Here is a 55,235-nt window from a genome sequence, read left to right on the forward strand (position 1 = left end):
CCCCAACGACCAAGCCGCCGTGAAACTGCTCTGGCTCTCGATCTGCAACATCGAAGACAAACGCGCCAGAGAACGCCGCAAAAGCCGGAAAACCAACAAGGAATCCACCGGCAACCACCTCGTCGAAGGCGCCTCCACCGCCGGCTGGAACCAAGCCCTCGGACACCTCGCCATCACCTACCCCGAACGCCTCGACTACTACCTCAACTAAAAAATGGCCCACTCACTTACACAAACAACTTGACAGGCCCGACGGATGAGCCGCAGTTGTTCACCGCCATCATCGAGTTTTGATAAACACCCCCACGCTCCGGCAACAATCGCATCAATCAACACGGCTTCCTCAGCAGCCCCGGCCAGGAGCACACTCCGGATACTCGGATCCGTCACGGCGATTGCCCGACACACCGCGGCACCCGTGCCGTCAGGGAGATCATCGTCCAGAATGACCAGTTCCGGACGGAGAGCGGGAATCAATCGGACCGCTTCACGTGCTGAACCGGACTCGCCCACAACGTTCACACCACCGGATTCCAATAACTGGCGCAAACCTCGCCGGACCATCTCGTGATCATCGAGCACGTACACACCTGAACCAACCGTGGGTGAATGCGGAACTACAGGGTGACTACGGTTCATCGGAGTATCCGTTCCGACGCTCAAGACCGGACGTCCACAATGAATCGAGGAAGCCGCATTCACCCCCAGAGTGAAAGCGAACAGCATTGGAGTCATGTCCACTACTGCCCGAGCCATCAGATATCCATGACAACAAGCCCGGCACCTCAGCTTAGAGCCCTCACACCCGACCGGACAGTGCCATAAGCCCCCTAAAATCGACCCGCGCACTCATGTCTCGCTAACGCAGTCCGTCTCCTGGGGGCAGCGCGTCGTTGCTCTCGACAGAAATCAGGCGGTGGTGTTGGCTTGTCCTATGGACACCATTCCTACTTCCGGGGAAGGCAGCTCCACCCCCGGTCCTCAATCCGAGTTGCGCCATTTGACGAAGGATGAATCCGAGGGACTTGACCGCAAGCGGCGCGGCAAGAGAACTCAGAAGATACTCGACGATGCCGACCTTCGCGATGATGACGCGACAGCCCGAGATGCCGAGGCCGACGAACGCGCCAAAGCTGCCGATCTGAAGTCCTTCATGGACATAAAAAACCCGTACGCCGGGCAGGATGATCGCCGGGCAGCAGCTCACGACCGCGCCAACTCGAAGATCGACCGGGAATCCTCCGCTGAGGACAGGGTCAACCTCACCGAGGACGAAATCTGAACCTTCAGCATCAGCTGCACTGCTCCATGCACGCTTCCGCCTGCCCTCCGACTAGCGCGGCCGCATCAGACCTGGAGGTCGAACTTCTGGAGCAGCTAGCCCGCCGACCTCAGCAGGTCTTCACGAGTGCTAGACCACGCCCGTAGTGCCCAGCAGCGATCCGATCAGGAACGTCGCCGCCAATGCCAGGGCCCCACCCACAACAATCCGCAGAGTTGGGCGGGTTGCTGAGTTTCCGCCGATCCGCGCACTTCCATACCCCGTTGCGGCGAGGGCTATCAGAACTGCAATGAAAGTTGCAGGAACTCGGGTGTCGGAAGGGAACAAGAGGATCGTCAGAAGCGGAAGGATGGCCCCGAGAGTGAATGCCAGGGCCGATGCACCGGCAGCGGCGAGCGGACTCGCCACCGCATCCTCGCTCAGCCCAAGTTCTGCCTCAAGGTGGGCCCCCAACGCATCATGTTTCGTGAGCTCAACCGCAACCTGATGGGCTGTATCCGGGCTAAGACCCTTGGACTCGTAGATCCCCGCAAGTTCGATCAGCTCCGCTTCGGGTTCCGTTTCGAGCTCGAAGCGCTCTTTGGCAATCAGGGCCTGTTGGCTGTCTCTCTGGCTGCTCACCGACACGTATTCCCCCAGCGCCATGGAAATCGCTCCACCCACCAGGCCGGCCACCCCGGCGGCGAGAATCAACGGCGTCGCGGTGGTTGCCCCTGCAACGCCGACGACGAGCGCCGCGACAGAAACGATGCCATCGTTCGCTCCAAGAACTCCCGCTCGCAACCAATTGAGCCGGCCATGGATGGAACTGTCATGGGGTTCGCTAATATGCGTGCCGTTCACCGGAGAACTAGTCATGCCCGTAATCTAAGCCCTGCCGTGTTCGTGCACCAGCAAGGCTAGCCTGCAGTTGGTAACCGTTTGGCGTTCCGCCCACTGGCCGTGCTCCTGGTCTCTCGAACCCTTTGACTATGTGGTCACCACGTGGTCTTCCCTTGAGGAGAACGAAACAACGGGAGGCGAGACCTCAGACATGTCATGGAGCACACGGGAAGTCGCGGATCTCGCGGGCACCACGGTGAAGGCGATCGTGCTGTGGACCGGGCTGGTCGCTGCGGCCGCTCTGGGCTTCCTCACCCTGCTGGGCTGGTGACAGTCCGCTCCTCGCATTCCAGGGGGAGGGTTGAGTCAACACCTATGACGGGTTTCCGGAAAAAAACCGGCTATTTGTGTTGACTCATTCCACTGGGGGCGAGTCATTCCACTGGCGGCGAGCGAACTATGACAGACACGTCGGTTACGGCTTGGTGTTGACGGCCCTTGACGATTCGGCGTCGGGAGTTTGTCCAGATGCCTTACCCGGAAGGAGTGCCCACAGCGCTGGCAGCAGGATACAGGCGCCCACTGTATAGGCGAAGTCCTCGATCGGCGCCAACGCCAGCCGGATACCGAGGATGAGGTCCGGGTTGTAATCGACGATGCCGATAGCGATCAGCACATTGTCGAATACGGCGGTGGCGACCAGCAGCACAATCAAGGTGATGACGACGGCCCGTCGGCTGGGAAGCTGACTCCGTCGCGTCCGGTAGGCCCAGACGGCAATGGCCAGGATCGGGACGAAGAAGATGAGGTTGAGGACCAGGTACGTCACGCCGCCACCTTTCGGTCCCGTTTCTGGTCTCGGACCGCGACCGCGCCGAGCACATTGAGGGTGGTGTAACAGAGCAACGCAAGGAAAAACACTTCCTCGAGGGGAAGTTCAGGGGCGAGGAGGATTCCCGTCATCAGGTCGGTGACGCCTCGGAAAAAGATGCCCAGTGCAATGCCGAAGAGATCCCACGTGATGAAGAAGATGATCCCGATGATCATGGTCCAGGTGGCTTTGCGGGCGTCCCGCCAGAAGGTGAGGCGAAACCTCCAGTCCAGGAGGACCGAACCGCCAAGAGAAAACAGCAGCGCGCCCAGATAGATCAGGCCCATGGTCCGTCGCTAACCGTCTGCTGTTCGCGTCCGGCGCCTACAAGTCGTCTGCCCATACAGGTCATTCTTCCCGACCCGCTGCCGTTTCCCTGCAGCGATGCTCAGGGTCATCAAATGTTTGCCCCAGCATTCATTGACTCCCCGCCGCCGGAACTCCGCTGCAGGGACCGCCGAAGTTCGGAGTTCTGCGGCAGTGGCCAGCGTCGCTCGCGTTCATTCTTGCTGTCGCGGGCCAGCGCATTCAAACGTCGCAGGAGGCGGAGGAACACCACCACCATGATGATCAAAAGTATCGTCAGCCCGAGCAGGAGGTGGCCCAGAGGAAGTTCATCAGGACGTCTCCCCAGATAGATGGCACCCACGAAGACACTGCCTGCGAGGACTCCGAGCATCGCCCACGCCAGAACAGTCATGGCCGCCGGTTCCCAGGGGTGGGCGTCGTGGAGGAAGCTCCTCGTCTGTTTATCGCTGGGCCGAGTACCGTCGCCCGCGGCACTGGTTGCGCGGTAAAGATCCCGCCGCCCGGTCGCCTTCCACCCCGACCACAGCACGGTGACGGGGATGGAGGACGCGGCCAAGGCAATGAGAGCCGGCACGGCAATAGCGGCCCCCTGTTCCTCTACGTCGAAGGAAATACTGACGACGTCGTTCTCGTCGAGAAGCAGCACAATGAACCAAAGAATCAGGGCGAGCGCCACGGCTGCCGCTGCGCTACCCACCACAGCCGTGGTGCGCCCGAGATTGCGGGTGGTCCTACTCAAGGGAAAGTCGACCGGTGCTTGGGTGAACGGCTTCTTCTTCATTTGGCCCGAGTATAGCGCTCCAACAATTCCAGCTTTGGCGCGGTCAACCGTGACCAGGACATTGACCCTCCCCAAGACCTGTGGCATAGTTTGGAATCGATTCCATGGAAACGATTCCATAGCGGCCGAGGAGTAACAGGGTGCGATCACTGACGATCAAAGACGTCGCCGACAAGGCGGGTGTCTCAGTAGCAACCGCTTCCCGCGTGCTCTCAGGACATCCCTCGACGTCGGCCGAAGCCCGCACCGCGGTCACCGAGGCAGCCCAGGAGCTCGGCTTCCGGCCCAACTCCCAGGCCCGCTCCCTCCGCAAGACCACCACCGAAACCATCGGACTGGTCCTCCCCGACGTCCGGAACCCCTTCTTCGCCGATCTGGCCCACGCCATTGAACAGCGTGCCCGCGACTTCAAATACCTCACCCTCTTTGGCAACGCCAACGAAAGCGCCGAACAGCAGGACCGCTACTTCGACGTGATGCTCTCCCAGCGCGTCGACGGGCTCATCGCCGCACCCCTCGGCGACCTCGACAGCCTCAGAAGCATCCTCGACAGCGGCATCCCCACCGTCTTCGTTGACCGCGTGATCGCCGACACCGCCGTCCCCAGCGTCACCCCCGACAACGTCACCGGCATCCAGGAAGCCGTCCGCCACCTCACCGCGCAGGGCCATCGCCGTATCGGCTACATCGCCGGACCGCAGTCCACCTCCACCGGCCGCGAACGCCTCGCCGCCTTTCAGGATGCCCTCGCCGACACCCAGGCGGACGACGACGTCGACCTCATCTTCTTCGGCGACTTCCAGGCAGCCAGTGGTGCAGCCGGTGCGCGGCACCTGCTGGAACTCGCCCAGCCGCCCACCGCCCTTCTCGCCGCGGACAGTCTCATGAGCATCGGCGCGATCGGTGTCTGCAACGAGCGCGGCATCGGCATCGGCACTGACCTCGCCTTCGTCGCCTATGACGACATCGAAGCCTTCACCCTCCTCAACCCCGCCCTCACTGTCATCGCCCACGACGTCGACGCCATGGGCCGCCAGGCCGTGGAGATGCTCACCCAGGTGATCGCCGGCGAGACCCCCGCATCAGTCATCCTCCCCAGCAGACTCATCATCCGTGGCTCCACCCCGCCCCTCCCAGGAGGCACAGCACTGTGAACACCAAACCCATTCTCACCCTGGACAACGTCACCAAGTCCTTCGGGCCGGTCACTGTCATCAGGGGAGTGACGGTCAACGTCTACCCCGGTAAGGTGCAGGTCCTGCTCGGCGAAAACGGTGCCGGCAAGTCCACCCTGATCAAGATGATGGCTGGCGTGCACCAGCCCGACGGCGGCCGCATCCTCGTCGACGGCGAGGAGGCCCGGATTACCAACACCAAGGACTCCGAAGCCCTCGGCATCGCCACCATCCACCAGGAACTCAACCTTGTGGGCTCCATGACCGTCGCCGAAAACATCTCCATGGGACGCTTCCCCCGCCGCTTCGGGCTCGTGGACAAGCGCAAGATGCGCGAAACGGCCAGGGCGGCCCTCGCGATGATCGGCCTGGACATCGACGTCGACCACCGGGTCGGCGACCTCGGCATCGCCCGCCAGCAGCTCGTGGAAATCGCCAAAGCCCTCAGCCTCAACGCCCGCATGCTGGTGCTCGACGAACCCACAGCTGCCCTCACCAAGCGTGAGATCGCGGCGCTGTTCGCCGTCGTCGAGGACCTCCGCAAGCGCGACGTCGGGATGGTCTTCATCTCCCATCACCTTGACGAGATCGCCGCCATTGGCGACTCGGTCTCGGTGCTGCGCGACGGCGAATTCATCGCCGAGGTGCCCGCCGACACCCATGAGGACGAACTGGTCCGCCTGATGGTGGGCCGCTCCATCGAAGCGCAGTTCCCCCGCCGCCGGGAATGGGACGGCCCGGCAGACACCCTCCTCGAAGTAAAAGGTCTCTCCACCAAGGGCGTCATCAATGACGTCACCTTCTCCGTCCGTGCGGGCGAGATCGTGGGCCTGGCCGGGCTCGTCGGGGCGGGCCGCACGGAGGTCATCCGCGCCATCGCCGGCGCCGACCCTTATCTGGACGGCAACGTCCAGGTCCGCGGCAAGGATCTCCCTAAGTCCAACATCGGCGCAGCCATCAGGGCCGGCGTCGGGCACGTCCCCGAAGACCGGAAGGGCCAGGGCCTGGTGCTCGGCGCGACGGTCAACGAGAACGTGGGCTACGCGACCCTCGCGTCGACGTCGAAGTCCGGGCTGGTGGACCGCTCCGGCCAACGCAGCCGCGCCCAGGAGATCGCCGACAAGCTGCGAATCCGCATGCACACCCTGGACCAGCCGGTGGGGTCGCTCTCCGGTGGGAACCAGCAGAAGGCAGTGTTTGCCCGCTGGATCGTGGCGAACTCCTCGGTCCTGCTGCTCGACGAGCCGACCCGAGGCGTCGATGTCGGCGCCAAGGTGGAAATTTACGAACTGATGAACGCGATTACCGCCGCCGGCGGCGCCGTCGTCATGGTCTCCAGCGAACTCCCCGAGGTCCTGGGGATGAGCGACAGGATCCTGGTGATGAGCGGCGGACATATCTCGGGCGAACTGGCGGCTGAACACGCCACCCAGGACGCCATCATGACGCTTGCCGTACGTGACGTGCAACGCGATCTCGAAGACAAGTCAATGGAGGACGGTCATGAATAAGGTTGCTACCGCTACCGCACCGAAGGTGTCGGGCGGGGCGAGGGCCAAGAAGCTCCTCGCCGACAATGGGGCGCTGGTGGGCCTGGTGATTCTTGGCCTGGCCCTGTTCATCGCCACCCCCGACTTCCTCACCGGCCCCAACCTGCTGAACATCGGCATTCAGGCCTCCGTGATAGCGGTTCTGGCGTTTGGGCTGACCTTCGTCATCGTCGCGGCGGGCATTGACCTGTCCGTCGGTTCTGTGGCCGCGCTGTCAGCGATGGGGTCCGCCTGGATCTTCTCGACGGGGTCCATGCCGGGCTGGGTCGCCGTGATTGGCGGTCTGATGATCGGCACCCTGAGCGGTGCGGTCAGCGGATACGCCGTCGCGTTCGGCCGGCTGCCGTCCTTCATTGCCACGCTGGCGATGCTCAGCATCGCCCGCGGCCTGACCCTGGTCATCTCCGATGGCCGTCCCATCGCCACCGCCCCCGAGGTGTCCTTCCTGGGTGGGAACCTCGGCGTCATCCCGATGCCGATCGTGGTGCTGGTGATCGCTGGCCTGGTGGCCGCGTTCATCCTGAACTTCACGGTGATGGGCCGCTACATGTACGCGGTGGGCGGCAACAGGGAAGCCGCACGGCTCTCTGGTGTCCCGGTCCGCAAGGTCCTGGTCACGGTCTTTGCACTGTCCGGGCTGTTCGCCGCCGTCGCCGGTCTCCTGCTCTCCGGCCGGCTGGATTCCGCCCAACCACAGGCCGCCTCCGGTTACGAGCTGGACGCGATTGCCGCCGTCGTCATCGGCGGCGCCTCCCTGGCCGGCGGCGTGGGCCGCGTCACCGGCACCCTGGTGGGCGCCCTGGTGCTGGTGGTCATCCGCAACGGACTGAACCTGCTCAACGTCTCCTCGTTCTGGCAGCAGGTGGTGATCGGCGTGGTGATCGCCGTCGCCGTCGGCATCGATTCCCTGCGCCGCAAGAACGCACCCCACTAAACCTTCCCCCCTAACCCGATCCACCACTGAGTAAGGAAACAACAATGAAGTTCACTTCCCGCAAAACCGCAGCGCTAACCGTCTCCCTCGCGCTGGCCCTGAGCATGACCGCCTGCAACCGTGGGGGCGACGAGGCAGCCGAGGGTTCCGCCTCGGCTACCCTGGCACTGTCCACCCTGAACAACCCGTTCTTCGTCGAGCTGCGCGACGGCGCCGAGGCGGCAGCCGAGGCTGCGGGGATCGAACTCGACGTCGTTGACGCCCAGAACGACTCCGCCGCGCAGACCAACCAGCTGGCCACCGCCGCGACCAGCGGCACCGACGCCGTTCTGATCAACCCCGTGGATTCCGACGCCGCAGCAGCCTCCGTGGCACCGCTGATCGACGCCGACATTCCGGTGGTCGCGGTTGACCGCACTGTCAATGGCGCCGAGGTCCAGTCCCTCGTCTCCAGCGACAACGTGGCAGGCGGCCGCCAGGCAGCCGACGAACTGGCGGCAGCCATGGGCGAAGAGGGCGAAGTGATTGTCCTCCAGGGCGTCGCCGGCACCTCGGCCAGTCGTGACCGCGGCGCCGGTTTCGAAGAGGGCATGGCGGCGTACCCGAACATCACCGTGGTGGCGATGCAGACCGCCAACTTCGACCGCGCCGAAGCACTGAACGTGGCAACCAACCTGCTGCAGGCCAACCCCGACGTGACCGGTATCTTCGCCGAGAACGACGAAATGGCACTCGGCGCCATCCAGGCCCTGGGCGACCGGGCGGGCGACGACGTCAGCGTGGTGGGCTTCGACGGCACCGAAGACGGCCTCGCGGCCATCGAAGCGGGCACTATGACCGCGACGATCGCGCAGCAGCCAGCCGAACTGGGCAAGCAGGCAGTCGAAGTTCTGGAACAGCTCCTCGCCGGCGAAACCGTCGAAGAGACCATCCCCGTTCCCGTCACCACCGTGAACGCCGACAATGTTGGAGAATTCACCGAATGAGCACTGAGCCGTCGGGCGTCGTCGTCGTAGGGTCCATCAACGCCGACCTCGTAGTCACCCTGGAACGCCACCCGCAGCCGGGCGAAACCCTGCTGGGTCGGACCATGACGGTGATGCCCGGCGGCAAGGGCGCCAACCAAGCCGTAGCTGCGGCGAAGCTCGGCGCCCGTACCGTCGTGATCGGCGCGGTAGGTCAGGACGCCTATACCGACGTCGCCCTCTCCGGGCTGCACGCCGCCGGTGTTGATACCGGCGGCGTACAGCCCGTCGCTGGTATTAGCACCGGCGTCGCGATCGTGGAGGTCGACGACGCCGGTGAGAACACTATCGTGGTGATCCCCGGCGCGAACGCCGAGGTAACCCCCGAGCTGGTTGCCGCCTCCGCTGACGTAATTGCCGACGCCGCCGTGCTGGTGCTGCAGGGCGAGATCCCTGCTGCCTCTGTGGCGGCTGCCGTTTCCCTGGCGAGCGGACGGGTGGTCATCAACCTGGCGCCGGTCATCTCGTTGGACCGCGCGACCCTGCTGCGAGCCGACCCGCTGGTGGTCAACGAACATGAAGGAGTGCTGGTGCTGGCGCAGCTGACCGGTTCCGCTGACGCCGCCGATCCATCCAATCACGCCGCCACTGCGCGGGCGTTGCTGGACTGCGGCTTCGCGTCCGTGGTGATGACTCTTGGCGGAAACGGGGCCTTGCTGGCGTCCGCTGCCGGCCTGCTCAACATCCCAGCGCCGAAGGTTCCCGTAGTGGACACTACCGGTGCCGGCGATGCATTCACCGGCGCGCTCGCGGCCCGGCTCAACGCCGGGGATTCCCTCCCCGACGCCGTACGGGTTGCCGTGCTGGTGGGCGCGTTCGCCGTCGGGGCCGAGGGCGCCCAGCCGTCGTATCCCTCCCTTTCGGACCATCTGCCCGTAGCCCCTAGCTCACCGATCACCACTGGACAGGACGCTGACGCGTGAAGAAGACCGGAATCCTTAACGGACCGCTGAACGGGATCCTCGGAACCCTGGGGCACGGGCACCTTGTGGTGATTGCCGACGTCGGGATGCCCCTCCCTGACGCAGGCATCGTGGTCGACCTGGCCCTCGTCAAGGGCATCCCGTCCTTCAGCACGGTGCTGCAGGCGGTCCTCGCGGACATCAAAGTCGAATCATCGCTACTGGCCTCCGAAGCGACTGGTTCTCTCGTTGAGGAGGTTGTCCGCGCCGAGGGGCTGAACCCCGACTTCGTAAGCCACGAAGATCTGAAGGCTCTACTGCCCTCCGCCCGGCTGATCATCAGAACGGGCGAGGCGACACCGTTCGCGAACGTGGTCCTGCGCTGCGGTGTGACCTTCTAGCGCCTGCGCAGCTCGACAATGCCGGGCATGAAGATGGCGTTCTCACTCACCCCGTAGGTGGCGGAAAATACATCCTGCCCGCCATCGTTCGGGGCACCACACCTTTTGTGGCCGTGACTTTTGGACTCCTCGCCGTCGCTGGCTGACGCAGCGCCAGAAAATGTGCCTGTTGGACTAGCAGCAGGAATGCGGCGGCGTACCCGTGTGGTTACCAGTAACCACACGAAGAAGAAAGAAGGCAACCATGCGCGCTATTCGTCAGCACCCCTTTGGGGAACCCTGGGACGTCTTGCAGGTGGATGAAGTGAAGACTCCGGAGCCGGGCCAGGTACGGGTACGGGTACTTACACTCATGTCGCCCATCCACAACCACGATCTCTGGACCGTCCGTGGCACCTACGGCTTCAAGCCGGAACTTTCCGCCGGAGCAGGCACTGAGGCAGTCGGGCTCATCGACGCCATTGGTGAGGGCGTGGAGCACCTCTCCATGGGGCAGCGAGTCGCGACCGGCGGCACGTTCGAGGTTTGACCTGAATACTTCATCGCCCGGGCACAAGGCCTGATTCCCGTTGACGATAGCGCTACCGACGAGGTCGCCTCACAGCTTGTGTCGATGCCCTTCTCAGCCCTGGCTCTGCTCGACTGGCTGGAGCTCAACGAGGGTGACTGGATCATCCAAAACGCAGCAAACGGTGCGGTTGGTCGTCTTGTGGCGCAGCTTGCCCCCACTCGCAGCATCAATGTCATCGGCCTCGTACGTCGTGACGCGGCCGTCGATGAGCTTGCCTCGCAGGGAATCAAGCGGATTGTATCCACCGAGAGCGAAGGCTGGCAGGATCGGGTCGCAGAGATCACCGGTGGCGCGAAAATTGTTGCCGGCGTAGATTCGGTCGGCGGCGAAGCCAGTAATGATGTTCTGTCCCAGCTCAGCGAGAATTCAACCCTCGTTGTGTTCGGGGCAATGGGAGGCAGCTCCCTGACAATCAACTCCGGAGCGATCATTTTCAAAAACCTCACAGTCAAGGGCTTCTGGGGCAGCAGTGTCATGAGCGGGCTGTCGGCTGAACGCCGCGGGGAGCTTTTCAGCGAGCTGCTGATGCAGGTAACTGACGGCGCCCTTTCCTTCCCGACCGAGGCAAGCTACTCGTTCGATCAGGTGCAGGATGCGGCAAAAGCGAACTTCGTCGCGGGCCGCAAAGGCAAGGTCATGCTCAGCCCCTAAGTTGGCCATCCCACCAGGAATAACCGTTCTGTAGCTCCAGGGGCGGTGGATAGCTGAAGGCCTCCACATGCAGTTGGACCGGCGAGGGTTCAACTCACTAGGAGGTCTTCAGGGTTTAACGTGGCCTCTATTCGGCGGTCCAGCCGCGGGCTATGGCGTCGAGGGCCATACTGTAGACCGCTGCCCAGTCAGCGTCTGGACGACCCATCTGTGCCAGCTCCAGGCTGACAAGGCCGTGGACCTGACCCCAAATCTCAACGGCAACTAGCTCCACCGGTGCCTCCACCAGGATGCCCGCAGACTGGGCCGAAGCCACTGCATCCATCACGGGCTGCATCGCATCAGCGGCTGCTCCTGGACTGGGCTGGCAATCAACATAGGCTGCCAAAGCGCCGCCGAACATCAGGCGATAAAGGGCTTGGTGCTCCAGCGGCCATGCCCGATAGGCCGCCCACAACTCCATGAGGCCTCCGGAGGCCGCAAGCTGTGAATCTCGAAACGACGAGAATCCGTTGTCCACCACCGCCGTCAGGAGCTCAGACTTCCCGCCGAACAGCGAGTAGACCGCCGAAGTGGACGTCCCGGCTGCGGGCGCCACATCGCGCAGAGTTACCCGCGCGGGGCCGCGCTTCACGAAGGAGGTGGCTGACACCGGAGACGTAGGTGTCTGGCATGAGACATATCAGGTGCCAGCCTCTGGAATAGAAGCGGTCTACAACGGAATGCCGCTATTTGGCTTGGCCAAGGCTACGGCGCATATCCCGGTGGGCGCGCGCAACATCACCGCCAAGCAGCGCATGGCGCAGGTCCCGCAGCGCAAAATCCCTTGACAGAATGAGGCCGTAGCCCCATCTTCAGAGAGCACCTGTGATTGAGGGGAGTTACCGTGACCGACACTGTCTCAGCACGCGATGTTCTTTCCGCACGGCTCCGAGACCTCTTCGCCTCCCACCAGAAGGTGCGTGAGGTACGAATGTTTGGCGGCGTATCATTCATGGTCGATGATCGCATGGCAGTCGCCGCCGATCGCGTCGGCGATCTGCTCGTACGGACCAACCCTGACGAGTACGACGATCTGCTTCGACGCGGCGGGGTACCGGCGCTGATGGGCAAAGAAAAGCCAATGGGGCGCGGATGGCTGGCAGTGCCTCGTCAACAGCTCGACGACGACGCCGAACTCGCCTACTGGGTCGGCGTCGGCATTGACTCCCAGAACGCATCGCCAGGACATCAATGAGGATTCCGCGATCATTCCTCGTGTCAGCGTGGGAACCAGAAGCACTCACCCGTTTTTTGGCGACACCTTGTCCCGGCGGTCGTTTGACTCGCTCAGCGAAGCAAAGGAGAGCACCAGAGGGAAGGCGCGAAGATCAATATACCAGTCGGGCAGGCCGCACTAGCAGCGGCAACGCTGCTGCTCGTCCTCACCGGATGCAGCAGCGAACCGTCGGTAGTGCCCGACCGGCCCCTCGATGGCAACGTGCTGGATGCCGCTGCTGTGCTGACTACAGCCCAGGAGCAGGAACTCAACTCCCTGTTCGACGAACGGAATGTCGACACCGACATGGCCCGCGTCGCCGTCCTGACTGTCGAAAATGTTGGGGGGGGTCCATCGAGGATTACGCCCGGGAGGTAGCCATTGACTGGGGAGTTGGCGACTCAGGCGCAGACAACGGCGTGCTCGTCGTGGCGGACACCGTCGAACGTGAACTGCGGATCGAGACGGCCGACGGCGTCCGTGAGCTCTTCTACGATGACGAGGCGGAGAACGTTATTGAAAACGTCCTTGAGCCGGCATTCGCCGACGAATAATACGCCGAGGGCCTCACTCAAGCCGTGAACAGATCAACCTATACGCCGATGGGCAAGAACCTGCTGCGGAGCCCTTCAACTGGACGATGTTGGCGTGGGTGATGGGCGTGGCCATGGGTCTTGCGGGGCTCATTATCTCTATCGTGACTGTCGATTCCCGCCGTCGTCGTCGGGTAGCTGACGAGGAGATACGCGCGGCAGAAGAGCGCGATCCGGACTTCCGCCTCACCGAGGAGCAACGCAAGGCCTACCGGAAGTACCGGTATAGGAAGCGCGGCGACGACGCTGTGAACTATCCACCGACGCGGCTCCCCCTCTATATTGCGAACCCGGCACTCTATTCAGGGGCGAGCACGAGCACCCAACCGGCTCATCCTTCGGCGGGGGCGGTGGCTTCACCGGCGGAGGCGCGTCCGGGAAGTACTGACCACTTAAACTCATGAAATGGTGACCTGGGCTTTCTATCCAAGGTGCTGGCTCTAGCTTTGCTCGCAACACCTTGGCTACTTGACCGGAAAACATGAACTGTGCTTCACTTGTTTTGTACACGGAGGGGAGTATCCCCAAAATTGTCCCGTCGTCACTACGGCTCATCAGCAGCCCGGCGGGCAGGCCCTTTCGAGGGCGGGAAAGACCTCCGATCGATTCGATCGGAGGATTTTTCATGGATGTCCCATTCTGGATCTGGGCTGCGGTGCTGGCCTTCATAGTTGTGATGCTCGCTGTTGACCTTTTTGCCCACCGTCGTGCCCACGTCATCGGCGTGCGAGAGGCCGCTATCTGGTCCGGCGTGTGGGTGGCCTTCGGCGTCGCTTTCGGCATCATCGTGTGGATGAATTGGGGAGCCGAATTCGGTCAGCAGTACTTCGCTGGCTACCTGATTGAGAAGTCCCTCTCGGTGGACAACGTCTTTGTCTGGGCCATCATCTTCAGCTACTTTGCGGTCCCACGCGAATTCCAGCACCGAGTCCTGTTCCTGGGTGTGCTGGGGGCGCTGGTCTTTCGAGCCATATTCATTGCCGCGGGCGCGGTGCTGATCCAGAACTTCTCCTGGATTCTCTATGTTTTCGCTGCTTTCCTGCTCTACACCGGATGGCGAATGATCCGGCAGCGTAACGATCACCTGAACCCTGAGCAGTCGATAGTGCTTCGCGGCTTCCGGCGCTTCGTGCCGATGACCGAGGCTTACCACGGGCAGAAGTTGCTCATCCGCAGGAACGGGGTGTTGCTGGCCACCCCGCTGCTGGCGGTGCTGGTTCTGATCGAGGTCACGGACATAGTGTTCGCCGTGGACTCCATCCCGGCGATCTTCGCTGTCACCGACGAAGTGTTCCTCGTCTTCACCGCCAACGCCTTCGCGATCCTGGGACTTCGTGCCATGTACTTCCTGCTGGCAGATTTGATCCACCGGTTCATCTACTTGAAGATCGGTTTGGCCCTGGTACTGATCTGGGTCGGCATCAAAATGCTCCTCAAAATCGATCTGTTCTACATCCCCACAACCTTCTCTCTGGCTGTGGTCGCCACGATCATCACGGTCTCCATCGTTGCCAGCCTGCTGGCCACCCGTGGCCAGGGCCGCAAAGCCCTCCCCCAGCCGACCGACCCTCCTTTTCGGGTCGCCACTGAGGAAGAGAACGCCGAACTGGAGCCGGTGTGGCGGCGTCGCCGTCGCCACACCCTCACCAGCCAGCGGACCGAGACCGCAAACTCTGACGAGGACGAGGACGATCGGGAGTCCGCGGGTAGAGACGGTGGTGCACGATGAGCGCGGATCATGCCTTCCGGCGACGCCCCGTCGTCGTCATTGTCACCGACGAATCCGTTGCCACGGCTGTGGCGCACAGCGCCGTTTGGGTCGCTTCAGAACAGGAAAGGCCCATACTACTTCTGGTGCCAATACAACGGCCGGCGTTCACCACCGATCCGGCGATAGTGGCAAGGATGTATGGGCGAGCGCTGCGTGAAGCCCAAGCCCTCGCCGGCAAGGTTCGGCCTGTACTGGAAGCGGCGGGATTCTCCGTTCCCGCACGCGTCGTATGGCATGGCACGTTCTCACTCAGACGTTCACGCACGGCCCGCGCCACAGCCTTGGCTCGGGCCGTGCGCAAGGCCGGCGCGGCCGCCGTTGTCACGCCCATTGTGCTGCCGACGCCGTTAGGACGCGGCGTGGAAATCCTGTTCCTACCGGACGACCAGGCTCGCTCCCGCACGCACTGGCCTGAGGGGACTCACGCTACATCCAAGGAAAGGGGCGCTCCGATGTCGCTCAAGAATTCAACGAATCCGGTCCAAGAAATGGCGTCAACAGAAATAGCGGCCCAGGACCCCGGCCCAACCCAACGTCCACCCTGGACGTTCCTGACCAATCACAGCCATGTCCTCCTGGCTGTGAATGAGAACCCGCGCGCGCGCGTGGAGGACATAGCAGCGATGGTTGGCATCACGCCAAGAGCAACCCTGCACATCCTCGCAGACCTTGAGGAGGCAGGTTATCTGCAACGACTCCGGGAAGGACGCCGCACCCGGTATGTGATCCAACCCAGGCAGCACTTCCGTCACCCGGCTACAGGGCATCAGGAAATAGGGGCACTCCTGGCAATTTTCTCACCCGCCGACGGACACCTACGAAAGGAATCATCATGAGAAGCAGAACCACGGCCCTCCTGGGCTCCGCCTTTCTTCTGACCGGGGCCTTGTTCCTGACCGGTTGCGACGATACGCAACTTCCGCAAACACCGGGAGTGGAGGAAGGGGATGGTGCCCAGGACCAAGACGAAGGCAATGATCAGGAGAGCGAAGAGCAGGACGAGGACTAGAGGCAATCGGGCAGGCCTGAAGAGTTAGGGGCCAATGAGGGTTAGGGGGAAACCATGACAAAGGAACATTGGGTCTTCGGGGACGGCCAACGCTGGTTTTCGCAGACATGTCCTACAGGAGGGCGGTGATGAGTCTTGATTATTGTTCTCGCGGGTATTGATGGTGCGGGTAAGACTACGGCAGGAAAATTGCTCACCGAGCGACTCTCCACGGCGGCTTATCCTGCCACCTTCACAGCGAACCCATCCGGTCGGCGAAGCATGACCGCGTGGGGTACTCGGCGCAACATCCACCCACCGGCGGTTCTGTTGGATGCACTGGAAACCACGATCCGCTGCGTCAACGTGCTGATCTCCCACTTACGCGCGACGACCGGTTCTGGTGTTGTCATCATGGACAGACACCTCTACTGTCAGCTAGCGCTGAGGCAAGTGCGTGACCTACGTCCAGGCTGGTTTCTTCCGCTGCTGCTGTGGGTCCTCCCCACCCCGGATATCGTTTTTTACTTCGATGTGCAGACGGATATTGCACACACCAGGGTCAATAGCCGAGCCGCGGACACTGAGACCATCGAACATTTGCGTGCGTTCGACCAGGCCTATCGGGAACTGCAGGACTTTCCTTCTTTCATCATCATCGATGCGAGCCACTCTTCGGGGCAGGCTGTTGACGACATACTCCAGGAGCTCGGGATGTGCGGACTTGGGCTGCAACCGTGAGTTCAAAACGCGACACCCGGCCCGGTGCCTATATCAACACTGATCTTCGTGCACCTCTTCGTCAACCTTGTGCTCGGTGACGGTATCCAGCAGATTGACTTCGCCTTCGTCGCAGGGAAGTGGGCCAGCCCCTTCTGGCAGTGGTTCGACCTGATCATGCTCTGGCTCGCCATGCTTCACGGCACAAATGGCCTCCGCGTCATCATCAATGACTACACCGATACCTCCCGATCGCGCCTCATGCTCAAAACCGTCCTGCTCAGCTGTTCACTAAGTATCATCGCAATCGGATCACTCGTCATCTTCACTTTCGACCCCTGCCCCGTCAATGCCTCCGCAGAATTGCTACCCGAATTCTGTCCTTAAGGTTTTCAAGCTTCCAGCCACCCGTAGCCCCGGCGATGCCACAGCCATTAGCTGGGAAGGTAGCGTCTCTTGTCACACGTGTCTGTTGCCTCGATGCAAGGGCCCGCCAAAGGTTCCCGGGCGAGGCCGGCCTTTCCATCCGCAGCGGCCAACGTAATTTGTGGATCGAGGGTGTGGGCTTGGCACCATCACTGGAAGTACTCGGGTCTGCTGACGTATGTCTCGCCGACGAACATGACTCCGGATTGTCCGTCAAGCAGCACCCGGATCGCGTCGATCAGCTCGGGCGCGTTCTCGGGAGGCAAAACTGTGATGAGCATGGTAAGGGTGTCGTATTCGTTGAACAGCAGAGCACCCGAATGCGCACCGTGGTGGCCGAGGCCGGATACACCTGACACTGCGGTGTATCCGGTTGCTCCAGCTGAGACGATCAGCTCGCGAACGGGAGGTGCGTCTCGATTCGAAATTACGACCTCGACTCGGGTCATCTTCGTCAAACCAGTCATGATGGTGTTCCTTCGCTGGTGGGGGTGGCGTTGTGGTGACTGGAGGACCATCCGTACCTACCGTACAAATACCACGGGGATGAGTCATCTTCGCGGGCGGTGAGGCTGATCCAATTGTTGTTGAGAAGGTTCTGCAGCACGGTGTTGCGTCCAATGATTTCGAGGATGTGCCTCAGTGGCGCCTGCACAATGACTGCGAGCCGCATCGGTTCGTGCACGAGCCGGTCGCCTACGCCCAGTGATTGCCAGGGAAGTCCTCGCCGAAGATCGCCGCGCTGACCGCTCAGGACACCGAGTGTACCGATGGCGTTGTGGGTGGTTTTGGTTCCGGCGCCGAGCGTTTCGGGGTTCAAAGCTGAGAAGTAGTACTGGTGGTTGATCCACTGCGCTACCACCACGGGGGCGGTGAGGATCGTCTCCAGTGCTGCGCCGTTCGGGTCGAGCTCAGGCCGATAGGAATGCAGGAAAACGCGGCGTTCCAAATCGAGTGCGCGGGTGAGCTCTCTTGGGCCAATGATGAAGGCTGCGTTACCGACAAGACCCCACTCGGGATAGACCTCGGCCCAATCATCCGCGCGCCGACGGGTCTTCTTGGGTGCGTGCCATGGTGAGGCACCTGGCAAGGATTGTGCTCGTTCGCGGATGAGTGCGTCCGACGCTGCCCCTTGCAGCCTGTCGAAGTCGTCCACGAGCTTGCGGTGGGTTTCGGGGATGAGGTGGATGTCGAAGGTGGAGATCCGGTCTGTGACTGTGTCGTGCTCCGCGGCGAGGAAGAACGTGTCCACTGGGATGTTGAGTTCTTTTTCGCTCAGTAGAGTGCGGACGTCGGGATCATTGAGGATTGTTGCCGCTGCACGCGCATTGACGTCTCCGCGGTTCCCTCCGCATGCACCGCAATCCAGTGCCGATTTGTAGAGGTTGTTGGCGCTGGTCGAGCCGTGACCGACGAGTACAACGAGCGGTGCGAAGCGATAGAGTCCCATCATTCGTAATGATGCCTCGGCCAGCCTGACGCGCTCCTGGAGGCTGAAGGCCTCGACGACGGTCACCGAGGACACCAATGACGGTCTGGAAGTTAGCGCAGCAATCCATTTTGCTGCGGTAGTGGGGGCGAATGTTCGTAACGCTGTTGCGGCTCCAAACAGCCAACCCGTTGCCTCAGCGAAGGCGAATGGGGACACCGTTGTTGATTCACCGGTGTGAATTCCTGCAGCGAAGGCTTGTCGTGTCCGCAGTCGCTTCGTGTAAGACGCAGCGTCACCTGCGTCTTGTGGAACCTCGGTTATATGGTGGTGCGCTGAAAGCAGTGCCGGCAGGGAGTCGATCGATGACGGTGAGTTGTACGTGGAGAATCGGACCGGCACACCGAAGAACCCTGCAAATCCGAAAGTCTCAATACGCGGATCCAGCCTTTCAAGGTGGCGACGAATGCCCTCAGACCGCGGATCGATGCACGCGACTAGCTGCAGGTGTGGCAGCAAGTCAGCAGGCTCGCTATTGCCGAGCGGGAGCACAAGTGTTCGCGCGTAGTGCACTTCGTAGGCGCGCTGAAGAGTGTACGGGTGGTCTCGGAGAGGATGGAAAGCAAGCACCCGTCCGATAATGGCGACAGTTTTGCTGTCGGTTCCGACACCGAGGCGCTCGGCTACGCGGACGGCGCGCGGCCAGAGATCTCTCCGACCATCTGTCGCGGCCTCTTCATACGTCGAGAGGGCTGCGGAGCCGGAGGAGTGAGCCAGCAGCATTCGCAGGCTCAGCCGTACTGCAAGGTAGTCCACCAGGTCTACGTCGCCGACGTGCTCCGATCTCCATTTGATGTGGGCAGCCCAGCCGGGGAGGCCGGCGAGCTCCCTGCGCAGAATCGAGTCCTCGTCGCGGGCAGGAACCTCTAGACCGGTCATTGCAGAAGCAACGGCGTCCTCCGGGCGAGCGGGTAATCTTCGCGCAGCTCTTCGGGCGGCCCAAGGCAGATCAGGATCGTGCGTGGCAAGATGACGCCAGGCTGCGTAGAAACCGTCCCGGCGGCGCGGGATCCGCCACAACGGATCCGGGTCAAGGAACGCCGCGACCCACTTCGACGTGATGTCGTCGACGAGGTCGTGCTGTTCACTTGGAGTCGTCGGTGAGACCGTGGTCGGCGTCGGGTCGGTCAACTCTGCAACAAGGAGCTCCGCCGCGCTGATCGTTGCAGAGCCGACACGCACGGGGCGGGAGCGGAACTCAGGAATACGTTCGTGCACCGCAGCCAGCAGATCTTCGGGTGTGATCCGACCCGAGTCGATGTCGGCTCGGTATGCAGTCATAGGACGGGTCGTAACGACTCCTGGCACTTGAACACTCTCGAAGTCGGTGCTCTCATAGCCGCCCAACGGATTGACAGCGATGAAGGAGTTCAGCGGCCACTGGGGCACGATGTCTCGTGCGGCGCGCGCTATGTCAGCTCTGGTCTTAAGGCTCATGTCAGGTTCCTTTCAGCGAGTGGGTTTTGGGTGTTCCTGCCGCGAGACTGCGGGTATAGAGGACCTCATGCAGGACGTTTCGGCGGTCGGAGTAATTGGCCACCCACTGGATGGCGATCAGCAACACCGCTGGCAGGAGCACCCACCATGGCGAGACGGCAGCAGTGACCAGTATTTCGCCCAGGAGGTTATCGACTGCTGCGACGGAAGCCGTGTAGGCAAGGGCAAGTAGGGCGATGCCGAAGATACTGACAACGCCGGTTGCGACGGACAGCCGCGACAGCAGGGTCGCACCCAACGTCACTGAGCCCGTGAGGACTACGAAGGCAAGCAGTGCCACGCTCGACGCGGAAACATCCCTGGCCAACAGCGCCAACGACCCGACCACCGCGCTGAACGGAATAAAAGCCGCCAGAACCATCACAATCCACAGGTGCTTTGGTGGCACCGGCTGGCGTTCGGGCCAGGCGCGCCGCACCTGGTCACGGTTCACCCCGGTGCTCGCTGACAGGAACAATGCGGACTTATACAGCCCATGGGCAACGAGGTGAAATACCGCTGCCGCGAAGGCGCCCAAGCCGCAGGCCATGACCATGAAACCCATCTGCGCCATCGTCGAAAACACGAGGCGCCCCTTCACATCGGGCTTGACCAACCGCACCACCGATGCATAAACCACGGTCGCAGCACCGGCGGCGAAAACCACTGCCATGACAACCGCCGATCCGGCGACGGCTGGCGAGAACCGGATGAGCAGAATCGCCCCGGCGTTGACCACTCCGGCGTGGAGCAGCGCCGACACCGGCGTCGGAGCCGCAAGTGTGGAAGGAAGCCATCCGTGGAAAGGAATCTGACTCGAACGTGCGAGTGCCGGCACGATCAGCAGTAGCCCGATGACGACGCCGAGCGGGACGGGCACCTCCTCGACCGCGCGACCGACGTCGGACAGGGCGAGATCGGCACCGCCGATACTGATCAGGATCAGCGCGGCTGCGAGCAGACATGCATCACCGAGGACGAACCGCCGAAGGGTGCGTTGGACGCCGTCACGCGCTTGCCGGTCGTGGGAGTACATGTTCAGAACCAGCACTAGGCTGATACCGGCCGCGACCCACCCCACCACGAACATCACCACGCTACTCGCGCATACCAAGACGATCGTAGAAGCTGTCAGCAGGTTGGCGACGCCGACGAACCAGCCCTGTCGGGCGTCGCCGCGCAGATACCTTACCGCGAATGACTGGGTGACGGTGCTCAGTCCCAGCACCATCACTATCATCACGATAGCCAGGGCGTCCAAGGTCAACGCGAACGCTCCATGACCCAGGGAGACGGCCTGCGCCTCGCTCACGGCGACGTCGATGGCGAGCCCCACCGCCGCAATGAAACCAATCCCGCTAATACTGGCCGCACCCATCGCAGCGTCGCCCCGGAGTCCCCTCGCGGTTGCCCCGAAGCCCGCTGCACACCACGGGGCGACCAACGCCGCCACAGCAAGCGCACTCGCATCCGCACTCATAACCCTCCTCATCAAGCTGTCTACCGACATACAATACACGAACTGTAGAGCGCGTAATTTATGGCGTGATACTGATAGGACGAAAGGGAAGACTTGGTACCCGATCCCGTCAAGGGATGTCATGTTCGTTCTCACGAATCATGCCCGTGTGCTGTTGTGCCTCTCGGCGAACCCCAGAGCACGACTGCGGGACATCGCCGAGATCATGGGGATGGCCGAGCGTGCCGAACAACGGATCGTCGCCGAACTCGAAGTAGCTGGTTACCTCGACCAAGAGGGGTGGCGTGCCGTCGCAACGTCTACCGCTTGAATGCCCCGGTGCGAGAGCACAAAAGTGGTCACCTGATCTGACCTCCGGCTGTAGTAGGCTTTGGGCCTGCCCTGCATGAAGGGAGTCCTGCAGCTGTGACGTATGTTATAGCTCTTCCCTGCGTAGACGTAAAGGATCGGGCCTGTATCGAAGAATGCCCGGTCGACTGCATCTACGAGGGTGACCGGATGCTCTACATCCACCCGGATGAGTGCGTTGATTGCAATGCCTGTGTGCCCGTGTGTCCGGTCGAGGCGATTTACTACGAAGATGATGTGCCGGTGCAGTGGGCCGACTATTACAAGGCCAATGTCGAGTTCTTCGACGACATCGGCTCCCCCGGAGGGGCCGCCAAGATGGGCACATTTGCCAAGGATCACCCCCTGATCGCCGCACTGCCGCCGCAGACGATCGTCTAAATTATCCCTAATCGAACGTGCGGGAGCGCGGCGGTGGGGGGACCTCCTTCACAGCGATAACATCGCCGAGGAGGACGGTGACCGGCCCGCACCTAGTCTCGGTAACGCATTGCATATCGTCAATCTCGCGCAGGTAGCCGAGCGCATCGATGAAGCCGCCCTCGATGCGCGAACGAACGACGAACCGGGTGCCGGCCGGAAAGTCGACGAGTAAGTTCACTAGGCCACCGGTTTGTGATCCTTACGGAAAATGCCGTACAAGTATTCCCCCACCGCGTCACGCGGGATCAGGGTCGTAGGCGCGGCTCGCGCCGGCGGTGAAAACCCTTTTCGGCCAGGCACGCCTTGGTCGATTGTGGTGTTCATCGTGGCAGAGACCGAAATTCCCCAGGGGACCCTCTACAGAAACCCCGAACTGCGGACGCTGATCCGGCAACACCGACCCCGTGGTGCTCAACGCAGCAGCACAACACATTGCCGAGCAGAGAAAGAAGGATGACGGGATCAAGCACTCAGCGCGCCTTGCTTCGTTGGAGACGGCGGCCTTCGCTCAAGGATCATGACCAACGCTTCTGGCTGCAGAAGCAGACAGAGCAGATAAATACCTGCCGGTTGGAGCAGGTATTGTGTAGCGCGTTTTTCTGGTCGTCTATAATGGGGCTGTGGCTGACTGGACCTTTCTTACTAATCACACGCACGTGCTGATGTGCGTTGCGAACGACCCCGGGATGCGTTTTCGCGACATCGCGGTAGCGGTGGGTATTACCGAACGTGCCGCCCAGCGCATCGTGGCCGAACTTGTCGCAGCCGGTTATCTAAAGCGTCAACGCGATGGGCGGCGTAATCGTTATCAGCTCTACCCGGAATTGCCACTACGACACCCCTTGGAAAGCCACCACCAAATTGGCGAGCTTCTTGAAGTGCTCGAAGCCAACCCACATTCCGGGGTACCAACCCACCATCACATCGGCTAGTTAAGCGGGGCCCGGATATGAACGGTGTCTGGCCCAACGCGACCACTATTAGTGAAACGGTCAAGCAGTGGTTTCGTGGTTCTCTCCGACTCGTACACCCCGTCCCTGTGGTAGCCGCCGGCCGCCCCTGGAAGTTCACGATGTTCGAATACTCCATCACGCTAGACCTCGCTACTGCCTCACCCGGGAAGGGAAGTAAATCGTCATAGTCACCGAAACCGGCGGTTCGGACGCACCCTCCGTCTATTCCGGCGAGCGAATTTCCCTCCTCACCCAGCACGGCAAGGAACGCGTGATTGCGCCTGAGCTGGGGCGCGCGCTCGACTGCAGGGTCGAACACATTGTAGGTTACGACACGGACTCGCTCGGTACTTTTACCCGCGACGTCTCCCGCATTGGGACACAGCTCGAGGCCGCACGCAACAAAGCGCGCATAGGCATCGAATTGTCGGGGTTGCCGCTGGGTCTCGCCAGTGAAGGTTCGTTTGGCCACGACCCGTATGTTGGGTTGTTCTCCTGGAACGTCGAACTCCTAGTCTTGATCGACGGCGAGCGCGATCTGGAGGTGGTCGGCATCGCCCAGGGCAATACAAATTTTTCCCATCTTCTGGCGGCGGACTGGGCAACAGCCGAAGCTTTTGCCCGTCAATCAAGATTCCCCGAGCATCATCTGGTGCTACGCCCGGAAGGCGAGCATGACCCGCGCATCCGCAAAGGAATCGCCACCTGGCTGGAGCTGGAAGTCACTTTCACCCGGATGCTGGAGCAATCCGCAAACACTATGGTGCTTCTCGAGACCGACATGCGCGCCCACACCAATCCGACACGCATGGAAAATATCCGCCTCGCCGCCAAAGACCTCGCACAGAAGTTACGCTCCCTATGTCCAGCCTGCGGCACCCCAGGATTCTGGAAGACAGAACGGGTAGAAGGACTGCCGTGCAGAGCCTGCGGCGCCCCCACGGGCGAGACCCGCGCGGAAATCCATGGATGTCTCAGATGCATACATCGTATTACCAACGACCTGACAGGCCTTCAATACGCCGACCCGGGTTGTTGTGAGTGTTGCAACCCTTGACCCTGCCTCGACCCTCGACGTGCTTTCCCGGAATCGTCGCGGAAACCCGTGCCTCGCCTTCCTCGGCCATCGCTTCTTCCCCGTCGGCCTGCACGTCCGCGAACGTATCCACCGCTGCGCTGGGTTCGGTGCTTGCGTGGTCGGTGATGATAGTTCAACGTCACAGAGCGTGTAGCCTCATCGCGCCATGCAATCTTCATCCCGACGAGTGTAGGCCAATCCCGGAAATGGGTGTCGGGCCGCTGGCAGCCTCGGTCTTCACGCACTAACTCCAGAACCTTCTGACCGCCACCGATCAGCTGTATCTGCTTCCTGCTATCGCTCGGGCTTTCTGGTCAGAGGCGGAGTGGATGTTGGTGCTATTCGTCGTGGTTCTCCCGCTGCTTCAAATGCAGCGGCGAGACGGAGTAGATCGGCGTCGCTGTATGCAGGGCCAGCAAAGGTGAGTCCGATGGGCATCTGCATGTCCGCCGTGATGCCCATCGGTACTGTGACTGTGGGTATACCGAGGTGGCGGGGGACGAGGTTGCCGTTGGAGACCCACACGCCGTTGCGCCAAGCGATGTCTGCTGATGCGCTGTTGGTGTCGCTGTCGGCTGGCCCGATGTCCGCCGCTGCTGGGAAGATCACGGCGTCGAGTCCGTGGTTCTTCATCCATTCCTCGAGGTCGAGTCGTCGTGTTTCGTTTAGGCCGCGGAGGCCTTCCTCGAGGTGGGGAATGTCAGTCACCTCCGGTGCTCCATGCTGGCGGATACGCGCGGGGTATTCAGCGATGTCATCGCTAAACCCGCTATAGCGATCTGGGAGTGCTTGACTGTTGATGGGGAAAATCTGGTGTTCGTCGACGTCGGTCAGTGAGTCGAGCTTGGAGTCTCCGTTGACTCTGAGGAAGTCATGCCAAGCCCACGCTGAGAGGTCGACAATTTCGCTGCGCAAATACTCGTTGCTGACGAGGCCCCTTGTTCTGATCGTTGGTGCGCCTGGCCGATCTCCTTCGTAGTTGGAGACGACGGGAAAGTCGACTTCGATGACTTCCGCGCCAGCGCTTTCAAGGGCGGCTCGTGCCGCGGTCCACAGATCGAGGATAGAGGCGCGGGTGATGATGCGCTGTCCGGTTGGGCCGCCGATACCCGGTAAGGGTGCGGCGCCAGCGTCCTGGTCCTGGTTGATGTACATGCGGGGCACGCCGAAGCGCTTCCCAGCGAGGTATTGGTGCGCTTCATCCGGATTGCGTGGGGCCAGGGACATGTACGAGCTTGGGCGGAGCGTCGACGCTGGCGGGATGGGAATCCAGGGTTGCACGCGCCAGAAGTCCCCACGAGTATCTGTGTCATCAGCGACGATAACGTCGAGGACTTCCAGCATGTCCGCCATACTGCGGGTGTGGGGAACGACGACGTCCATGGTAGGAACGAGTGGCCAATTGCCGCGGACTGAGATGATGCCCCAGGACGGCGTGTACGCGCATAGGCCATTGTTGGACGCCGGTGCGCGGCCTGATGACCAGGTTTCCTCGGCGACTCCGAAGGCGGCGAAGCTCGCCGCTGTTGCCGTTCCGGAGCCGTTGGATGATCCGGAGGCGAAGGCAGCGGTGAGGTAGTCGGCGTTGTAGGGGCTTTCTGCACGCCCGTACACGCCACGTTGCATTCCGCCGTTAGCCATGGGTGGCATATTGGTGAGACCGATGAGTACCGCGCCACCAGCGCGGAGGCGTTCGATGGTGAAGGCGTCCTGGTGCGCGATGAGGTCCTTGAAGGCAGGGGAACCGGCGGCGACGGTGAGTCCTTTGACCTTATAACTGTCCTTGGCCGTATAGGGAATTCCATCTAGGGGTCCCAGAATCCCGCCTTGGGCCCGGCGTGTATCGGAGGCGCGCGCCTCACCGAGGGCGGAGGGATTCATGACGACGACGGAGTTCAGACATATTCCATCGTGGTCGTACGCCGCGATGCGTTCCAGATATGCGACAACGAGGTCCTCGCTGGTGGTCCTACCGGTGATGAGAGCGTCCCGGAGGTCATGGATGGTCGCTTCGACGACATCGAACGGCATCAGTGCACCGTGCTTCCGGGGCGAGGAGCAGGCTGCTGCTGGGTAATGCAGTGGATCCCACCGCCGAAGGCGAAGATGTGTCGGGCGTCGACGAGCTCGATGGTCCTGCCCGGGTACGCTTCGGCGAGGATGTTGGCTGCGACGGCGTCGTTCGGATCGTCGAACGCGCAGACGACGACGACGTCATTGGCCACGTAATGGTTGATGTAGGACCAGTCAACGAAATCATCACCCTCACGAATTGTCGTGGGTGCCGGGACGTCGACGATGACGAGCTGGTTCCCGTCGGCGTCTACTGCTGACTCGAGCGTGGACCTCAGAAGACGGGTCACGTCGTAGTCCGGGTGGTCCGGATTGTCCTGGCGGTGCAACAGGACAGTTCCGGCTGCGGTGAAGGCGGCGACGATGTCGACGTGGCCGCGGGTGCCGAACTCTGTGTAGTCGCGGGTAAGACCGCGAGGGAGCCAGATCGCCGTCCGGGTACCAAGGCGGGCGTGAATCTCGGCTTCCACCGTCTCTTTGGTTACAGCAGGATTCCGGCCAGGATCGAGCTGCACGGTTTCGGTCAGCAGGACGGCGCCCCTGCCATCGACATGGAAGCCACCACCTTCGTTGACAAGAAAGCTGCGCGTAACCGGAATTTCAGCGAGGTCGGCGACCTTTTGGCCTACTTTTTCGTCCTTGCCCCATTCGGCCCAGTCCTGCGCGCCCCATCCATTGAAGATCCAGTCCACCGCTTCGACGGATCCGTCCCGACGGTGAGTAAAGGTGGGGCCTGAATCGCGAAGCCATGCGTCGTCGAGGGGAACCGACTCAACGGTAATTCTTGGGCCCAGCATTTCCTGCGCACCTGCGGCGTCAGCGGGGTCGGCCAAGACAGTGACCGGTTCATACCGGGCGATGATCTGGGCGACCTTGATCCATGCCTGCCGGGCATAAATGAGGGTGTTGCTGCCGGGAGACCCAAAGGTGTCATTCGAGGGCGGGTAGGCCATCCACGTGCGATCGTGAGTTGCCCATTCAGCGGGCATCTTGGCGCCGTCCGAGGCTTCGATGATAGGGACGACCTCATCTCGAGGGACTGACTGATATGTGGTTTTTGCGGAGGTCACAATGTTCTACCTTTCACGTTGTCTGAGATATGCGCGCGGAGTACATCCTCCGCTGGGTCTAGTCGGTTTCCCGTCCTGAGCAGTATTCGCACCGGGAAGCGCAAATTCATTTTTCGGAATGCTCTGTTCTTTCGTTGTGGAGGCTGGTCGAGTTGGACTGAGTACGCTCGCGCGGATAGCTGTCATCAGGTGAAGCCCTTCCTCCTGGCAAGCGCCGACAGCGGCCGGATACACCGGCAGCTCGCGATGTTATTCCGGGATGACGAGGGCCGAGGAGTCCTCGGTGAGGGTTTGGCCCTTGAAGAACTCCGGCGTACGGGCGCGGATGATGAGCATCACGAGGACTCCAGCGAGCAGGATGCCGATGCCGATGACGAAGACGAGTCCCACGCCTAACACTTCCGAGCCGCTGCCGAAGGCGGGGTCCCAGCTGTCGATTGCGGTCTGTAGGAAAACGACGAAGAGACCCAGGCCGCCGAGAAGTGGCGCCAGGAACCGGAAGAGGACGTTCCGTGTGCTGGTAAACAAGGTCCCGCGGAAGTACCAGACGCAGGCGAGGGCGGTAAGGCCGTAGTAGAAGCAGATCATCAGGCCGAGTGCCTGGATAGTGTCGTTGAGGACGTTTTCACTAATGAGGCGCATGAGAACGTAGAAGCTGGCGGAGAGGACGCCGGCGAACAGGGTTGCGTAGATCGGGGAGTTGGTGCGGGGGTTCACAGACGCGAATTTGGTCGGCAGAGCCTTGTAATAGCCCATCGCCAGCAAGGTTCGGGCAGGCGAGACGAAGGTCGACTGCAGTGAAGCGCCGCAACTCGAGAGGACCGCTAGCGAGAGAAGGATCGCGAAAGGTCCCATGATGGGGGCGGCGAGGGATGTGAAAACGTTCTCGGAGTTCTCGGGATTGTTTAGGCCGATGCCGGTGTCGCCGGTCCCTGCAAACATAATGGTAGCGATGGAGCCGAGCAGGTAGATAGCAAGGATCACTGCTGCAGCGGTTGTCGCGGCGAGGCCTGAGGTTCGGCGCCCGTTGGTAGCTTCCTCACTGACGGTCAGACACACGTCCCAGCCCCAGAAGGCAAAGATGGACAGGGACAGGCCCGCCGCGAAGGCGGAGAAGCTTTCGATGCCGAAGGGGTTGAACCATTCCCAGCTGAAGGCCAGTCCCGAGGCATTGCCTGCGGCCATCCGCCCAAATGCCTGGACGGTGTAAAGACCAAGAACGAACAGCTGGAAGCCGACCAGAATGTACTGAACGGTCTTCGTCGTGCGGATACCCCTGCAGGAGACCCAGACGGCAGCGGCCATGAAGACCAAGCAGGTGACGATGTTGATCACGGTGTTCGTTGTGAGATCGGCGATGGCATCATTGCCCGTGACCTGGCTGAGGAAAAGGTAGAAGAAGTCGACGGCTACCCCTGCGAGGTTGGACAAGACGATGATGTTCGCGGCCAGGAGGCCCCATCCGCCCATCCACCCGATGAACGGACCAAAGGCCTTCGTGACCCAGGTGAAGGTAGTCCCGCTATCGGGGACGTCTGCGTTGAGTTCCTTGTAAGCCAGAGCGACGAGGAACATGGGGATGAAGCCGACGATAAAGATCGCGGGGAGGTACACACCGATTTCGGCGACAGTCAGACCGAGGGTGCTTGTGAGGACGTAGGCCGGGGCGATAGTCGAGATGCCGATGATGACGATGGCAAGGAGGCCAAGCTGACCTCGGGCCAGTCCCTTGGGCGACAGGGCCGGGCCATCCTGGGACATGCGTGTGGCACTGGTGGCTCTGCTGACTGATTTGTGCATGGGGTCGCCTGTTCGTGCTTGGGGTGGGCGTCGTCTTTGACGGCCCACCGTGCGGATTTAGGTAGCGGAATGCGGTGCTGTGTGAATGCGGGGAGATCCACGCGATAGAAATCGATTTCCAGGACTGTGGAACCTGAGGTGGTGTGCTCTCTCCCCGCCAAAGGCGCGCTGGTCGCTGCTGACGGGGATGCTGATAAGTCAGTTTGGTGCGCTGACCTTCTGTGACTGAAGTGCCTTTACGATGTGGTTAGCGGTCTGCTGGCCCATACGGATGGCACCGTCAACATGTTGGTATCCCTCCGCAGCAAGGTCGGAACTAGCCCAATAGATCGGACCGACAGGCGTTAGCTGGTGTCGTGCGTAGCGGTGCAGGCCGCCAAGATCGTAGCTGGCTGCGTACGCGCCCCGGGTCCATTCCTCGGAGGCCCAGTCCGACTCGTAGTAGACCTCCGGGCTCAGCGCCTGAGGGCCGAAGAACTCGGCGATGGATTCGAGGATGCAACGGCGTCGCTCCTCTGGTTCGAGGTCGAACATGGCGTCTGCCTTCTCATCCGAAATAAACCCGACGAGCGTCCCACGGGGATCGTTGTGGTTCGTGTTGTCGTAGACCTCCTGCACGATCGAGCCGGCGCTAAACCCGGTTCCGTTCAGGCCGTGATCGCGCCAGAAGGGGGTTGGGTAGACGGCGTGGACTTTGATGACTAGGCCCAAGGATTGGTGCTGGTGCATTTGGTGCTGGCGACGTGGGAGCGGGGGCTCGTACGAGATCCGTGAGTAGAGGTTCGGAGGGACAGCGACGATGGCATACCGGGCGGTTACGGTGACTCCGTTGGCGATCGCCTGTACCTGCGTGGTGCCGTCCGGCGTTGGTGGGTAGCGCAGGGTGAGAACAGGGCTGTTCAGGATGACGGAGTCCCCGAGGTCGGCGGCCATCAGCTCGGAAACAGACTGCATTCCACCAATGACGCGCTTATCGAGAATGAAGTCTTCATCGACGAGATGGGAGAACGATCCTGCGGAAGAAGCCATGAGGACAGCCTGCAAGGCTGAAAAGGCGTGGGCGGGCTTGGTAAGCATGCCGCCGGCGATGAACAGGCCGATGTTGTTGCAGGCCTCCTCATCCTTGGACTGTTCGCGGAGCCAATGGTGGAACGAGATGGTGTCCAATTCGCTTGCCTGTGAGTGGTCCCAAGGAGCCGCCGGATCCATCCGGCTGGCCAGTTCATCGAGGAATTCAATCAGTCGCGCCATCTCGGACTGCGTTTCCGGTAGTGCGGGGAACATGTCGCCGGTGTAGCGGGTAACCTCGCCTCGCGAGCCGATGTAAATCGATTCACCCTCGCGGTAGCGCGGATATGTCTGCAGGCCAAGCTCATCAAGGAGCGCGATCAGGGCGGTCTGATCGGGGGACACCCACTGCCCGCCCACCTCCAGCATGGCCCCTTCGATGATGTCGGTATGCGTTCTGCCGCCAACCCGGTCGCGGGCCTCGAGCACGGTCACCGTGTGTCCCGCCCTCTGAAGTTGACGGGCTGCCATGAGACCGCAAGGACCAGCCCCGACGATGACAACATCACTGTCGATAGTCAGCATGATGACCTTTCAAAGATGACCGACGCCACAAAATGAATGGCGTTCATTAATTTTGAACCACTGTAGAGGACGTGGCAGATGCTGCACAACCCATGGCCCCCAACTCAGCGAGGAAACCATCGAATAGCCATCAACGCAGGGCTGGGCGGCCAACTAGTCGCGTACCGACCCGCGAGCTCATCACGCGGGCCACCCTTGAGTTGCTGGAGTCTGCGGGCTACGACCAATTCACGATGGTGACTCACGCTCGAGGTCGCCCCATCTGCCCTATACAACCACTGCGGAGCCAGGAAAAAGGTGCTTCCTTGGGTGCAGGACAACCTGATGGGGCTCGTGGATGCCAGTGCTTTCGGTCGCGGCGCATGGGGCAAAGGGCTTCGTAAGCGGCGTGGTCCTCCTCTGACGTTTTTGCTCTCCACACGCCGGTGACAGCAGTCATGCCTGTCAGGGATGCGCCGGACACGCTCCAGATGTATGAGCAGGATTGGGTGCGGCTTGATTGCAGGTGGCTGAGGAGGGCTTGCTCACGATTTTCGACCTTGGCCTCGGCGGTGAGCACCAACCGAGCGGCGAACGCGGGCCACGGGCAAGCTCACGAGATTCAAATTTCGGTCCTGTCAGGCGGATGGGCGCCCATCTCTGACTCGGCGCGTCAGTGGTAGTGGTCCTGGAAAGACAGGGCTATTACAACCTTTGATATCGCTTTGCTTCATGAGTGCGGTTCGAGCCTACAGACGCTGAAGAACGCGCACGATGTGCTCGCCAGGGGCAGGGACCGGGTTCATGAAAAGGCTGGCAGATGATCTGCGAGCCGAGTTCCACAATATGACAGGATTGTCGCGCTCAGCGCTACTGATTGATCAGATGATGTTCGCTCAGACGCACATTGTCGGGCCGAGGGACGAACCACGGTTCGAGGTCCTCGGCCGACATGGGGCGGGTATAGAAGTAGCCCTGGGCAAGGTCGCAGCCTAGTGCCATTAGCGTGTGAAGCTGGTCCGGTGTTTCAACCCCTTCGGCGACGGCGATCAGGTTTGTGGCTTGTGCGAGCTGGATGCAGGAAGCTACTATTGCGCGGTCCTTGCTGTCGGTAGTGAGTCCTGCGATGAAGGATCGGTCGATTTTCAGCTCGTGGATCGGGAAACGCTTGAGATAGGTAAGGCTGGAATGGCCGGTGCCGAAATCGTCGATTGACAGACGCACGCCCAGTGAATTGAGGATTTGAAGGGTCCGCAACGCCGCAACGGGATCTTCGGTGAGTGCCGTTTCTGTGATCTCCAATGTGAGGAGTCCTGGATCCACGTTATGGCAGAAGAGCGTCTCCGTGACCATTTCCTCCAGACGAGGATCGTTGAGCTGGATGGCCGAGATATTAATTGACATTCGAACCGGCGGCCGGTCCGGCGCTGACCGGTGCCACTCAGCCTGCTGTGCAACAGCTGCATCGATAACCCAGGCACCAAGCGGCAGGATCAGTCCTGATTCTTCAGCAAAGTCGATGAAGGCTGCCGGTGCCAGCAGGCCCCTGTCGGGGTGATCCCAGCGCACGAGAGCCTCGAATCCGTTCATCTGGCCGCTGCTAAGGTCAATCTGAGGCTGGTAGAAAAGGCGAAACTCCCTATCCTCGATGGCCCGGCGCAGTTCGCCACGTCGGTTGAATTCTCCGTCGTCGGGATCGTCGTACTCCACTTCACATCGGTTGCGGCCGCGCTTCTTTGCCTGGTGGAGGGCTGCAGCCGCCCTGCCGACAAGCCGGTCAGGGGTCTCGTTTTCGCTGACCATCGCTACGCCAATACTGACGGTGATTTCAATCGTGGAATTACCAACAACCATCGGAGCGCTGAGCACTGAGAGCAGTTCCGTAGCCGACGATTGTGCCTCGGCTGCACTGGCAAAATCATCCACAACAGCGAATTCGACCCCGGACAAGCGAGCGACGACGGCGGCGGGCCGCACTGCTGCACCGAGCCTCTGTGCCACGATGCTGAGAGTCTCGTCTCCGGCAGCAATCCCCAGGCCCACATTGATAGACCTGAAGTGGTCCAGGTCCAGAATCAGGATCCCTCGGTTCCGCTTCCACGCAGCTCTCTCCGCAAGGAGAACCCGAAGTTCCGCGATAAACCCAGCCCTATTGAACAGGCCCGTGAGCGAGTCATGGGTCATCAGATGGTCAAAGCTTGCGCGTGCCGTTTCAGGATCGGCCGCCTGCTCAATGGCATAGCGACGAACTTCCGCCAGCGCATGCTCATAAGACGAATAGCTGGGGTCGGCCACCGGATCAGGATGAATCCGCGCGGCAGGTACTTCGTTTACTGATTCGTTCGACACTGGATCGAGCATTGAGGCGATTCGCTTTCCTGGTGTTGCGAGAGAAATTCTAGGTTCCCAAGGACCGGGGTACACAGGCCACCAGGATGCTGAGGTCCAGGGCCATACTGCCACCAGCCGCTAGGCGGATTCGGGTGCGAGTCTATGGGCCAGCTGAATGGAGCCGGTCGACGGCCGTAGAACAAAACCATGCGTGGTAACTTTCGATAGAAGCGGTGGAAGAAAACACGGCCTGTGTCGAAGCGTCCGATTTGCCAGATAATCGTTATTCTTCACAATTTCCGATCCCATTTTTATGCTAAACCCGATACTGATACAAAGCCGCCTTACTGAGACGATCTTGCGGTAATCCTGCGCGGCAACCGCTCCTCCCCCAACTCTCCGCAACCCCGCTGAGGGTTGAGATACAGCCGATATAGGTACTAATAAGTCGGCGAAGCTAACTATTCGACGAGGGTGTGGGGGCATTCAGCTTTCGTTCCAACTCAGCGATGACGGCTTCAAGCCCGAGGGCAAAGGCATCATCCTGCCGGTGGGAATTTTCACGAGCGGCCAAGGCCCGCCACAAAGCCGGGTGGTTTTGTTCTGATGGTTCCCAGGGCGGTTCGGGTGAAGCTGCATCAATCGCAGAACCAAGAACCAACAGATCGACAAGGGATAAGGCGTCCAGGAGAAGCCCCTTCGGGAATCCAGCTGATTCGAGAATCTGGGCAAGAGTTTCGTAGATTTCCAGGGTTGGCGCATCGTCAACAGATTCGCCCACGAGAGCTGGAATGACCATCGGGTGGAGTCCCATTGCATGGCGATAGCTGATCGCCCAATGGCGGGTCTGTTCTTGCCAACTGCCTTCGCCGCGGGGGAAGTCCCCCCGGTCATGGGCGTCCTGGCTAATGAGGGCGCGAATGCCTTCAATGATTTCAGCCCTTCCTCCCTTCACATGGTGGTACAGGGAGGAAGGACTGACTCCTAGCCGCTTGGCCAACTGGGGAATAGAGAATTCCTGTTTTTCATCGAACCGCTCCAGGGCCGCCCGAAAGATCTTCCCCGGGGTAAGGATGAGGGTGCTTGGCCTGGCCATCGGGTTCCTTTGTGGTTGGAGAGCGGCTAGAACACTATGACACTACGTGCCCGCTCCCCCCGCCGCATCGCGTCAAATGCTTCATTGACGTCGTCAAGGCTTATGCGGTCTGAGATCAACTCGTCCACCGGAAGCTTTCCCGCTAAGTACAGCTCGGCCAACCGTGGGAAATCCCGTCCCGGGACAGTTGACCCATAATTGGATCCGACGATCCTGATTCCGCCTTCAGCCAGGGCTAACCCATCAAAATTGATGGTCTCGTCTGCGGGAGGCAGGCCAACCAGGACCGCAGTGCCTCCACGAACTAGCAGTCCGGGCAGCGATTCGATCGTTTCCTTCCGGCCGATCGCTTCGAAGGCATAGTCAGCTCCCCCGCCAGTGATCTCACGGATCGTTTGCTCGGTCGTCGGTCCCGCGGTCACCGTGTGGGTGGCCCCGAAGCGTTTCGCGATAGCGAGCTTTTCCTCGCTCAGATCAACGGCAATGATCGGGGTAGCTCCGACCAGGTTCAGTCCCATAATGATGGACAAACCCACCCCGCCGGTTCCAACGACGACGGCTGACTGACCAGCAGCTACCATCGCATCGTTTACTACGGCCCCCACCCCAGTGGATACGGAACACCCCAGTAATGAGGCAACTTCAAAGGGCACCTCTGAAGGGATCTTAACTGCAGCCGATTCGGGAACCACCGCGTACTCGCTCATTGACCCGACCGCCAGGTATGGAAACACTGGGGCACCGTTCTCTGACAGTGGCGTACTCCCGTCCGGCAACACGCATTCCTCCGAGCGACTACCTGTGCAGACGAAGGCCCGTCCCGAGAGACAGGCGGTACAACGCCGGCACGGGTAGAACCAGCTGAGCACTACATGATCTCCAACAGCCACGTCCTGGACGCCCTCGCCGATAGCCTCGATAACACCCGCGCCTTCATGGCCCATCACGGTAGGGGACGGCATCTCCCATTCGCCGTCAAGGACGTGCCTGTCCGAACCGCAGACGCCCGACGCGCCGAGTCGTACGAGCACCGTCCCGGGTCCGGGCTCTGCCACGTCAACCTGGATGATCTCCAGGGCTGATCCATTGCCTCGGTGCACCGCGGCACGCGACCTGATGCTCATGAGGGAGACCTCTTCGCAACGCTGGGTTCCGCCAGGTCGTAGCCGCCCATTCCACGGCGTTTGTAGAGCACGACAGCCAGTATCCAGTACACGATCCCGCCGACCACAGCGGCCGGCAAAGAGGCGGAGATGACGTTGAAGGCGGGTTGGGTCTCGAGGGTGACTGGGTTGTAAATCCACAGGTAGAACACGGCGCCTGCGATCACGGCTGCGATCCCTGCCCAATTGACCCCTCCGGGCAGATGGTAGGCGCTCTTCGCGCCGGGGGCATAAAGCTCGGACAAGTCGACGTGTTGCTTCCGCAAGATGAAGTAGTCAACAATAATTGCACCACACATCGACGCGAGGAATGCCCCACTCAGCGTGACAAACAAGACGAATCGTTCATACATGAACTGCGGGAAAAACGCCAGCAACGCAGGCAGGACGAAGAAGCCAGCACACAGCCATTTCCAGTGCAAGCCGGTGAGCAACTGACCGCTGGACTGCCTGAGGGCCAGCACCGTTGAGTAGACGATTGAGGACATGCTGGTGATGTTGGCGAAACAGATAAAGAGGAGGATGAACGCACCAAGAAGCGGCCCCCCGAAGGGGATCATCCACACAGTGGGATCCGAGTCACCCAAAGTCAGAGCCGCACCCATTCCAACAATCTGCGCCAGCAGGGTGGCGATGAGCAACCCGCCGTAGGCAGGCCATATGGCAGCCTTGGGCGACTTGGTCATCCGGGCAAGCGAGCCCATCACCGGATACCACGAAACGCCGACCGCAACGTTGAACTCAACGGCGATCATAAAGTTGAGCTGGGGGTCATCGAACGGCGCGAGAGGTGCCGCTTCCAGCAGCGCCACCCAAGAGGTGTTGAGAACCAGAAAGACCATCAACAGTGCGGTAATGATCAAAAGCCCGGGAGCAATGAACTTATTCAGACGGCCAATCGTGATGGGCCCACGGGAGAGGATGTACCAGGCGACGGCGAGCGCCACGAGCGCTCCCAGAATCACCATTAGGCCGTACTCATCGAACTCGATACCGGTAGCTACGCTTGCTACCTGGGTTGTAGCCCGGCCAACCATGATGCCCAGCAGGGACGACCATCCCATCTCAGTGATCAGGACAACGGTAAAGACCAGCGCTCCAACACCGACCACTCCGAAGACCGGCCGAAGAATGGTGTACTGCTCCACTCCGTACCGTTGGCTGGCCACAGTGCTCGCGAGCACCATAAAACATAAGCCCACCGCGTTGCCGATGATCATCGCGGCAATACCCTGTTGAAAACCAACAAACGATGCGGTTGCTCCGCCCACGAGGAACGCCCACGTTGCAATTGCGAGGGCCACATTCACCCAGCTAAAGTCCAAGGCGGTCCATACTCGCTCAGATTTAAGCAGGGGAAGGGACCCGAAAGTATTGGCGTTCTCTACTTCCTCAGCAGCAGTGCTCTTCGATCTATTCACAGAACCATCACCAGCACTCCGAGCAGGCTGATCACTACAGTGGCGCCCACATACACGGCCAGGTCCTTATGGCTGAGCGCACGTCGCGCCGGGTCAGCGGCTTCGTCTGTACGAATTTCCTCGATGCGACGGTGCAATTCCTGTTGCACCCGGGTGGAATCTCTGACCATGACGGCCTCCTCAGCAAATAATCGAATATCTTTCGGTTTCAAGGATCATAAGAGCCCCTAAGCTGAGACGTTGTCAATAGAATTGGTGAAAGCTACCAAAATGTGAAGGAGTTACCGTGGCTCGGATCGGCGTCTGGCAGGCTACCGGAAAGGTAGCCAAGACTGAAGAGAATCTGGCTCGTTTGGATCAGATGGCAGCTCACGCAGCCCGTGAGGGGATCGACGTCGTCGTCACACCTGAGCTATTCGCGACCGGTTACGCGCCAGCGCGGATGTACACCTCAGACGGCAGGGACGTTCGCGGGCAACTGGCCGACATTGCGCGACGCCGTCACATTGCAATCGTCGGGTCCAGCGTCGATAACGTGGACGGTCAGCGGTATATCAGTGCGTCGTTTTTTGACCCCGAAGGTTCCGAGTTGACCCGCTACCGGAAATCCCACCTGTTCGGGCCGGAAGAGAAATCAGTTTTCCGTTCGGGTGCTGACTCGCCTCGGGTGTTCACCTACGCTGGCCTGCGCTTGGCGCTGGGAATCTGCTACGACGTCGAATTTCCAGAGTTTGTCAGAGCCGCAGCGCGAGCCGGTGCTGACGCGTTACTCGTCCCTACCGCGGTCCCGTTCACGGGCAACGTTGACGGGTTGCCTGCAGACCGGACGTACAACGCGGAACGCATTTCCACCATCATGGTTCCCTCCCGCGCCATGGAGAACGGCATCTTCGTTGCGTACGCCAACCACGCCCCGCCCCACTTCACTGGTTTGAGCTGCATCGCTGGCCCGCACGGAAATGTGTTGGCGGAGGCTCACCGCGACGAAGGACTGATCGTGGCAGAAGTCGACGCAGAGGAAGTGCAACGTGCACGCCGCATCAACACGTACTTCGATGACGTGAGGGACGAGTACCCAGCCTAGGTCGTTTCCTCGGCATTTTTCAGGCCCCACCCCCTGCGCCGAAGGGTTAGCTCCGGCGGGTTGGAGCGCCTCTAAGTCGCCCGATCTAACTGTTCGGCGGAGGGTGTTCGGCGGAGGGGGGGCTAGGGCTTCGCCTTGGCGGCCGCCTTCGCCGCACGCTTGGTCTCGCGCACCTTGGTCAGCGACTCCGGGTCTACGATGTCAGCGACGGATCGGAAACTGCCCTTTTCACCGTAAGCCCCGGCGCTCTTTCGCCAGCCGTCGCCGTCGTACCCGTATTGCTTGCCAAGCAGAGCGAGGAAGATCCTGGCCTTCTGTTCGCCAAACCCTGGCAGCGCCTTCAGCCGCTTGAACACTTCAGCACCGTTGGGGGTGTCCCGGGTCCAGATCTGGGAGGCGTCGCCCTCCCAGTCCTCAAGCAGGGTGGCACACAGGACCTGGATGCGCGCGGCCATGCTCCCCGGATAGCGGTGCACGGCGGGCGGGGTCCGACACAGCTCCGCGAACGCATCCGGATCCTGCCCCGCGATCGTCGCAGCATCAAACATCCCGAGCCGGTCCTTGATCTTCGATGGCCCGATGAACGCGGTCTCCATCGCCACCTGCTGATCCAGCAGCATCCCGATCAGCAGAGCGAGCGGATCCTCGGACAGCAGCCGGTCGGCGGCGGGATCATCGGTGATATTCAGGTGCGCAGTCATAACCCCGAGTTTAACGCGAGAACCCCCGGCGGGAGTAGCTCCAGCCGGGGGTTCATCACCACTAAGCGCTAGTTCAGCGTTGAGGTGTCAATGACGAAACGGTAGCGGACATCGGAGGCGAGGACGCGCTTGTACGCTTCGTTGATCTTGTCGGCGGAGATGACCTCCACCTCGGCACCCAGGTGGTGCTCGGCGCAGAAGTCGAGCATTTCCTGGGTTTCGCGGATGCCGCCGATCAGGGAGCCGGCAAACGAACGACGGCCACCGATCAGGGCAAAGGCGTTGACGGGCAGCGGCTCGGCCGGCGCTCCAACGTTGACGAGCGCGCCGTCAAGGTCCAGCAGGCCCAGGTAGTCACTGATGGGGAGGGTGGCGCTCACCGTGTTGATGATCAGGTCGAAGGATCCCGCGAGCTCGGAGAAGGTGTTCTCGTCACTGGTGGCGTAGTAGTGCTTGGCCCCCAGGCGCAGTCCGTCTTCCTGCTTCTTCAGCGACTGTGAAAGCACAGTAACCTCGGCGCCCATCGCTGCGGCCAGCTTCACGGCCATGTGGCCGAGTCCGCCCAGTCCGACGACGGCGACCTTCTTGCCGGGTCCGGCACCCCAGTGCTTCAGGGGCGAGAAGGTGGTGATACCGGCGCACAGGAGGGGTGCTGCGACGTCGAGGTCGATGCCCTCGGGAATTCGGATCACGAAGTCTTCGGTGACGACGATGTGGGTGGAGTAGCCACCCTGGGTGATTGAACCATCGCGGTCCGTGGCGCCGTAGGTTCCTGTGTTGCCCTTGAGGCAGTACTGCTCCTCGCCGGCTTCACAGTTCTTGCACTCGCCGCAGGAGTTGACCATGCAGCCGACGCCCACGCGGTCGCCGACCGAGTGCTTGGTGACGTTGGAGCCGACCTCGGTGACTATCCCGGCGATTTCGTGGCCTGGTGCCAGCGGGTAGCTCTGGGGTCCCCAATCGCCGCGGACGGTGTGGATGTCGGAGTGGCAGATTCCTGCGAACTTGATGTCGATCATTACATCATCGGGGCCGACGTCGCGGCGCTCGATGGTGGTGGCGATCAGGTCTTCCGACGCGGATGGCGCTGCATAAGCGTTGACGGTCGTAGGCATAGCTAAACTCCTGCAGATTGGGTTGCTGGAAAATTTTGGTTCCCCTGTCCCAACGTCAGCGGCCGACGATGTATTCCTCCCCCGGTCTGGAAAGTTGTCAGGGCAACCGTGATGGTCGTCGGATTGTGGCCTCCCCGGCACGCTCCGGTTCCAGGGGAACGGGGCTGATCAGGACCGCCGATCCACGGTGCAGCGTCCCATCCGACAGCGGCTGGCAGCGCACTCCCCCTCGGCCGCGCATTGCGGCGTGCGCTCCGGGAGCGAGCATCCGATCCATCCAGACGCACGGGTGTGCGGGACGTCCGGCCTTCAACCGCACGACGTCGTCGCGGGACTCCAGCTCAAACTCCAGACCCAGCAGCGGATGTAGCTGGGCGCCCCGCAGGATGACGTTCCGCCGGGTCAGCAGCGGGTCGAAGGGTGCCGCGGCCAGGTCAGCAGCGATGTCTTCCAGCGCCTCCACAGCCATAAGCGTCACTGCGGCGTCCATGTGGGCGGCCTTGCCGAAGAACCTGTCCCCCACGATCCCTTTGCCGGCCACCAGATTTACCCGGTCGGCGTCCGTCGTCGGAACGTCTGCGGCACCGTCGCGGGCTCGACCGAAATAGGCGTGCGCCGGGGAGACGAGAAGGTGCAGCACCTCGACGTCGTACCAAAAGCTCTCAGTCATCGCCTAAGGCTACCCCGGCCAGTTGTTTTGACTTAATCAAAACAACCCGTATGGTTGAGTCATGGCCACCGGCACTGACTCACACACCCACCCCGATGCTCTCAAGAGCACCATCAGGGGCTCGGGTTTGAAAGTGACGGCGCCCAGGGTTGCCGTGCTGGAAGTCCTTCAGCACGCTCCCCATTCGAGTGCCGAACAGGTCTTTGCCGAGGTGCGCAAGACTCTGAGCGGAACGTCGGCCCAGGCCGTCTACGGGATCCTGGCGTCCTTCACCGGCGCTGGATTGGTCCGGCGCTTTGACCCACCCAACTCACCGGCCCTGTTCGAATGCAGGGTTGGCGACAACCATCATCACCTGTCGTGTGTTGGGTGCGGATTAGTCCAGGACGTTGACTGCGTCATCGGCGAGGCACCGTGCCTCACCCCCTCCGATGACTCAGGATTCACCATCTACTCGGCAGAGGTCACCTTCAACGGGCTCTGCCGCACGTGCCAGGCCACCGGCTCACCCGCTACCGGCTAAGTCACCGCTCCACCCCACAGGCCAACCGTCGCAGCAGTCCGCGATAGTTGCCGCCCACCATCACCACTTCAACGCTGAAACCGTTCGGCTCTTTTGCCGTGCCCAAAATTAGGAGATCCCCATGTCACTGTTGAACCGCACCGCCCCTGCCCACCACACCAACACCAGCCGGGAGGCCCCAGCATCCGCTGCCCGGCCACTCCCCCTGCTCGGTGGGCGCTACGTCACCACCCAGCCCTCCGGCACACCAGCCGAAGGCACCTACGTCACCACAAGGACTGGCGGTTCAGTCCGGGCACGCGGCACCTATGTAACCACCATCAACCGGTCCATCAGCGAACGGTCTGAGGGTCGCTACACCGACCGCAGCTAGGCCTAAAGCCCATGGGCCAAGGAATACATCAGCCCACTGAGCACTTGCACGAAGTATGACTACTATTGCAATCATCGGAGCAGGATCAGGACTGGGAGCCGCCGTCGCGCGCAAGTTCGGCGCAGAGGGGTATGCGGTGGGCCTCATCTCCCGCAATCAGGGGCGCCTTGATGCGCTGGCAGACGACCTCGCCAAGGACGGAGTCCATGCGAAGGGATTCACCGCGGATGTGAGGGACCCGGCGTCCATCGCTAAGGCCCTGGAACAGGTGACGGAAACCCTCGGCCCCATCGAGGTCCTCCAATACAGCCCGCTGCCGCAGAAGGATTTCATGCGCCCGGTGCTGGAAACCACGCCGGCCGATCTGGTGGGTCCCATCGAATTCTCCATCTACGGCCCTGTTGCCGCCGTCCACCAGGTGGTCCCCGGCATGCGGTTCCTCGGCGAAAACCGGGGCACCATCCTGTTCGTCAACGGCGGCTCGGCGGTCAAGCCGGGTCGCAACGTCACCGGCACATCGGTGGCGTTTGCCGGACAGGCCGCTTACGCCCAGCTCCTGCACGAGGCTCTCGGCGAGGAAGGCATCCAGGTCTCCCAACTGATCATCGGCGGACGCATCGTTGCCGGCGACCCCGAAAAGGACCCTGATGTCCTCGCCGGAATACTCTGGGATCTCCACACCAAGCGCAACCGCTTCCGCCATCAGGTCAGCGAAGACTAGAGCCCCCACCGCTATCGGCGGGCAGGAGAGGCACCATGATCCGAATCGAGCTCGACAACCCAGCGCGCGACGACGTCGCGCGGCTCCTGGACGAGCACCTTGAGGACATGTTTGCCACCTCGCCCGCCGAGAGCGTGCACGCGCTGGACCACTCAGCACTAGCAGGTCCGGACATCACGTTCTGGACCGCACGGGAGGGATCGACCCTGCTGGGCTGTGCCGCCCTCAAACGATTCTCCCCGCGCCACGGCGAGATCAAATCCATGCGGACCGCCGCTGAATCGCGGGGCCGAGGCGTAGCCACGCAGCTCCTCACCCACCTGATCGCCCAGGCCCGCCGGGTCCAGCTCGATGATCTGTATCTGGAGACCGGCACGCAGGAGTATTTCGCCCCGGCCCGGCGGCTGTATCAGCGCCACGGATTCACCGAGTGCCCCCCGTTTCCCGGGTACAGACTGGACCCGAACAGCATCTTCATGCGCCTGATCCTGCGCGAAGTACCGTAGGGTCCGCGGACGTCCGCCCACCCCAGCAAGAATCCTCGGCCCCTTCCTGAACACCATTATTGAGCCCGCACGCCGGCTACCGTTCCGCGGGATGAAAGGATAGGGCAGACAGCACCAATCAGCGGAGGGACGCCACGCCATGGACGAGCAGGTCGGCCAGCAGGCCCGGCAGCAGGTACTCGCTGCCCTTGCTGCCCAGCCGGGCGGGGTGGACGACGACGACGCCGCTTTCCGCCGCCGGTTCGACCAGCACTTCCCCGATCTGTGCCGGCTCTTCCATTCCCTGTACGGGCCGCAAAGCGACTGGCTGGACCACCTCACCGCCCTGGTCCTCGAAGCGGTCCGCTCCTGGCAGGAACGCCCCGCAGATCTGAAGGCCGTCGACGATGCAAAGGAGCAGGACAGCGGCTGGTTCCTCTCCAATTCCATGCTGGGCGGGGTCTGTTACGTGGACCGTTACGCCGAGAACCTCGACGGCGTCCGTGCACAGATCCCCTATTTCAAGGAACTAGGCCTCACCTACCTGCACCTGATGCCGCTGTTCCTCGCCCCCGAACCACATTCCGACGGCGGATACGCCGTCTCCAGCTACCGGGAAGTGAACCCGGCGCTCGGCTCCATGGAACAGCTCCGGACCCTTGCCGCTGACCTGCGGGCCAACGGGATTTCCCTCGTCGTGGATTTCATCTTCAACCACACCTCCAACGAACACGAGTGGGCACGCAAAGCGGCAGCCGGCGATCCCGCCTACAGCGACTACTACTGGATTTTCCCCGACCGCACCATGCCGGATGCCTTTGAACAGCACGTGCGGGAAATCTTCCCTGATGATCACCCCGGATCCTTTGTCCCCACCCCGGACGGACGATGGGTGTGGGCTACCTTTCACAGCTTTCAGTGGGATCTGAACTACTCCAACCCTGCCGTGTTCAGGGCGATGGCCGGTGAGATGCTGTTCCTCGCCAATCAGGGCATCGACATCCTGCGGATGGACGCCGTCGCCTTCATCTGGAAACAGCTCGGCACCACGAGCGAGAACCTCCCCGAGGCGCACATCCTGCTGCAGGCGTTCAACGCGGTCTGCAGACTGGCTGCACCGTCGCTCCTGTTCAAATCGGAGGCCATCGTCCACCCCGATGAGGTGGCGCGCTATATTAACCCGGCCGAGTGCCAGCTGTCCTACAACCCGCTGCAGATGGCGTTGATCTGGGAATCCCTCGCCACGCGGAACGCCTCGCTGCTCGCCCAGGCGCTGGAGCGCCGGCACACCGTCCCGGACGGCACCACCTGGGTGAACTATGTGCGCAGCCACGACGACATCGGGTGGACCTTCGCCGATGAGGACGCCGCCGAGCTGGGCATCAACGGGTTCGACCACCGCCGGTTCCTAAACTCCTTCTACGTCAACCGTTTCCCCGGCAGCTTCGCCTGCGGGGTTCCCTTCCAGGACAACCCGCGGACCGGCGACTGCAGGATCTCGGGGACGACGGCGTCGTTGTGCGGTCTGCAGGGCGGCGAGGCTGCCGCCGTCGACCGGATCCTGCTGGCCCACTCGATCACCTTCAGCACCGGCGGGATCCCGCTGCTCTATCTCGGCGACGAGGTGGGCCAGCTCAACGACTACCAGTACGCGCTGGAAGACGGACATGCCGCTGACAGCCGGTGGGTGCACCGCCCGCGGTATCCGGCGGCTCGGTACGCCCGCCGCCACGATCGCTCCACCCCGGAGGGCACCGTCTACGCGGGACTGCGCCGGATGATCGCGGTCCGGGCGGCCAGCCCCGAGTTGGCAGGAACCCGGCTGATCGACTTCTCGACCGGCAACCGCAGCGTGCTGGGGTACCAGCGGCCCGGCAAGCATTCAACGATTCTGGTGCTGGCCAACTTCAGCGACGAGCCACAGTCAGTGTCCCCGACCACGCTGAGCGGGTTCGCGCCCGACGTCGTCGAGATCCTGACCGAAACCGCGCTGCGGCTCGATGGCGGAGTCACCCTCACCCCGCGCGGATATCTCTGGCTGAGGGTCCGCGCCGGGTAGGGAATGCGGCGGGTTCTGAGCCGGTTGACCCGGATATGAAGCGAATAGGTTTTCTGTCTTTCGGCAACTGGTCCTCCGCGCAGGGGTCGCGCACCCGCACCGGTGGTGAGGCGTTGCTGCAGGCGATTGACCTTGCGGTGGCCGCCGAGGAGATTGGCATCAATGGGGCATCGTTCAGGGTCCACCATTTCGCCCGGCAGCACGCCTCGCCCTTCCCGCTCCTGGCCGCCGTCGCCGCGCGGACCAGCCGCATCGAGATTGGCACCGGGGTCATCGACATGCGCTACGAAAATCCGTTGTACATGGCGGAGGAGGCAGCGGCGGCCGACCTGATCAGCGGTGGCCGGCTCCAGCTGGGCATTAGCCGTGGATCACCCGAGCCGGCGCTCAATGGCGCGGCGACCTTCGGCTACGTCCCGGCCGACGGCGAGGACGCAGCTGACATGGCACGTCGCCACACCGAGGTCTTCCGTTACGGGATCACTGGTGCCGGTATCGCCGAGGCCGATCCCCGGATGGGCACCGGGCTGCTGCCCATCCAGCCGCACTCGCCGGGTCTCGGCCGCAGGATCTGGTGGGGTGCCGGCACACGGAAGACCGCCGTCTGGGCCGCGGAACAGGGCATGAACCTGATGAGTTCCACTTTGCTGACCGAGGACACCGGCGTGCCGTTCGATGAGTTGCAGGCCGAGCAAATCCAGATGTTCCGCGACACCTGGGCGCAGCAGGATCACGGGTTTGAGCCACGGGTCTCGGTCAGTCGCAGCGTCATCCCCTTGGTCAGCAATGAGGACCGCCAGTACTTCGCGTTGAGTGCGCTGCGGGACACCCGCGATCAGGTGGGAGTGCTCGACGGCGCCTTGTCGCGCTTCGGGAAGAGCTACATCGGCGAACCGCATGTCATTGCTGAACAATTGGCAAATGACGCTGCGGTTCAGTCGGCGGACACCCTGATGCTGACCATCCCCAACCAGTTGGGCGTGGACTACAACGCACAGCTGCTCCAGAACGTGGCTGCCTACGTGGCCCCGGCCATCGGGTGGCGGCGTTGCTCACAGCTCAAGGAAACTGCCGGGCGCTGACTCAGGGGGCGAGGTTTTTCGTCGAAGGGTCCGCGGCGAGTCCTCCCCTTTGACGTCCGATCCGGGGTGCGACATACACGGGAGTCTTCGTCTGAGACGAATTGGTGCTACGCGGTCGACGTCGTTCAAGTGCGCGTGCCCAGGCCCGGAACCCGAGGGCACGGGCCATGTTGATCACCGCCAGCAGTAGGCACGAATAGTAGCCCCACCTGACGGCGCGTGCGGCCGGACGGTGGAGCGGAATCAACGCAGCAGTCCACCACACAGGTAGCTGAGGTGCGCGGTTTCTTCTTCTATCGCCGCAGCCGCCTCAGGGCAGCATCCCTGTCCTTCCGAGGCTCGGCTAACCACAGCCCGAGCGCAGCTGCCCCCAGGCGATCCTCAGGGAATGAGCTTCTCGGCCCGGTAGCGTTCGAACAGGTCGGTGAAGGCGTCGAGGGTGCGGCGGTACCCGGTGAACCCGGCCACGCGGCTCTTGCTCATATCCGCGACCACCTCAAGGTTGCGGCCCAGATCACCGTCCGTGTGCCACCAGGACGCTACCCGATCCAGGCGTGGTTCGGCGAGGTTCTTCGCGGCAACAAGCTGCTCCCACTGCGGCCCGGCGCCAGCCATCTGGACCTCGAGCGGGCGTGGCTCGTCAGTGAATCCTTCGGCCTCTACCCCGAAATATGCGGCGAGCTGCTGCCACATCCAACGCCACCGGAACACGTCGCCGTTGACCACGTTAAAGGCCTCGTCCGCGCCGCCGGGCGAGGTTGCAGCCCACACCATGTGGTCGGCGAGGAGACCGGCGTCGGTCATGTCGGTGAGGGAGTTCCATTGGGTTTCGGAACTGGGGAAGGTGAATAGCTGGCCGGATTCCTTGCACAGTGCAGCGTAGGCGGCGAGGGTCAGGCCCATGTTCATCGCATTGCCCACGGCATGGCCGATCACCGTGTGCGCGCGGTGCACCGACCACGTGAACCCCTGTGTTGCGGCGGCCGCCCACAGTTCGTCTTCCTGCGCGTAGTAGAAGTTGTTGACCGGCAGCCGGGGTTCCTCTTCATGGAACGGGGTGTCCGGCATGTCACCCTCGCCGTAGGCTTCGAACGGCCCGAGGTAGTGCTTCAGCCCGGTCATCAGCGCGACGTGGGCCACCGGCTTGCCGGCGAGCGCCTGAAGGAGGTTCCGCAGCATGGCGGCGTTCACCGTAATGTTCCCTTCCTCGGTATCCTGGCGTGCCCAGGCGGTGAAGAACATGTGGGTGGGCGACTCGGCGGCGAGCGCCTCTCTCAGCGACTGGGGCGAGGACAGGTCGGCGGGAACGTAGCGGACGTTGGCTTTGGGTGTTCCTGCGCTGCGCGACATGGCAAGCACCTGCCATCCCTCGCCGGCGAGCTTCTCCACCAGGGCTGACCCCGCGATGCCGGTGGCGCCGACCACCAGGGCGGTGCCACTGCCCGGATTTTCCAGCTGGGGTGTTAATTCGTTGTGACTCATTGAGCGTTCTCCTCGCGTTGCAGACACGGCTGACCCGGGGCCACGGTCGTGAAAATGGTGGATTGTCCTATCTACGGCAAGCCACCCGGGCGGCTAGTAATTCCGAGCCCTCCATCGGCGACCGGGTCTTATGGCACTGCCGATGCGGTGTGTCGCAGCCGATGATTGAACAACTAGCGAATGATGAAAGACGATGATGACTTCAGATACGGCAACGACGCATCACCCGGTGACTGTCTTTTTGCTTGATGACCACGAACTGGTCCGGCGCGGACTCCGCGATCTCCTGGAGGGCGAAGGCTTCGCGGTAATCGGCGAGACTGGCTCGGCGGTTGAGGCAGTCCGCCGCATTCCCGCGCTTGCCCCCGATGTCACCATCCTGGATGCCCGGCTTCCCGACGGGAACGGCATCGAAGTGTGCCGCGACGTGCGGTCGGTGGATCCGTCCCTGCAGTGCGTCATTCTCACCAGCTATGACGACGACGACGCCATCCGGGGCGCAATCCTGGCCGGTGCGGCAGGCTACATTCTCAAGGAGATTGTCGGCTCGGACCTGCTGGAGAAGGTGCGCCGCGCGTCAAGGGGCGAAGCGCTCTTCGACGAACGGGTCAAAGCTAAAGTCATTGCCGGCTTGACCGCCGTCCAGCCGGAGGATCCCCGGCTGTCCGGGCTGACGGTGCAGGAGAAGAAGGTCCTCGCCCTGATCGGGGCCGGGATGACCAACAGAGAGATCGGCGCGGAGTTGTTCCTGGCCGAGAAAACGATCAAGAATTATGTGTCGTCGGTGCTGGCGAAACTGGGATTCCAGCGCCGCACCCAGGCGGCCGTCTACATTTCCCGTCCGGCGAACCCGAACCGCTAACGCCGCAGCGCCGTCGTTGCTCGTCGCCGTCAGCGCCGTCCATGTCATACGGGGCGGCACACGCTCTGTTATTCGTGGCCCATTCCGACCTCGGTGGCCGGCATTTCCACCCGGATTGACCAGAGTGACCCTGAGTCCAGATTGCTCACCGTGGCGAGGGTTTGCGGGCCCAGGATGGGCCAGCGGGGAGGATTCGATACCCCCAGCGGGCATCCCAGGGCTCAGGCGAGGGGCAGCGACACGTCAATTGCGGTCCCCTTGCCGGGGGACGACTCGATGGTGATTTCTCCCCCGAGTTCCTGTGCCCGCTGCTGCATGTTCCGCAGACCGCTGCGCCGCCCGTTCTGCTCAAATCCCTGCCCGTTATCGACGATCCTCAAATTGACGCACTGTTTGCCTACGGACAGGGACACCATGACGGTGGTGGCAAGAGCGTGCTGCAGCGCGTTGGAAAGCGCCTCGCGGAGGATGGCTTCCACCTGGCTGGCGGTTGCCTCCCGGACAGCAGTGTCAAGCGGCCCCGAAAAGTGGATGACCGGTTCAAGGTCCGAGCCGTCGAGGACTTGACGGACCAACGCGAGGATCCGCGAGCTGAGCGCCGCTTCGCTGTGAGTCGCCGATTGAAGCGAATAAATCGTGTCGCGCAGTTCCCCGATCGTCGCATCAAGCTCGGTAGTCACCGAGGCGATCCGGGCGAGGGGTTCATCCCCCACCACGTGCTTGCGCAGGCTTTGGATGCTCAGCCCGGCCGCGAACATGCGCTGGATGACCAGATCGTGCAGATCCCTGGCGATCCTGTCGCGGTCACCAAAAACAGCGTCCTGCTCGCGCTGAATCTGCATCTGGGTCAGTTCCAGAGCCGTCGAAATCTGGGAGGCGAAGGCTGCTGCCATGCGCTGGTCCACCGGTGAGAACGGCGGATCATCCCTGGTCCGGGCGATCACCAGAAACCGGGCGTGCGCCCCACGGTCAGTGATTCTCGTGCAGAGGGCAGCTTCGAAGACATTGGCCTCGTGGGTAGGCAGCACGTTGCGCAGTTCGTCCCCGTTCAGGACTGCCGTATCGCCGAAGGGCAGCATCATGGTGCGCAGCGCTGAGCCGTTGCCCACCAGCCGACCGTGGAGGTCATCGCCATCCAGTCCGAGCGCCACTTCGCAGTAGAGCGATTCGTCGGGCTCCAACCGGGTGAGGACGAGCACCAGAGCCGATCCGGAGGCGGCTTTCGCGTGCTCCGCGACAAGTTCGACGTCGCTGAGGCTGCGCTCCGGTGACGTGTTCAACAGTGCACGGACGGCGTCCTGGCCACACTCCAGCCACCGGGACCGCCGGGTCTCCGCTTCGTAGAGCCGCATATTTTCGATGGCGACGCCGGCGGCCGCCGCGAGGACCACCGTCAGGTCTTCGTCGGACTGACTGAAATCGCCGCCGCCGGTCTTCTCCGTGAGATACAGGTTCCCGAAGACCGTGTCCCGCACCCGGATCGGTACACCGAGAAACGATGTCATCTGCGGGTGTCCCGGGGGAAACCCGGACGCCGCCGGATGCTCGCGCAGGTCTTCAAGGCGAAGCGGCTTAGGCTGGCTGATGAGCAGGCCAAGCACTCCATGCCCCACGGGCAGTGCACCGATCCTGGCGATCTGGTCCTGATCCAGCCCCACCGTGATGAAGTGGCTGAGGGCGCCGTCGGCACCGATGACGCCGAGTGCGGCGAACCTGGCGTCGACCAGCCGGCATGCTGCAGCGACCACCCGTTCCAGGACGGTCTGCAGGCCCTGGTTCTCGGCGATGGCCGCAAACCCGGCAAGGAGGTGGTCAACACCGCCGGGAACGGTCGAGCCGATCGGGGGAGGACCGTCGTCGGGATCGGTTACCTGGGTGGTTGGTGCGGGACTCATTGTGCGACTCCAGTGAGTTGAACCCTGACCTTCAATTCCTGATGGTGCTGAATACGAAGGCGCCTACACGCGCTAAACCCTGCGGATTAGGTCTTCTGGCCCTAGTAAAACGGGCCGTCCGACCATATCGTCGGGCTATGGACTCCGACACTACACCTACATCCATTTTACCCGCCCACGCCTGCTGGGAGTTGCTGCGGGGTGCCGCCTACGGGCGTCTGGTCCTGTGCATCGACGGGCAGCCAGAGATCTTCCCGATCAACGCTCAGGTGGATCACGGCACGCTGGTTTTCCGCACGTCTGAGGGATCGAAGCAACGGGAGGCCGAGGGTGCGCTGGTGGCCTACGAGGCAGACGGCGTGCTGGCCGACGGTTCCCGGGCCTGGAGTGTAGTCATCAAGGGGACGGCGTCAACCATCCAGCGCACCGCTGAACTGATGTCGACGATTCACCTCCCCCTGCACCCGTGGGAGCCGGGCAGGAAGGACCGGTTCATGCGGATTGTCCCGGCCAGCATCACCGGACGGAGCTTCGAGGTTACGCCCGTACCGTCAGCGCAGAGGATTCCTGCGGCGAGCGACGAGTGACCACCAGGGTGGGACACTGAGGATCGAGCAGGAGGGTGTGCGTCACCGATCCCAGCAGAATCCCGGGCCGGGCGCCACGCCCATGCCTGCCGATCACCAGCAGATCGGCGTCCGCTGCGTGAAACAGCAGAGACTGCACAGGGGTCCGTTGGTCATCGATCTGGCGCGCGATCGTCACCTGCGGATACTGGCCCCTGATGTCCTCGAGCGCCGACGACGTCGAATGTTCGGCAGGGCCGCCGGGAGCATCAGTTGCGTTCGCTGAGGTGACCACTGTCAGCTGCCCCCCGGATCGGCTGGCTTCGGCCGCAGCCACCCGCAGCGCGGCTTCGGACTCCAACGAGCCGTCCACACCCACCACCACCGTGGCGTTCCCGCTACGGGGTTCGCGAGGAAGGACCACCACGGGGGCAGCGCTTCCAAGGGCGGCCTGTTGACCGACTGACCCAAGGTACTCGCCCGTGTGTCCATCCACCCGATCGGCTCCGACCACAAGAAGCGAGGCGTCCTCGGAAAGGCTCACAAGCGCGTCCACAATGTCTCCGCTGTGCACGTTGGCGGTGACGTGGGCGCCGGGGAACTCGGCGCACACCAGACGGGATTCGTCGTCGAGGATAAGGCGGGCCGCGGCGATCAGGGTTCCATAGGGCGTACCCCCCGCCTCCACAGGGAGAACCAGTGACTGGTCGGGGATCGCGTGCAGCACGGTCACGTGCTGTCCAGTGATCAGGCTGCGCTGCACCGCCCAACGCAGCAGGGCAGGGCCGGTGGCCCGATCACGGAACGCGACGATGATAGGCCGATCCGGCGCGAGCAATAAGGTGAGGGTATCGGTCATGTGGGATCGCCCGCGGCGTGCATGGGGTCCGGGACAATGACGGCGCGGCCCCGCAGGGTACCGGCACGGAGCCTTTGATATGCGTCGGGTGCGTTGCTGAGGGGAAATTCTTCCACTTCGACGTGGATCTTCCCCGCCCGAGCCAACTCCACCACCTCCATCAACTCTGATCTGGACCCCCAGTACGGTGCGCGGGCGGCGGAATCCCACGGGGTGGAGAAGAAGCCGACGTCGACCGTCCCGACTCCGACGCCCACAATGGCGATCTCGCCCCCCACTCCGACCACCCGAGAAGCGAAACCGGTGGTGACCGGCGCGCCGACAAAATCGAACACCACCGCCGCTCCCTTCCCAGCCGTCAGGGAGCGGATCTGTGCTTCAGCATCGTCGCCTGGCAGCATCGCGTAGTCAGCACCAACCTCAAGCGCCAGTTCAAGTTTCGACTCCGCTGAGTCGATGGCAACAATCGTTGCCGCGGTCAGGGCCCGAAGAATCTCAACCCCCACATGGCCCAGCCCGCCAACGCCGATCACGACCGCCGTCGAGCCTGGAACCAGTTTCGGCAGGCTTTGCTTGATGGCGTGGTACGGCGTTAGCCCGGCGTCGGTGAGAGACACGCTGGCCACCGGGTCCAGGCCTCCCAGCGGGACGAGGTGGCGGGGATCATCGATCAGCAGGAATTCCGCCATGGCGCCTGGAGCGCCGAGCCCCGGGGGCTGGATTCCCCGCTCGGCCGCCACCTCGCAATAATTCTCCTTGCCCTGGGAGCAGGTGTAGCAGCGGCCACACCCCCACGGACCATACACCAGCATGGCGTCACCGACCTGAAGTCCAGTCACCCCGGCACCCCAGGACTCCACGGTGCCGGCCCCCTCATGCCCGAGAGTCAGCGGCAGACCATAGATGTACTGGTCCGCAGGGAGGTCCATGATGAACTGATCCGAGTGGCAGACACCCGCCGCGGTGACGCGGAGAAGGACCTCCCCGGGACCTGGGATGGGGGTGGAAATGTCGACGAGTTCAGGGGCCGCCCCGACCGTGAGGTACTGCAGCGCCCTCATCCGCGGTCCCCGGGCATTTCCCCGGTCGAACCCTCAACCACGAGGACGGGGCATTTCGCGTGTGCCACACAGGCGCCGCTCACCGATCCCATCAGCAGCCCCCTGAAGGTGCCGTGCCCGCGACGTCCGAGAACCAGCATGACAGCTCCATCAGCCGCCTTGACCAGTCCTTTGGATGGGTGGGAGAAAACCACGACCTTCTCCAATCCCTGGGGAGGATCATCCCCGAAAGCGGACTCCACCGCGGCATCGAGGTGTTTGTGGGTTATCTCCTCAAAATTGTCGCTACCCATCGGCACATAACCGGCATATTCAGGCGGGTAATCCCAGGTGCTGACCGCCTGGATCACCGCGTCGAATGGTGGGGCTAGTTTCCGCGCGAAACGTAGTGCGGCGATTGATTGTTCGGAGCCGTCAACTCCGACGACGATGCGGGGTGTGGTAGTTGCTTCCATGGTGTGCCTCCCGAGTCAGCGCGGCGAGGTTGCAGCTGCTTCCTTCAGTCTCGCCCGTACCGGCACGCAAGCGTTAGGGTCTTAGGGCCCGTTCTGGGGTGTCGTCGGGTGCGGCGAGCAGCCGGCGGTGGTGTCGGAACAGGACTTCAATAGCGACCCCGCCGAGGAGTGCAACAATGCCGGACGCGACGAGGTGGTTCCACCCTGGCACCGTGAAGTCGAAGAATTCGCTGAGCAGGGGCACCGTGAGCACCAGTGCCAGGGCCGCGAACATGGCACCGATGATCAGCACGCGCCAGCCGTTCAGCGGACGCGACAGGACTACCAACATCCAGAGGGCGATCAGGGCCAAGACGATAGCTGCGGCGGTCCGCACCTGGGCAATGGTGCCGATACCGGTCAACCGCGAGTAGCTGTTGATGGCAACGACGGCGAGCGCGATGATGAGCCCGGCCGGTAAGGCGAAAGAGAGGGAGCGTTTCAGGAATCCACTGCGGTAGCGTCGGGTGTTGGGCATCAGCGCCAGGAAGAACGCCGGAATACCAATGGTGATTCCATCCGTGGCCGACAGCTGACGGGGCAGGAACGGGAAGTCCCAGAGCAGCGCACCGAACGTGATGGAGAGAATGACCGCGTAGGCCGTTTTGGCCAAAAACAGCATCGATACGCGTTCAATATTGGCTATCACACGGCGCCCCTCGGCGACGACGCCCGGGAGTCGGTCGAACCGGCCGTCCAGAAGCACCAGCCGGGAGACAGCCTTCGTGGCCGCGGCGGCCGAGTCCATGGCGATGCCGATGTCGGCTTCCTTCAGGGCTAGAGCGTCGTTGACGCCGTCTCCGGTCATCGCCACCACGTGCCCCCGCCGTTGCAGGGCGATGACCATGCCCTTCTTCTGGGCCGGTGTTACCCGGCCGAAGACCGTGTGGTGCTGCATCACTTCGGCCAGCTCTTCGGGGTCCTCGGGCAGCTCCCGGGCATCGAAGCCTAAGTCGGGGGACACACCGACTTCCCGGGCGACCGCTGCGACGGTCCGGGGATCGTCGCCGGAGATGATCCTCAGCGAGACGCCCTGCTCCGTGAAGTAGGCGAGTGTCCGGGCGGCGTCTGACCTGACTTGTTCACGGAAGGTCAACAGGACCACAGGGACAAGGCCCGTTGGAAGCACCGCATCGTCGTCGTCCTGGACCGTAGGTGGACTGGGCGAATAAGCCAAAACCAGGGTGCGAAGACCTGAGTCGGCTAGACCTGCGGCGGTGTCCAACGCCACCTGGGCACCCGGGGCTTTCGGATGGAGCACCATCTCCGGGGCCCCCAAGAGCCAGGACCCGGCTGATGAAGTGCCCTTGGGGAAGCTGACCGCGCTCCATTTCCGCGCGGAGGAGAACGGGACCGAAGAAGCGATGCTGAGCGAACCGTCATCGTCGAAGGTTTCCGCCAGACAGCGGGCGGTGGCATTGGCGTTTGGGTCCGCCCCGAACCAACCGAGGGCCTGTTTCCATCCCCCTTGGGAAACGTGCCCAAGGGGGTGAACCTCATCGAAAACGATTTTCCCCGCTGTCAAAGTCCCTGTCTTATCGAGGCATAGGACATCCACCCGGGCCAACCCCTCGACAGCCGCCAATTCCTGGATGAGCACCTTCTGCTGGGTCAGGCGCACGGCACCGACGGCAAAGGCGACACTGGTCATGAGCACCAGCCCCAACGGAATCATGGCGATAATGCTGGCGACGGCACCAACCGCTCCCGTCCTCCAGGCGCCGGTGGCGATTGCATGTTCCCATCCCCCCTGGCTTTGCATCTGGCCGTTGACCACAATGGCCATGACGGGCAGCAGAGCGACGGTGATCCATCGAAGGACCTGATTCAGCCCCCGCCGGATTTCCGAGTGGACCAGAGAGAAGCGTTTGGCCTCGGCAGTCAGACGGTTGGAGAAGGCGTCGGCACCGACTCGGTGAACTACCGCCCATGCCTGCCCGCTCACCACGCTGGAACCGGACAACACCTCGTTGCCGATCCCCTTGTCGACCGGGTCTGATTCTCCGGTCAGCAGAGACTCATCGATCTCAAGACCTTCTGCCTCCAGAATCACCGCATCAGCGGACACCTGATCTCCGGCCCGAAGGACCAGAATGTCGTCTTTGACGACGTCTTTCACGTCGATGTCCTGAACCGCGCTGTCCCTGAGGACCCTCGCACGCGGGGCGTTCAGAACGGCGAGGCGGTCAAGGGATTTTTTGGCCCTGAACTCCTGTACGACGCCGATCAGAGCGTTGCCTACTGCAGCAAAACCGAAAAGCGCATCCCGCCACTGTCCGAGGAAGAGGAGCAACAGGAAACTGCCGGCCACAATGGCATTGAAGAGGGTCAGAACATTGGCCCTGAAGATATCCCAGAGGCTTCGGCTCGATCGATCGGGGACGTTGTTCGTCAGGCCAG

Annotated in this window: 59 protein-coding genes and 3 pseudogenes (1 of these 62 running past the window's edge); 33 read left to right on the forward strand and 29 right to left on the reverse strand. The window is 62.2% G+C overall.

What is annotated here, in order from left to right; all coding sequences use genetic code 11:
* Nucleotides 1-211: pseudogene (locus IWX62_RS14630) on the forward strand (IS256 family transposase); the annotation flags it as partial.
* Here IWX62_RS14630 and IWX62_RS14635 read toward each other — a convergent pair.
* Nucleotides 208-582: a response regulator gene (locus IWX62_RS14635; protein WP_196842152.1), complete on the reverse strand. Its 375-nt coding sequence runs from the start codon at nucleotides 580-582 to the stop codon at nucleotides 208-210. The pseudogene IWX62_RS14630 and the gene IWX62_RS14635 overlap by 4 nt on opposite strands.
* A 352-nt stretch (nucleotides 583-934) precedes the next feature.
* Here IWX62_RS14635 and IWX62_RS14640 point away from each other — a divergent pair, with 352 nt between their 5' ends.
* Nucleotides 935-1,282: a hypothetical protein gene (locus IWX62_RS14640; protein WP_196842153.1), complete on the forward strand. Its 348-nt coding sequence runs from the start codon at nucleotides 935-937 to the stop codon at nucleotides 1,280-1,282.
* Between the two features lie 129 nt (nucleotides 1,283-1,411).
* Here IWX62_RS14640 and IWX62_RS14645 read toward each other — a convergent pair whose 3' ends face one another.
* The 4 genes from IWX62_RS14645 to IWX62_RS14660 all read right to left on the reverse strand — a co-directional run bounded on the left by IWX62_RS14645 (nucleotide 1,412) and on the right by IWX62_RS14660 (nucleotide 4,152).
* Nucleotides 1,412-2,140 carry a VIT1/CCC1 transporter family protein gene (locus IWX62_RS14645; protein ID WP_196842154.1) on the reverse strand — a complete coding sequence of 243 codons (729 nt, stop codon included), beginning with the start codon at nucleotides 2,138-2,140 and terminating at the stop codon, nucleotides 1,412-1,414.
* Nucleotides 2,141-2,579: 439 nt separating this feature from the next.
* Complete coding sequence (locus tag IWX62_RS14650; protein ID WP_196842155.1) at nucleotides 2,580-2,933, reverse strand: lycopene cyclase domain-containing protein; 354 nt, start codon at nucleotides 2,931-2,933, stop codon at nucleotides 2,580-2,582.
* Nucleotides 2,930-3,262: a lycopene cyclase domain-containing protein gene (locus IWX62_RS14655; RefSeq protein WP_196842156.1), complete on the reverse strand. Its 333-nt coding sequence runs from the start codon at nucleotides 3,260-3,262 to the stop codon at nucleotides 2,930-2,932. The genes IWX62_RS14650 and IWX62_RS14655 overlap by 4 nt, the downstream gene beginning before the upstream one ends.
* Nucleotides 3,263-3,372: 110 nt before the next feature.
* Nucleotides 3,373-4,152 (reverse strand): hypothetical protein, encoded by a 780-nt coding sequence (locus IWX62_RS14660; protein ID WP_196842157.1) that lies wholly within the window; start codon nucleotides 4,150-4,152, stop codon nucleotides 3,373-3,375.
* Between the two features lie 53 nt (nucleotides 4,153-4,205).
* On the opposite strand from IWX62_RS14660, the gene IWX62_RS14665 reads away from it, so the two are divergent.
* The 8 genes from IWX62_RS14665 (at nucleotide 4,206) to IWX62_RS16335 (ending at nucleotide 11,274) form a co-directional block, all read left to right on the forward strand.
* Nucleotides 4,206-5,219, forward strand: coding sequence for a LacI family DNA-binding transcriptional regulator (locus IWX62_RS14665; RefSeq protein WP_196842158.1), 1,014 nt, complete (start codon nucleotides 4,206-4,208; stop codon nucleotides 5,217-5,219).
* Nucleotides 5,216-6,751: a sugar ABC transporter ATP-binding protein gene (locus IWX62_RS14670; RefSeq protein ID WP_196842159.1), complete on the forward strand. Its 1,536-nt coding sequence runs from the start codon at nucleotides 5,216-5,218 to the stop codon at nucleotides 6,749-6,751. Before IWX62_RS14665 ends, IWX62_RS14670 begins: the two co-directional genes overlap by 4 nt.
* The gene (locus IWX62_RS14675; protein WP_196842160.1) at nucleotides 6,744-7,724 is read left to right on the forward strand and encodes an ABC transporter permease; all 981 of its coding nucleotides are present in this window, start codon (nucleotides 6,744-6,746) and stop codon (nucleotides 7,722-7,724) included. The genes IWX62_RS14670 and IWX62_RS14675 overlap by 8 nt, the downstream gene beginning before the upstream one ends.
* Before the next feature lie 44 nt (nucleotides 7,725-7,768).
* Entirely contained in the window at nucleotides 7,769-8,710 is a 942-nt protein-coding gene (locus IWX62_RS14680; RefSeq protein WP_196842161.1) for a substrate-binding domain-containing protein, read from the forward strand.
* Nucleotides 8,707-9,672 carry a ribokinase gene (locus tag IWX62_RS14685; protein ID WP_196842162.1) on the forward strand — a complete coding sequence of 322 codons (966 nt, stop codon included), beginning with the start codon at nucleotides 8,707-8,709 and terminating at the stop codon, nucleotides 9,670-9,672. Before IWX62_RS14680 ends, IWX62_RS14685 begins: the two co-directional genes overlap by 4 nt.
* Complete coding sequence (rbsD, locus tag IWX62_RS14690) at nucleotides 9,669-10,052, forward strand: D-ribose pyranase (protein ID WP_196842163.1); 384 nt, start codon at nucleotides 9,669-9,671, stop codon at nucleotides 10,050-10,052. The genes IWX62_RS14685 and rbsD overlap by 4 nt, the downstream gene beginning before the upstream one ends.
* Nucleotides 10,053-10,296: 244 nt before the next feature.
* Nucleotides 10,297-10,581 carry an alcohol dehydrogenase catalytic domain-containing protein gene (locus IWX62_RS16330; RefSeq protein ID WP_333483448.1) on the forward strand — a complete coding sequence of 95 codons (285 nt, stop codon included), beginning with the start codon at nucleotides 10,297-10,299 and terminating at the stop codon, nucleotides 10,579-10,581.
* Between the two features lie 84 nt (nucleotides 10,582-10,665).
* Complete coding sequence (locus tag IWX62_RS16335; protein ID WP_333483449.1) at nucleotides 10,666-11,274, forward strand: zinc-binding dehydrogenase; 609 nt, start codon at nucleotides 10,666-10,668, stop codon at nucleotides 11,272-11,274.
* Between the two features lie 127 nt (nucleotides 11,275-11,401).
* On the opposite strand, the gene IWX62_RS14700 is transcribed toward IWX62_RS16335, so the two are convergent.
* Nucleotides 11,402-11,872, reverse strand: coding sequence for a TetR-like C-terminal domain-containing protein (locus IWX62_RS14700; protein WP_333483450.1), 471 nt, complete (start codon nucleotides 11,870-11,872; stop codon nucleotides 11,402-11,404).
* A 43-nt stretch (nucleotides 11,873-11,915) separates the two neighbouring features.
* Here IWX62_RS14700 and IWX62_RS14705 point away from each other — a divergent pair, with 43 nt between their 5' ends.
* The 10 genes and pseudogenes from IWX62_RS14705 to IWX62_RS14745 all read left to right on the forward strand — a co-directional run.
* On the forward strand, nucleotides 11,916-12,104 hold the full coding sequence (locus tag IWX62_RS14705) for a monooxygenase family protein (RefSeq protein ID WP_442859268.1): 189 nt from the start codon (nucleotides 11,916-11,918) through the stop codon (nucleotides 12,102-12,104).
* Nucleotides 12,105-12,160: 56 nt separating this feature from the next.
* Nucleotides 12,161-12,511, forward strand: a complete 351-nt coding sequence (locus tag IWX62_RS14710) for a TfoX/Sxy family protein (RefSeq protein WP_196842166.1) — start codon at nucleotides 12,161-12,163, stop codon at nucleotides 12,509-12,511.
* A 216-nt stretch (nucleotides 12,512-12,727) separates the two neighbouring features.
* A complete protein-coding gene (locus IWX62_RS16340; RefSeq protein ID WP_333483459.1) occupies nucleotides 12,728-12,910 on the forward strand; it encodes a hypothetical protein in 183 nt (60 codons plus the stop codon).
* 2 nt (nucleotides 12,911-12,912) lie between these two features.
* A complete protein-coding gene (locus IWX62_RS16345; RefSeq protein ID WP_333483457.1) occupies nucleotides 12,913-13,086 on the forward strand; it encodes a TPM domain-containing protein in 174 nt (57 codons plus the stop codon).
* Nucleotides 13,087-13,229: 143 nt separating this feature from the next.
* A complete protein-coding gene (locus IWX62_RS14720; RefSeq protein ID WP_333483451.1) occupies nucleotides 13,230-13,529 on the forward strand; it encodes a hypothetical protein in 300 nt (99 codons plus the stop codon).
* A 221-nt stretch (nucleotides 13,530-13,750) separates the two neighbouring features.
* Nucleotides 13,751-14,854 (forward strand): TerC family protein, encoded by a 1,104-nt coding sequence (locus tag IWX62_RS14725; protein ID WP_196842169.1) that lies wholly within the window; start codon nucleotides 13,751-13,753, stop codon nucleotides 14,852-14,854.
* Nucleotides 14,851-15,732 carry a helix-turn-helix transcriptional regulator gene (locus IWX62_RS16350; RefSeq protein WP_333483452.1) on the forward strand — a complete coding sequence of 294 codons (882 nt, stop codon included), beginning with the start codon at nucleotides 14,851-14,853 and terminating at the stop codon, nucleotides 15,730-15,732. Before IWX62_RS14725 ends, IWX62_RS16350 begins: the two co-directional genes overlap by 4 nt.
* On the forward strand, nucleotides 15,729-15,905 hold the full coding sequence (locus IWX62_RS14735; RefSeq protein ID WP_196842170.1) for a hypothetical protein: 177 nt from the start codon (nucleotides 15,729-15,731) through the stop codon (nucleotides 15,903-15,905). Before IWX62_RS16350 ends, IWX62_RS14735 begins: the two co-directional genes overlap by 4 nt.
* A 135-nt stretch (nucleotides 15,906-16,040) precedes the next feature.
* Nucleotides 16,041-16,625, forward strand: a complete 585-nt coding sequence (locus IWX62_RS14740; protein ID WP_196842171.1) for a dTMP kinase — start codon at nucleotides 16,041-16,043, stop codon at nucleotides 16,623-16,625.
* 39 nt (nucleotides 16,626-16,664) lie between these two features.
* Nucleotides 16,665-16,991 (forward strand): annotated as a pseudogene (locus IWX62_RS14745) (succinate dehydrogenase); the annotation flags it as partial.
* A 188-nt stretch (nucleotides 16,992-17,179) separates the two neighbouring features.
* Here the strand turns inward: IWX62_RS14745 and IWX62_RS14750 are convergent.
* From IWX62_RS14750 to IWX62_RS14760, 3 genes are read right to left on the reverse strand one after another with little or no spacing between them, the layout of a single operon-like run.
* Entirely contained in the window at nucleotides 17,180-17,497 is a 318-nt protein-coding gene (locus IWX62_RS14750; RefSeq protein ID WP_196842173.1) for a P-II family nitrogen regulator, read from the reverse strand.
* Nucleotides 17,494-19,956: a DUF2309 domain-containing protein gene (locus IWX62_RS14755; RefSeq protein WP_196842174.1), complete on the reverse strand. Its 2,463-nt coding sequence runs from the start codon at nucleotides 19,954-19,956 to the stop codon at nucleotides 17,494-17,496. Before IWX62_RS14755 ends, IWX62_RS14750 begins: the two co-directional genes overlap by 4 nt.
* Nucleotide 19,957: 1 nt before the next feature.
* Nucleotides 19,958-21,475, reverse strand: coding sequence for a proton-conducting transporter transmembrane domain-containing protein (locus tag IWX62_RS14760; RefSeq protein WP_196842175.1), 1,518 nt, complete (start codon nucleotides 21,473-21,475; stop codon nucleotides 19,958-19,960).
* A gap of 121 nt (nucleotides 21,476-21,596) precedes the next feature.
* On the opposite strand from IWX62_RS14760, the gene IWX62_RS14765 reads away from it, so the two are divergent.
* Both IWX62_RS14765 and fdxA read left to right on the forward strand, forming a co-directional pair.
* The gene (locus IWX62_RS14765; protein WP_196842176.1) at nucleotides 21,597-21,785 is read left to right on the forward strand and encodes a winged helix-turn-helix domain-containing protein; all 189 of its coding nucleotides are present in this window, start codon (nucleotides 21,597-21,599) and stop codon (nucleotides 21,783-21,785) included.
* Nucleotides 21,786-21,880: 95 nt separating this feature from the next.
* A complete protein-coding gene (fdxA, locus tag IWX62_RS14770; protein WP_196842177.1) occupies nucleotides 21,881-22,204 on the forward strand; it encodes a ferredoxin in 324 nt (107 codons plus the stop codon).
* Between the two features lie 7 nt (nucleotides 22,205-22,211).
* Here the strand turns inward: fdxA and IWX62_RS14775 are convergent, their stop codons facing one another.
* Nucleotides 22,212-22,424 (reverse strand): ferrous iron transport protein A, encoded by a 213-nt coding sequence (locus tag IWX62_RS14775; protein WP_196842178.1) that lies wholly within the window; start codon nucleotides 22,422-22,424, stop codon nucleotides 22,212-22,214.
* 442 nt (nucleotides 22,425-22,866) lie between these two features.
* Between IWX62_RS14775 and IWX62_RS14780 the strand changes: the two genes are divergently transcribed.
* Both IWX62_RS14780 and IWX62_RS14785 read left to right on the forward strand, forming a co-directional pair.
* The gene (locus IWX62_RS14780; protein ID WP_196842179.1) at nucleotides 22,867-23,178 is read left to right on the forward strand and encodes a helix-turn-helix transcriptional regulator; all 312 of its coding nucleotides are present in this window, start codon (nucleotides 22,867-22,869) and stop codon (nucleotides 23,176-23,178) included.
* Nucleotides 23,179-23,470: 292 nt separating this feature from the next.
* On the forward strand, nucleotides 23,471-24,256 hold the full coding sequence (locus IWX62_RS14785; RefSeq protein WP_333483453.1) for a DUF6671 family protein: 786 nt from the start codon (nucleotides 23,471-23,473) through the stop codon (nucleotides 24,254-24,256).
* A 315-nt stretch (nucleotides 24,257-24,571) separates the two neighbouring features.
* Here IWX62_RS14785 and IWX62_RS14790 read toward each other — a convergent pair whose 3' ends face one another.
* The 10 genes and pseudogenes from IWX62_RS14790 to IWX62_RS14830 form a co-directional block, all read right to left on the reverse strand.
* A complete protein-coding gene (locus tag IWX62_RS14790) occupies nucleotides 24,572-26,308 on the reverse strand; it encodes an amidase (RefSeq protein ID WP_196842180.1) in 1,737 nt (578 codons plus the stop codon).
* Nucleotides 26,308-27,339, reverse strand: coding sequence for an agmatine deiminase family protein (locus IWX62_RS14795; protein ID WP_196842216.1), 1,032 nt, complete (start codon nucleotides 27,337-27,339; stop codon nucleotides 26,308-26,310). The genes IWX62_RS14790 and IWX62_RS14795 overlap by 1 nt, the downstream gene beginning before the upstream one ends.
* A 330-nt stretch (nucleotides 27,340-27,669) precedes the next feature.
* Entirely contained in the window at nucleotides 27,670-29,220 is a 1,551-nt protein-coding gene (locus tag IWX62_RS14800) for an APC family permease (protein ID WP_196842181.1), read from the reverse strand.
* A 198-nt stretch (nucleotides 29,221-29,418) separates the two neighbouring features.
* Nucleotides 29,419-30,813 carry a flavin monoamine oxidase family protein gene (locus IWX62_RS14805; RefSeq protein ID WP_196842182.1) on the reverse strand — a complete coding sequence of 465 codons (1,395 nt, stop codon included), beginning with the start codon at nucleotides 30,811-30,813 and terminating at the stop codon, nucleotides 29,419-29,421.
* Nucleotides 30,814-31,662: 849 nt separating this feature from the next.
* Nucleotides 31,663-33,153 carry a putative bifunctional diguanylate cyclase/phosphodiesterase gene (locus IWX62_RS14810; protein ID WP_196842183.1) on the reverse strand — a complete coding sequence of 497 codons (1,491 nt, stop codon included), beginning with the start codon at nucleotides 33,151-33,153 and terminating at the stop codon, nucleotides 31,663-31,665.
* A 427-nt stretch (nucleotides 33,154-33,580) separates the two neighbouring features.
* On the reverse strand, nucleotides 33,581-34,219 hold the full coding sequence (locus IWX62_RS14815; RefSeq protein WP_196842184.1) for a TetR/AcrR family transcriptional regulator C-terminal domain-containing protein: 639 nt from the start codon (nucleotides 34,217-34,219) through the stop codon (nucleotides 33,581-33,583).
* 26 nt (nucleotides 34,220-34,245) lie between these two features.
* Nucleotides 34,246-34,800, reverse strand: a complete 555-nt coding sequence (locus tag IWX62_RS16355) for a zinc-binding dehydrogenase (protein ID WP_333483458.1) — start codon at nucleotides 34,798-34,800, stop codon at nucleotides 34,246-34,248.
* A gap of 138 nt (nucleotides 34,801-34,938) precedes the next feature.
* A pseudogene (locus IWX62_RS16360) lies at nucleotides 34,939-35,343 on the reverse strand (alcohol dehydrogenase catalytic domain-containing protein); the annotation flags it as partial.
* On the reverse strand, nucleotides 35,340-36,803 hold the full coding sequence (locus tag IWX62_RS14825; RefSeq protein WP_333483454.1) for a purine-cytosine permease family protein: 1,464 nt from the start codon (nucleotides 36,801-36,803) through the stop codon (nucleotides 35,340-35,342). The gene IWX62_RS14825 and the pseudogene IWX62_RS16360, both read right to left, overlap by 4 nt.
* Nucleotides 36,800-36,973: a hypothetical protein gene (locus IWX62_RS14830; RefSeq protein ID WP_196842187.1), complete on the reverse strand. Its 174-nt coding sequence runs from the start codon at nucleotides 36,971-36,973 to the stop codon at nucleotides 36,800-36,802. The genes IWX62_RS14825 and IWX62_RS14830 overlap by 4 nt, the downstream gene beginning before the upstream one ends.
* Nucleotides 36,974-37,089: 116 nt before the next feature.
* Between IWX62_RS14830 and IWX62_RS14835 the strand changes: the two genes are divergently transcribed.
* On the forward strand, nucleotides 37,090-37,887 hold the full coding sequence (locus IWX62_RS14835) for a nitrilase-related carbon-nitrogen hydrolase (protein WP_196842188.1): 798 nt from the start codon (nucleotides 37,090-37,092) through the stop codon (nucleotides 37,885-37,887).
* 122 nt (nucleotides 37,888-38,009) lie between these two features.
* Here IWX62_RS14835 and IWX62_RS14840 read toward each other — a convergent pair whose 3' ends face one another.
* From IWX62_RS14840 to IWX62_RS14850, 3 genes are all read right to left on the reverse strand, one after another.
* A complete protein-coding gene (locus IWX62_RS14840) occupies nucleotides 38,010-38,588 on the reverse strand; it encodes an HhH-GPD-type base excision DNA repair protein (protein WP_196842189.1) in 579 nt (192 codons plus the stop codon).
* A gap of 68 nt (nucleotides 38,589-38,656) precedes the next feature.
* Nucleotides 38,657-39,703: an NAD(P)-dependent alcohol dehydrogenase gene (locus IWX62_RS14845; protein WP_196842190.1), complete on the reverse strand. Its 1,047-nt coding sequence runs from the start codon at nucleotides 39,701-39,703 to the stop codon at nucleotides 38,657-38,659.
* Nucleotides 39,704-39,800: 97 nt separating this feature from the next.
* A complete protein-coding gene (locus tag IWX62_RS14850) occupies nucleotides 39,801-40,373 on the reverse strand; it encodes an MOSC domain-containing protein (protein WP_196842191.1) in 573 nt (190 codons plus the stop codon).
* A 61-nt stretch (nucleotides 40,374-40,434) separates the two neighbouring features.
* Here IWX62_RS14850 and IWX62_RS14855 point away from each other — a divergent pair, with 61 nt between their 5' ends.
* From IWX62_RS14855 to IWX62_RS14880, 6 genes are all read left to right on the forward strand, one after another.
* Nucleotides 40,435-40,896, forward strand: a complete 462-nt coding sequence (locus IWX62_RS14855; protein WP_196842192.1) for a Fur family transcriptional regulator — start codon at nucleotides 40,435-40,437, stop codon at nucleotides 40,894-40,896.
* A 121-nt stretch (nucleotides 40,897-41,017) separates the two neighbouring features.
* Entirely contained in the window at nucleotides 41,018-41,269 is a 252-nt protein-coding gene (locus IWX62_RS14860) for a hypothetical protein (RefSeq protein ID WP_196842193.1), read from the forward strand.
* A 55-nt stretch (nucleotides 41,270-41,324) separates the two neighbouring features.
* Entirely contained in the window at nucleotides 41,325-41,990 is a 666-nt protein-coding gene (locus IWX62_RS14865; RefSeq protein WP_196842194.1) for an SDR family NAD(P)-dependent oxidoreductase, read from the forward strand.
* Nucleotides 41,991-42,025: 35 nt separating this feature from the next.
* Nucleotides 42,026-42,496 carry a GNAT family N-acetyltransferase gene (locus tag IWX62_RS14870; RefSeq protein ID WP_196842195.1) on the forward strand — a complete coding sequence of 157 codons (471 nt, stop codon included), beginning with the start codon at nucleotides 42,026-42,028 and terminating at the stop codon, nucleotides 42,494-42,496.
* A 139-nt stretch (nucleotides 42,497-42,635) separates the two neighbouring features.
* Entirely contained in the window at nucleotides 42,636-44,534 is a 1,899-nt protein-coding gene (locus IWX62_RS14875; RefSeq protein ID WP_196842196.1) for an alpha-amylase family glycosyl hydrolase, read from the forward strand.
* A gap of 35 nt (nucleotides 44,535-44,569) precedes the next feature.
* Nucleotides 44,570-45,616: an LLM class flavin-dependent oxidoreductase gene (locus IWX62_RS14880; RefSeq protein ID WP_196842197.1), complete on the forward strand. Its 1,047-nt coding sequence runs from the start codon at nucleotides 44,570-44,572 to the stop codon at nucleotides 45,614-45,616.
* A 381-nt stretch (nucleotides 45,617-45,997) separates the two neighbouring features.
* On the opposite strand, the gene IWX62_RS14885 is transcribed toward IWX62_RS14880, so the two are convergent.
* A complete protein-coding gene (locus IWX62_RS14885) occupies nucleotides 45,998-47,098 on the reverse strand; it encodes an SDR family oxidoreductase (protein WP_196842198.1) in 1,101 nt (366 codons plus the stop codon).
* 196 nt (nucleotides 47,099-47,294) lie between these two features.
* Here IWX62_RS14885 and IWX62_RS14890 point away from each other — a divergent pair, with 196 nt between their 5' ends.
* Nucleotides 47,295-47,960 carry a response regulator gene (locus IWX62_RS14890; protein WP_196842217.1) on the forward strand — a complete coding sequence of 222 codons (666 nt, stop codon included), beginning with the start codon at nucleotides 47,295-47,297 and terminating at the stop codon, nucleotides 47,958-47,960.
* Nucleotides 47,961-48,181: 221 nt separating this feature from the next.
* Here IWX62_RS14890 and IWX62_RS14895 read toward each other — a convergent pair whose 3' ends face one another.
* Complete coding sequence (locus tag IWX62_RS14895) at nucleotides 48,182-49,855, reverse strand: GAF domain-containing sensor histidine kinase (protein WP_196842199.1); 1,674 nt, start codon at nucleotides 49,853-49,855, stop codon at nucleotides 48,182-48,184.
* Nucleotides 49,856-49,992: 137 nt separating this feature from the next.
* Here IWX62_RS14895 and IWX62_RS14900 point away from each other — a divergent pair, with 137 nt between their 5' ends.
* Entirely contained in the window at nucleotides 49,993-50,442 is a 450-nt protein-coding gene (locus tag IWX62_RS14900) for a pyridoxamine 5'-phosphate oxidase family protein (protein WP_196842200.1), read from the forward strand.
* On the opposite strand, the gene IWX62_RS14905 is transcribed toward IWX62_RS14900, so the two are convergent.
* From IWX62_RS14905 to IWX62_RS14920, 4 genes are all read right to left on the reverse strand, one after another.
* Nucleotides 50,393-51,280: a universal stress protein gene (locus IWX62_RS14905; RefSeq protein WP_196842201.1), complete on the reverse strand. Its 888-nt coding sequence runs from the start codon at nucleotides 51,278-51,280 to the stop codon at nucleotides 50,393-50,395. The two genes, IWX62_RS14900 and IWX62_RS14905, sit on opposite strands and share 50 nt — an antisense overlap.
* Complete coding sequence (locus tag IWX62_RS14910; protein WP_196842202.1) at nucleotides 51,277-52,341, reverse strand: NAD(P)-dependent alcohol dehydrogenase; 1,065 nt, start codon at nucleotides 52,339-52,341, stop codon at nucleotides 51,277-51,279. Before IWX62_RS14910 ends, IWX62_RS14905 begins: the two co-directional genes overlap by 4 nt.
* On the reverse strand, nucleotides 52,338-52,796 hold the full coding sequence (locus IWX62_RS14915) for a universal stress protein (RefSeq protein ID WP_196842203.1): 459 nt from the start codon (nucleotides 52,794-52,796) through the stop codon (nucleotides 52,338-52,340). Before IWX62_RS14915 ends, IWX62_RS14910 begins: the two co-directional genes overlap by 4 nt.
* Nucleotides 52,797-52,869: 73 nt before the next feature.
* A protein-coding gene (locus IWX62_RS14920; protein WP_333483455.1) for an HAD-IC family P-type ATPase crosses the window boundary here: on the reverse strand, nucleotides 52,870-55,235 show its 3' portion. It continues 61 nt past the right edge of the window; the window shows 2,366 of its 2,427 coding nt (coding positions 62-2,427); its start codon lies beyond the right edge, outside the window; the stop codon is at nucleotides 52,870-52,872.

The sequence above is a fragment of the Arthrobacter sp. CAN_A1 genome (assembly GCF_015751665.1).
In the GTDB taxonomy this organism is placed as follows: Bacteria; Actinomycetota; Actinomycetes; order Actinomycetales; family Micrococcaceae; genus Arthrobacter_D.

Excerpts from the sequence above, each read along its gene's own strand:
- IWX62_RS14850 (WP_196842191.1), bottom strand. The coding sequence starts at position 40,373 with ATGACTGAGAGCTTTTGGTACGACGTCGAGGTGCTGCACCTTCTCGTC.
- IWX62_RS14860 (WP_196842193.1), top strand. The coding sequence starts at position 41,018 with ATGTCACTGTTGAACCGCACCGCCCCTGCCCACCACACCAACACCAGC.
- IWX62_RS14810 (WP_196842183.1), bottom strand. The coding sequence starts at position 33,153 with ATGCTCGATCCAGTGTCGAACGAATCAGTAAACGAAGTACCTGCCGCG.
- IWX62_RS14795 (WP_196842216.1), bottom strand. The coding sequence starts at position 27,339 with ATGCCCGCTGAATGGGCAACTCACGATCGCACGTGGATGGCCTACCCG.
- IWX62_RS14755 (WP_196842174.1), bottom strand. The coding sequence starts at position 19,956 with ATGAGCCTTAAGACCAGAGCTGACATAGCGCGCGCCGCACGAGACATC.
- IWX62_RS14880 (WP_196842197.1), top strand. The coding sequence starts at position 44,570 with ATGAAGCGAATAGGTTTTCTGTCTTTCGGCAACTGGTCCTCCGCGCAG.
- IWX62_RS14800 (WP_196842181.1), bottom strand. The coding sequence starts at position 29,220 with ATGCACAAATCAGTCAGCAGAGCCACCAGTGCCACACGCATGTCCCAG.
- IWX62_RS14790 (WP_196842180.1), bottom strand. The coding sequence starts at position 26,308 with ATGCCGTTCGATGTCGTCGAAGCGACCATCCATGACCTCCGGGACGCT.
- IWX62_RS14905 (WP_196842201.1), bottom strand. The coding sequence starts at position 51,280 with ATGACCGATACCCTCACCTTATTGCTCGCGCCGGATCGGCCTATCATC.
- IWX62_RS16330 (WP_333483448.1), top strand. The coding sequence starts at position 10,297 with ATGCGCGCTATTCGTCAGCACCCCTTTGGGGAACCCTGGGACGTCTTG.
- IWX62_RS14830 (WP_196842187.1), bottom strand. The coding sequence starts at position 36,973 with ATGGTCAGAGATTCCACCCGGGTGCAACAGGAATTGCACCGTCGCATC.
- IWX62_RS14725 (WP_196842169.1), top strand. The coding sequence starts at position 13,751 with ATGGATGTCCCATTCTGGATCTGGGCTGCGGTGCTGGCCTTCATAGTT.
- IWX62_RS14750 (WP_196842173.1), bottom strand. The coding sequence starts at position 17,497 with ATGACTGGTTTGACGAAGATGACCCGAGTCGAGGTCGTAATTTCGAAT.
- IWX62_RS14640 (WP_196842153.1), top strand. The coding sequence starts at position 935 with ATGGACACCATTCCTACTTCCGGGGAAGGCAGCTCCACCCCCGGTCCT.
- IWX62_RS14805 (WP_196842182.1), bottom strand. The coding sequence starts at position 30,813 with ATGCTGACTATCGACAGTGATGTTGTCATCGTCGGGGCTGGTCCTTGC.
- IWX62_RS14680 (WP_196842161.1), top strand. The coding sequence starts at position 7,769 with ATGAAGTTCACTTCCCGCAAAACCGCAGCGCTAACCGTCTCCCTCGCG.
- IWX62_RS14840 (WP_196842189.1), bottom strand. The coding sequence starts at position 38,588 with ATGACTGCGCACCTGAATATCACCGATGATCCCGCCGCCGACCGGCTG.
- IWX62_RS14660 (WP_196842157.1), bottom strand. The coding sequence starts at position 4,152 with ATGCCACAGGTCTTGGGGAGGGTCAATGTCCTGGTCACGGTTGACCGC.
- IWX62_RS14655 (WP_196842156.1), bottom strand. The coding sequence starts at position 3,262 with ATGGGCCTGATCTATCTGGGCGCGCTGCTGTTTTCTCTTGGCGGTTCG.
- IWX62_RS14890 (WP_196842217.1), top strand. The coding sequence starts at position 47,295 with ATGACTTCAGATACGGCAACGACGCATCACCCGGTGACTGTCTTTTTG.
- IWX62_RS14815 (WP_196842184.1), bottom strand. The coding sequence starts at position 34,219 with ATGGCCAGGCCAAGCACCCTCATCCTTACCCCGGGGAAGATCTTTCGG.
- IWX62_RS14645 (WP_196842154.1), bottom strand. The coding sequence starts at position 2,140 with ATGACTAGTTCTCCGGTGAACGGCACGCATATTAGCGAACCCCATGAC.
- IWX62_RS16355 (WP_333483458.1), bottom strand. The coding sequence starts at position 34,800 with ATGGTAGCTGCTGGTCAGTCAGCCGTCGTCGTTGGAACCGGCGGGGTG.
- IWX62_RS16335 (WP_333483449.1), top strand. The coding sequence starts at position 10,666 with ATGCCCTTCTCAGCCCTGGCTCTGCTCGACTGGCTGGAGCTCAACGAG.
- IWX62_RS14675 (WP_196842160.1), top strand. The coding sequence starts at position 6,744 with ATGAATAAGGTTGCTACCGCTACCGCACCGAAGGTGTCGGGCGGGGCG.
- IWX62_RS14910 (WP_196842202.1), bottom strand. The coding sequence starts at position 52,341 with ATGAGGGCGCTGCAGTACCTCACGGTCGGGGCGGCCCCTGAACTCGTC.
- IWX62_RS14875 (WP_196842196.1), top strand. The coding sequence starts at position 42,636 with ATGGACGAGCAGGTCGGCCAGCAGGCCCGGCAGCAGGTACTCGCTGCC.
- IWX62_RS14915 (WP_196842203.1), bottom strand. The coding sequence starts at position 52,796 with ATGGAAGCAACTACCACACCCCGCATCGTCGTCGGAGTTGACGGCTCC.
- IWX62_RS14760 (WP_196842175.1), bottom strand. The coding sequence starts at position 21,475 with ATGAGTGCGGATGCGAGTGCGCTTGCTGTGGCGGCGTTGGTCGCCCCG.
- IWX62_RS14735 (WP_196842170.1), top strand. The coding sequence starts at position 15,729 with ATGAGAAGCAGAACCACGGCCCTCCTGGGCTCCGCCTTTCTTCTGACC.
- IWX62_RS14900 (WP_196842200.1), top strand. The coding sequence starts at position 49,993 with ATGGACTCCGACACTACACCTACATCCATTTTACCCGCCCACGCCTGC.
- IWX62_RS14865 (WP_196842194.1), top strand. The coding sequence starts at position 41,325 with ATGACTACTATTGCAATCATCGGAGCAGGATCAGGACTGGGAGCCGCC.
- IWX62_RS14765 (WP_196842176.1), top strand. The coding sequence starts at position 21,597 with ATGTTCGTTCTCACGAATCATGCCCGTGTGCTGTTGTGCCTCTCGGCG.
- IWX62_RS14845 (WP_196842190.1), bottom strand. The coding sequence starts at position 39,703 with ATGCCTACGACCGTCAACGCTTATGCAGCGCCATCCGCGTCGGAAGAC.
- IWX62_RS14885 (WP_196842198.1), bottom strand. The coding sequence starts at position 47,098 with ATGAGTCACAACGAATTAACACCCCAGCTGGAAAATCCGGGCAGTGGC.
- IWX62_RS14895 (WP_196842199.1), bottom strand. The coding sequence starts at position 49,855 with ATGAGTCCCGCACCAACCACCCAGGTAACCGATCCCGACGACGGTCCT.
- IWX62_RS14685 (WP_196842162.1), top strand. The coding sequence starts at position 8,707 with ATGAGCACTGAGCCGTCGGGCGTCGTCGTCGTAGGGTCCATCAACGCC.
- IWX62_RS14855 (WP_196842192.1), top strand. The coding sequence starts at position 40,435 with ATGGCCACCGGCACTGACTCACACACCCACCCCGATGCTCTCAAGAGC.
- IWX62_RS14870 (WP_196842195.1), top strand. The coding sequence starts at position 42,026 with ATGATCCGAATCGAGCTCGACAACCCAGCGCGCGACGACGTCGCGCGG.
- IWX62_RS16350 (WP_333483452.1), top strand. The coding sequence starts at position 14,851 with ATGAGCGCGGATCATGCCTTCCGGCGACGCCCCGTCGTCGTCATTGTC.